This window comes from Methylomonas sp. EFPC1, assembly GCF_016925515.1.
GTDB classification, from domain to species: Bacteria; Pseudomonadota; Gammaproteobacteria; order Methylococcales; family Methylomonadaceae; genus Methylomonas; species Methylomonas defluvii.
Map to the genome: position 1 here is coordinate 2585174 of NZ_CP070494.1, position 57671 is coordinate 2642844.

The 57671-nt window shown below is 53.0% G+C and carries 39 protein-coding genes and 4 pseudogenes (2 of these 43 running past the window's edge); 20 read left to right on the forward strand and 23 right to left on the reverse strand.

Features of this window, described 5'->3' with window-relative positions:
- The 3 genes in view from JWZ98_RS12120 to JWZ98_RS12130 are tightly spaced (at most 47 nt apart) and all read right to left on the reverse strand, a layout consistent with a single transcriptional unit that may run on beyond the window.
- Positions 1-5814 carry the 5' portion of a YDG domain-containing protein gene (locus tag JWZ98_RS12120; RefSeq protein ID WP_205450250.1) on the reverse strand. It extends 3831 nt beyond the left edge of the window, so 5814 of the gene's 9645 nt are visible here — the first part of the coding sequence; it begins with the start codon at positions 5812-5814; its stop codon lies beyond the left edge, outside the window.
- 17 nt (positions 5815-5831) lie between these two features.
- Positions 5832-6569, reverse strand: coding sequence for a SapC family protein (locus tag JWZ98_RS12125; RefSeq protein WP_026146733.1), 738 nt, complete (start codon positions 6567-6569; stop codon positions 5832-5834).
- A gap of 47 nt (positions 6570-6616) precedes the next feature.
- Entirely contained in the window at positions 6617-8338 is a 1722-nt protein-coding gene (locus tag JWZ98_RS12130; protein WP_205450251.1) for a ShlB/FhaC/HecB family hemolysin secretion/activation protein, read from the reverse strand.
- 269 nt (positions 8339-8607) lie between these two features.
- Between JWZ98_RS12130 and JWZ98_RS23180 the strand changes: the two are divergent.
- Positions 8608-8947 (forward strand): annotated as a pseudogene (locus tag JWZ98_RS23180) (DDE-type integrase/transposase/recombinase); the annotation flags it as partial.
- A 192-nt stretch (positions 8948-9139) separates the two neighbouring features.
- Here the strand turns inward: JWZ98_RS23180 and JWZ98_RS12140 are convergent.
- Entirely contained in the window at positions 9140-9757 is a 618-nt protein-coding gene (locus JWZ98_RS12140) for a TetR/AcrR family transcriptional regulator (protein WP_205450253.1), read from the reverse strand.
- Between the two features lie 107 nt (positions 9758-9864).
- On the opposite strand from JWZ98_RS12140, the gene JWZ98_RS12145 reads away from it, so the two are divergent.
- The 3 genes from JWZ98_RS12145 to JWZ98_RS12155 are packed head-to-tail and all read left to right on the forward strand — an operon-like array spanning position 9865 to position 15779.
- Positions 9865-11112 (forward strand): efflux RND transporter periplasmic adaptor subunit, encoded by a 1248-nt coding sequence (locus tag JWZ98_RS12145; protein WP_205450254.1) that lies wholly within the window; start codon positions 9865-9867, stop codon positions 11110-11112.
- A 3-nt stretch (positions 11113-11115) separates the two neighbouring features.
- Positions 11116-14307 (forward strand): multidrug efflux RND transporter permease subunit, encoded by a 3192-nt coding sequence (locus tag JWZ98_RS12150; protein ID WP_205450255.1) that lies wholly within the window; start codon positions 11116-11118, stop codon positions 14305-14307.
- Complete coding sequence (locus JWZ98_RS12155) at positions 14304-15779, forward strand: efflux transporter outer membrane subunit (protein ID WP_205450256.1); 1476 nt, start codon at positions 14304-14306, stop codon at positions 15777-15779. Before JWZ98_RS12150 ends, JWZ98_RS12155 begins: the two co-directional genes overlap by 4 nt.
- A gap of 365 nt (positions 15780-16144) precedes the next feature.
- Here JWZ98_RS12155 and JWZ98_RS12160 read toward each other — a convergent pair whose 3' ends face one another.
- Both JWZ98_RS12160 and JWZ98_RS12165 read right to left on the reverse strand, forming a co-directional pair.
- Positions 16145-17359: a PepSY-associated TM helix domain-containing protein gene (locus JWZ98_RS12160; RefSeq protein WP_205450257.1), complete on the reverse strand. Its 1215-nt coding sequence runs from the start codon at positions 17357-17359 to the stop codon at positions 16145-16147.
- A gap of 13 nt (positions 17360-17372) precedes the next feature.
- Positions 17373-19799 (reverse strand): TonB-dependent receptor, encoded by a 2427-nt coding sequence (locus JWZ98_RS12165; RefSeq protein ID WP_205450258.1) that lies wholly within the window; start codon positions 19797-19799, stop codon positions 17373-17375.
- A 265-nt stretch (positions 19800-20064) separates the two neighbouring features.
- Here JWZ98_RS12165 and JWZ98_RS12170 point away from each other — a divergent pair, with 265 nt between their 5' ends.
- Positions 20065-20259 (forward strand): type II toxin-antitoxin system VapB family antitoxin, encoded by a 195-nt coding sequence (locus JWZ98_RS12170; protein ID WP_033156185.1) that lies wholly within the window; start codon positions 20065-20067, stop codon positions 20257-20259.
- Positions 20256-20645: a PIN domain nuclease gene (locus JWZ98_RS12175; protein ID WP_205450259.1), complete on the forward strand. Its 390-nt coding sequence runs from the start codon at positions 20256-20258 to the stop codon at positions 20643-20645. The genes JWZ98_RS12170 and JWZ98_RS12175 overlap by 4 nt, the downstream gene beginning before the upstream one ends.
- A 27-nt stretch (positions 20646-20672) precedes the next feature.
- Here the strand turns inward: JWZ98_RS12175 and JWZ98_RS12180 are convergent, their stop codons facing one another.
- Both JWZ98_RS12180 and JWZ98_RS12185 read right to left on the reverse strand, forming a co-directional pair.
- On the reverse strand, positions 20673-21638 hold the full coding sequence (locus tag JWZ98_RS12180) for a FecR domain-containing protein (RefSeq protein WP_205450260.1): 966 nt from the start codon (positions 21636-21638) through the stop codon (positions 20673-20675).
- Positions 21639-21644: 6 nt separating this feature from the next.
- On the reverse strand, positions 21645-22148 hold the full coding sequence (locus JWZ98_RS12185; RefSeq protein WP_205450261.1) for a sigma-70 family RNA polymerase sigma factor: 504 nt from the start codon (positions 22146-22148) through the stop codon (positions 21645-21647).
- A gap of 514 nt (positions 22149-22662) precedes the next feature.
- Here JWZ98_RS12185 and JWZ98_RS12190 point away from each other — a divergent pair.
- Positions 22663-25818, forward strand: coding sequence for a hypothetical protein (locus JWZ98_RS12190; RefSeq protein WP_205450262.1), 3156 nt, complete (start codon positions 22663-22665; stop codon positions 25816-25818).
- A 6-nt stretch (positions 25819-25824) separates the two neighbouring features.
- On the opposite strand, the gene JWZ98_RS12195 is transcribed toward JWZ98_RS12190, so the two are convergent.
- Positions 25825-27216: a glycoside hydrolase family 30 beta sandwich domain-containing protein gene (locus JWZ98_RS12195; protein WP_205450263.1), complete on the reverse strand. Its 1392-nt coding sequence runs from the start codon at positions 27214-27216 to the stop codon at positions 25825-25827.
- Between the two features lie 238 nt (positions 27217-27454).
- Here JWZ98_RS12195 and JWZ98_RS12200 point away from each other — a divergent pair, with 238 nt between their 5' ends.
- Positions 27455-27694 (forward strand): hypothetical protein, encoded by a 240-nt coding sequence (locus JWZ98_RS12200; RefSeq protein ID WP_033156179.1) that lies wholly within the window; start codon positions 27455-27457, stop codon positions 27692-27694.
- Positions 27695-27788: 94 nt separating this feature from the next.
- Here JWZ98_RS12200 and JWZ98_RS12205 read toward each other — a convergent pair whose 3' ends face one another.
- Positions 27789-28073 carry a hypothetical protein gene (locus tag JWZ98_RS12205; RefSeq protein ID WP_133120677.1) on the reverse strand — a complete coding sequence of 95 codons (285 nt, stop codon included), beginning with the start codon at positions 28071-28073 and terminating at the stop codon, positions 27789-27791.
- A gap of 230 nt (positions 28074-28303) precedes the next feature.
- Here JWZ98_RS12205 and JWZ98_RS12210 point away from each other — a divergent pair, with 230 nt between their 5' ends.
- Entirely contained in the window at positions 28304-28624 is a 321-nt protein-coding gene (locus JWZ98_RS12210; protein ID WP_205450264.1) for a hypothetical protein, read from the forward strand.
- 193 nt (positions 28625-28817) lie between these two features.
- On the opposite strand, the gene JWZ98_RS12215 is transcribed toward JWZ98_RS12210, so the two are convergent.
- The 4 genes and pseudogenes from JWZ98_RS12215 to istA form a co-directional block, all read right to left on the reverse strand.
- Positions 28818-29420 carry a methyltransferase gene (locus JWZ98_RS12215; protein ID WP_205450265.1) on the reverse strand — a complete coding sequence of 201 codons (603 nt, stop codon included), beginning with the start codon at positions 29418-29420 and terminating at the stop codon, positions 28818-28820.
- Between the two features lie 68 nt (positions 29421-29488).
- Positions 29489-30118: pseudogene (gene istB, locus JWZ98_RS12220) on the reverse strand (IS21-like element helper ATPase IstB); the annotation flags it as partial.
- 14 nt (positions 30119-30132) lie between these two features.
- On the reverse strand, positions 30133-30255 hold the full coding sequence (locus JWZ98_RS23415; RefSeq protein ID WP_275899109.1) for a hypothetical protein: 123 nt from the start codon (positions 30253-30255) through the stop codon (positions 30133-30135).
- Positions 30245-31798, reverse strand: coding sequence for an IS21 family transposase (gene istA / locus JWZ98_RS12225; RefSeq protein WP_240347962.1), 1554 nt, complete (start codon positions 31796-31798; stop codon positions 30245-30247). Before istA ends, JWZ98_RS23415 begins: the two co-directional genes overlap by 11 nt.
- A gap of 74 nt (positions 31799-31872) precedes the next feature.
- Between istA and JWZ98_RS12230 the strand changes: the two are divergent.
- A pseudogene (locus tag JWZ98_RS12230) lies at positions 31873-32721 on the forward strand (IS256 family transposase); the annotation flags it as partial.
- A 54-nt stretch (positions 32722-32775) separates the two neighbouring features.
- Here the strand turns inward: JWZ98_RS12230 and rpoS are convergent.
- Both rpoS and JWZ98_RS12240 read right to left on the reverse strand, forming a co-directional pair.
- Positions 32776-33756: an RNA polymerase sigma factor RpoS gene (rpoS, locus tag JWZ98_RS12235; protein WP_033156312.1), complete on the reverse strand. Its 981-nt coding sequence runs from the start codon at positions 33754-33756 to the stop codon at positions 32776-32778.
- A gap of 486 nt (positions 33757-34242) precedes the next feature.
- The gene (locus JWZ98_RS12240) at positions 34243-34722 is read right to left on the reverse strand and encodes a DnaJ domain-containing protein (RefSeq protein ID WP_240348359.1); all 480 of its coding nucleotides are present in this window, start codon (positions 34720-34722) and stop codon (positions 34243-34245) included.
- An 89-nt stretch (positions 34723-34811) separates the two neighbouring features.
- On the opposite strand from JWZ98_RS12240, the gene mobB reads away from it, so the two are divergent.
- Positions 34812-35336: a molybdopterin-guanine dinucleotide biosynthesis protein B gene (gene mobB, locus JWZ98_RS12245; RefSeq protein WP_205450267.1), complete on the forward strand. Its 525-nt coding sequence runs from the start codon at positions 34812-34814 to the stop codon at positions 35334-35336.
- Positions 35329-36573 (forward strand): gephyrin-like molybdotransferase Glp, encoded by a 1245-nt coding sequence (gene glp / locus JWZ98_RS12250; RefSeq protein ID WP_205450268.1) that lies wholly within the window; start codon positions 35329-35331, stop codon positions 36571-36573. Before mobB ends, glp begins: the two co-directional genes overlap by 8 nt.
- Before the next feature lie 113 nt (positions 36574-36686).
- On the opposite strand, the gene JWZ98_RS12255 is transcribed toward glp, so the two are convergent.
- Genes JWZ98_RS12255 through JWZ98_RS12265 form a run of 3 tightly spaced genes read right to left on the reverse strand, consistent with a single transcriptional unit; the run spans position 36687 to position 38907 of the window.
- Complete coding sequence (locus JWZ98_RS12255; RefSeq protein ID WP_033156316.1) at positions 36687-37415, reverse strand: DUF3581 domain-containing protein; 729 nt, start codon at positions 37413-37415, stop codon at positions 36687-36689.
- A gap of 14 nt (positions 37416-37429) precedes the next feature.
- Positions 37430-37753, reverse strand: coding sequence for a rhodanese-like domain-containing protein (locus JWZ98_RS12260; RefSeq protein WP_033156317.1), 324 nt, complete (start codon positions 37751-37753; stop codon positions 37430-37432).
- The gene (locus JWZ98_RS12265) at positions 37744-38907 is read right to left on the reverse strand and encodes a pyridoxal phosphate-dependent aminotransferase (protein ID WP_205450269.1); all 1164 of its coding nucleotides are present in this window, start codon (positions 38905-38907) and stop codon (positions 37744-37746) included. The genes JWZ98_RS12260 and JWZ98_RS12265 overlap by 10 nt, the downstream gene beginning before the upstream one ends.
- 110 nt (positions 38908-39017) lie before the next feature.
- Here JWZ98_RS12265 and dksA point away from each other — a divergent pair, with 110 nt between their 5' ends.
- The 4 genes from dksA to JWZ98_RS12285 are packed head-to-tail and all read left to right on the forward strand — an operon-like array spanning position 39018 to position 43204.
- On the forward strand, positions 39018-39449 hold the full coding sequence (dksA, locus tag JWZ98_RS12270; RefSeq protein ID WP_033156319.1) for an RNA polymerase-binding protein DksA: 432 nt from the start codon (positions 39018-39020) through the stop codon (positions 39447-39449).
- Between the two features lie 23 nt (positions 39450-39472).
- Positions 39473-40345: a tRNA glutamyl-Q(34) synthetase GluQRS gene (gene gluQRS / locus JWZ98_RS12275; RefSeq protein WP_346015200.1), complete on the forward strand. Its 873-nt coding sequence runs from the start codon at positions 39473-39475 to the stop codon at positions 40343-40345.
- A gap of 26 nt (positions 40346-40371) precedes the next feature.
- Complete coding sequence (gene acs, locus JWZ98_RS12280) at positions 40372-42312, forward strand: acetate--CoA ligase (protein WP_205450270.1); 1941 nt, start codon at positions 40372-40374, stop codon at positions 42310-42312.
- 1 nt (position 42313) lies between these two features.
- Positions 42314-43204, forward strand: coding sequence for a DMT family transporter (locus tag JWZ98_RS12285; protein WP_205450271.1), 891 nt, complete (start codon positions 42314-42316; stop codon positions 43202-43204).
- 22 nt (positions 43205-43226) lie between these two features.
- Here the strand turns inward: JWZ98_RS12285 and JWZ98_RS23185 are convergent.
- Positions 43227-43514, reverse strand: a pseudogene (locus JWZ98_RS23185) (UTP--glucose-1-phosphate uridylyltransferase); the annotation flags it as partial.
- 358 nt (positions 43515-43872) lie between these two features.
- Between JWZ98_RS23185 and JWZ98_RS12295 the strand changes: the two are divergent.
- From JWZ98_RS12295 to JWZ98_RS12310, 4 genes are all read left to right on the forward strand, one after another.
- Positions 43873-45399 (forward strand): DUF4301 family protein, encoded by a 1527-nt coding sequence (locus tag JWZ98_RS12295; protein ID WP_240347963.1) that lies wholly within the window; start codon positions 43873-43875, stop codon positions 45397-45399.
- A 268-nt stretch (positions 45400-45667) separates the two neighbouring features.
- A complete protein-coding gene (locus tag JWZ98_RS12300) occupies positions 45668-46765 on the forward strand; it encodes an IS5 family transposase (protein ID WP_205450272.1) in 1098 nt (365 codons plus the stop codon).
- Between the two features lie 309 nt (positions 46766-47074).
- The gene (locus tag JWZ98_RS12305; protein ID WP_205450273.1) at positions 47075-48394 is read left to right on the forward strand and encodes a TolC family outer membrane protein; all 1320 of its coding nucleotides are present in this window, start codon (positions 47075-47077) and stop codon (positions 48392-48394) included.
- A gap of 764 nt (positions 48395-49158) precedes the next feature.
- On the forward strand, positions 49159-51753 hold the full coding sequence (locus tag JWZ98_RS12310; protein ID WP_205450274.1) for an ankyrin repeat domain-containing protein: 2595 nt from the start codon (positions 49159-49161) through the stop codon (positions 51751-51753).
- A gap of 141 nt (positions 51754-51894) precedes the next feature.
- Here JWZ98_RS12310 and recD read toward each other — a convergent pair whose 3' ends face one another.
- The 3 genes in view from recD to recC are tightly spaced (each overlapping or abutting the next) and all read right to left on the reverse strand, a layout consistent with a single transcriptional unit that may run on beyond the window.
- On the reverse strand, positions 51895-53868 hold the full coding sequence (gene recD / locus JWZ98_RS12315) for an exodeoxyribonuclease V subunit alpha (protein ID WP_205450275.1): 1974 nt from the start codon (positions 53866-53868) through the stop codon (positions 51895-51897).
- Complete coding sequence (gene recB / locus JWZ98_RS12320; protein WP_205450276.1) at positions 53865-57536, reverse strand: exodeoxyribonuclease V subunit beta; 3672 nt, start codon at positions 57534-57536, stop codon at positions 53865-53867. The genes recD and recB overlap by 4 nt, the downstream gene beginning before the upstream one ends.
- Positions 57533-57671: the end of an exodeoxyribonuclease V subunit gamma gene (gene recC, locus JWZ98_RS12325; protein WP_205450277.1), read on the reverse strand. 3353 nt of this gene lie beyond the right edge of the window; only the last 139 of its 3492 coding nucleotides appear in the window; the start codon falls outside the window, past its right edge — the gene reads right to left on this strand; the stop codon is at positions 57533-57535. Before recC ends, recB begins: the two co-directional genes overlap by 4 nt.

The following is a 57671-nucleotide window of genomic DNA, read 5'->3' on the forward strand; positions in this document are numbered from 1 at the left end:
CAGCCAACGACCGTTGGCGGCGGACAGTACGCCGTTGCCGACATTGTTGATCAACTCGCCGCCGCTGGCGGCCGCCAAAACCAGCGCATCCCCGCTGCCGCTGGCGGTCAAGCTCGCGCCGCTGTTTAAAACGATATTCTTGCTGCCGCTCGCGCCGCCGGTGCCGCGATGGATAATGCTGATGGTATCGGCCAGGATTTGTCCCGCCAGGGTGATGTTGCCGCTGTCGTCCTCGGTGTTGCCGGTGCCGTCGCGCAACTCCATGGTGACCGAACCGGCGCCGGCATCTATCGTGACACCGTTGGCAACTTCGATAACGGCATTGCCGGCCGCGCGATCAGCGTCGACAACGCCGTTGGCGGCCAAATCGTTGGCGTGCAGCACTAAGTTGCCGCCGTCGGTGGTGATGTCGGCATTGACGTAAATGCTGCGTCCCGCCTCCAATTTCAGGGTCGCTGACGAACTGAAAAGCCCGGCGACATTGAGCGCGCTGTTAACAGTGATGTCGTTGCTGGCTTGTAGCGTGACGTTGGTACCCCAGCCGAGTAGATTGGTCAAAACGTCCGGGGCTATGGTCATGTCCTTGCCGACCGCCATACCATAAGTAATGCGACTCGGATCGGTAGCACCCGAGGTTACCCGGCCGCTATTTTCGTTGGCGAAGCTGACCACGAAGGTATCGCCGTGGTCGTAGGCAAAGCCGGGCAGCAGGCTGAAATAGTTGGTACCGGCATATTGATAGTAATCCACCCAAGGGCCGCCGGTATCGAAGCTGATGCCGCTGTTCGCCGTGGTGCCGACAACGCTGTTCGCGTCCGAAACCTCGCCGAAAATACCGTAGAAGGCATCGCCGTAGGTCACGGCGCCGGCGTTCGCCAATCCGCCGTTGCGCCAATCGGTATCGATGACCAGATAGTCGTAATAGTAGGTATTGTAGTTAACGGTTAATCTAACTTGGTTCAGGCCGACGTCCTGATTGCTGTAACTACCGATCATGCTATTGCTGGCCGACACCGCGCCAGCTCCGCCGATACTGGCGCGCGCCCAGGATAGCGCGCCGGCATCCGCCGCGGAACCGTTATGCCAGTGCCGGCTACCGACTAAATAAGATACGCCCAAGTCTATGACCCCGTCGCTGCCGACCTGATCGCCGGCCTGGCTGCCGACAAAGCTATTACCGATCCCAACCACCGCGCCTTGGCTGCTCTCGCCATAGGCGAAGCCGGTTTTTTCGGCGACCCAGGTCACCGCGCCGGCATCGGCGTTGGCGCCACTATGCCAGTGCGGGCTTAGCACCAAGTAGTTATAACTCGAGACGCCGTTGATAGGATCGTAACCGTTCGTCAAAACCGTGACGCCGCCGCTGCCGACCTGATCGCCGGAGGTGCCGCCTATCAGGCTGTTGCTGCTGCTCACCGCCCCTAAAGCGCCGGTCAGGCGGCTGCCCCATGTCACCGCACCCAACTGCGTGTCGGTGCCGTTACCCCAGTTCGGGCTGATCACAACATAGCCCACCCGCGTCGCGTTGTTATATTCCGCCGGCAGTGCGACCACGCCGCCACTGCCGACGCGGTCGTTGGCGTGAGTACCGACCAAACTGTTGGCCGCGCTGGCATTGCCGGTCAACGGCGACGCCGCGCCGGCCGTCGTGGTGACGCTGCCCCAGGTCACCGCGCCGGCATCGGCCGTCGCGCCGTTGTCCCAATAAGGACTCGCAATCGAGTAATAATCCAGATGGTACTGTTTCTGACCTACTCCGCTACCCGTGGTCCAGTCGTACGGCAACAGCGTGACGCCGCCGCTGCCGATTTGATCGCCTGCGGTACCGCCGATCAAGCTGTTTGCCGAGCTAATACTTCCGGTTATGCCTGTGGCCGCCGCGGTTTTGGTAACGGCCCCAACGTTCGCGTTGCCGCCGTCGCTCCAATTGGGGCTGATAACCAAATAATACGCAGTGCGGGTGCCTGACCAAGTGCTTCCGTTGTAAGTCAATTCGGTATATTGCCCGGCTTTGACACCGCCGCTGCCAACCTGATCAGCTGCGGTGTCGCCGACGAGGCTGTTACCAGAGCCAACGGTTCCTTGGATACCGCTGGCTTCGGCGCCGAATGTGACAGCTCCGCGATCACTGTCCCAATGCGGGCTGATCACGCCGTAAAAATAGGTGTAAGCCCAGTTGTTTGCGGTATCTACACCATTAAAGGCTGTTACTACGCCGCCGCTACCCACTCGGTCGTTGGTATGACTTCCAATTAAGCTGTTGCTGCTACTGATAGCGCCACTGACACCGCTGCCGAAACTACCCCAACTGGCGGCGCCGGCATCGGCATTACCGCCGTTATCCCAGGTGGGGGTTAGGACCACGTAATCGGCCACGCCCACGTCGATAATATTATTCGCATCGCTGCCGACACCGTCGTTGGCGGTACTGCCGACCAGGCTGTTTCCCGCGCCGACCGCGCCGCTGACGCCGCTCGTTTTGCTGCCCCAGGTGACCGCCCCGGCATCGGTGGCTCCGCCGTTGTCCCAATCAGGGCTCAACACCAGATAATAACCGTCTTTCAACAAGATTCCTCCCCCTCCGACATGATCGTTGGCGGTCGTACCGACCAGACTGTTGGCCGAGCCCAAGGTGCCGGTCTTCGTGGCAGTGGCGTTCCAAAAGGTCACCGCACCGGCGCTGCCATTCCATAGCGGACTAAGTACCATGTAACCCGGATCTTGCCCTAGGTAACTGGCGCCGCCGCTACCAACCTGGTCTCCGGCATGGCTGCCGACCAAGCTGTTGCCGCTGCCGATGACACCGGATACGCCGCCGTTGTTGGTGCTGGTTTCGGTCGGGATATTCGTTAGCGTGTTTCCGAATAAGTCCGTCGTCGTGACGGTGCCGTAGGTGATGGTGCGGCCGTCGCCCCAGGTGATCGCGCCGGCGTCGGCGGTTGAGCCGCCATTGTTGAAATGGGGACTGAGTATCAAGTAATACGGATGAGTTGAAGTATAGCCGGTATCGGGGCTGCGGCTGGTGTAGTGGCTGAGTAACTGGATGCCGCCGCTGCCGACCAGATCGCCGGCGGTCGCGCCGACCAGACTGTTGGCGGACGATACCGCGAAACCGGCAGTCGCGCCGCCGGACGCGTAACCGGTGGCGGCATTGAGCCAGGTGACTGAACCTTTGTCGCCGTCCCAATGCGGGCTGGCGACCACATACGCCGCGTCGGTACGGTAAGTGTTAACGTGGCCGTGCGGCGGGGTGTCGCTGGGTTGACTGGTATAGTTGGTACTGCTGGAGTAATAAAGCGCTTTGATGTCGCCGCTACCGATCTGGTCGTTGGCATTGCCACCGACCAGGCTGTTCGACGAAGAAACGGTGCCGGTCAATGCGGCCAAGCCGCTGGCCCAAGTGACCGCACCGGCGTCGGCGCTGGCACCGTTCTGCCAATGCGGACTGGCGATCACGAAAAAATTTCGGTAATACTCGGTGCCGGTAATCAACGCGCCGCTACTGTTGTAATCGTGAAACTCGGTGACAAATTGCGTGATCCCACTACTGCCGACTTGGTCTCCAGCGGCACCACCTACCAAGCTGTTGGAAGATGAAATGACACCGGATATTCCGCTCAAAGCACTGCCCATCGTGACCGCACCGGTGCTGGCATTCCATTGCGGGTTCAGGACCAGATATTTCAAATAGCCGTTGTCGTTGCTCCAAGTGTGACCAGTCGCGCCGTAATAATTATCGACCAACACGATACTGCCGCTACCCACGGCATCGCTTGCCGAGCTGCCGACCAAACTGTTGGCTGACGATACGGTGCCGCTCAAGCCGGTGGTACCGCTGGACCAGGTCACCGCCCCCTTGCCACCATCCCAATGCGGACTGGAAATCAAAAAGTTGCCCAGCGAATTGAACGAGACGTTGACGTTGGTATTGGTATTTTGGCTAACCAGCTGGGTGATCCCTCCACTGCCGAGGCGATCATCGGCGTGGCTACCGGTGACCGTCGCGATCAGCGCCCCGGACCAGCCGTTGTATAAATAAACCGCGCCGGCATCCTGGCCGCCGAAGTCGTCATAGGGATTCGTGACGGCCACGTTGGTGCTCCACAGTACCGAAGTGCCGGCGCCGAAGCCGGATGTGACGCCCAGTGTGTTGGTCGGATTGGGGTCTTCGAAATCGAATTGCGGGTACTGGCCGCTGCTGTCGATGGTGATGTTGCGCGGATCGAGTAATAGACTGCCGTTGCGGCCCTGACTGGCCAAGGTGGTAACGGTTCCGCCAAACAGCAGGGCATCGTGAGACGAGACTTCAACGGTGCCGCCGTCGCCGCCCGCCGAACCGCCTTTGGCGGAGATCGTGCCATAAAAATCGGTTTTCTGATCCGACCAAACCACGACGTCACCGCCATCGCCCTTTTCAGTTGCGTCGGCTTGCAGTTGGGTGAAGGGATTGATTCGCGTTATCGTGGCATTGCGAACTGCCGCGTCCTTGCCATGAAAGCCGCCGCCAATGCTGATCTTGCCGCCGCCTTTGGCACCGTTGGCGGTGATCGTCGCAGCGGCCAACGTAACGTCTTTGCCGCCGGTGACGGTGATCTTGCCACCGCGTCCAGAAACGCCGCTAGCATCGATGGTGGCGGAACTGAACACGCCACCTTGGCCACCAGCGGTCACGGCGATGTCGCCGCCGTTTTGGCTTCCCTTTGTGGACAGCTTGGCGGATGCGGTCTGGATGACTCGACTGTCGGCGGCAATCGTAATTCGGCCGCCTTCGGAGACGGTACCTTCGGCGCTGAGCGTTCCTGTTTGCAGCACGCGGTCGCCGGTCAGGCGAATATCACCGCCGCTATCACCGTCGGCGCGGATGGTGCCGGTATCGACGACCAACCGGCCGCGCTCGACGACATTGCCGCCTTGGGTATTCTCGGCGGCGGACACGTCCAGTGTGCCGCTGTTGCTGACCTCGTCGCCGATCAGTTCTATCGAACCGCCGCGATTGACCAGGGATTTGGCCTCAACCACACCGCTGTTGTTAATCGCGGCGCCGCGCAATTGGTCGGCGGCGCTGGCCGTCATGATCACCCGGCCGCCATCGGCGCGGATCAGCTGTTTGTTCTCGATCAGCGTATTGACGGTGGCTGGATCAACCTGAACATTGACCAGTTTACCTTCGTCCAATTCCAGTTTTACGCCATCGCCGCCGGCTAGCGCCACCGTGCCCAAACGGGCCTGGACCAGACCTTCGTTGCTGACGCTGGGGGCCAGCAACGCCACGTATCCGCCGTCCTTGGCACGGATGTCGCCCTGATTGACGACGCCGGCGTCGCTGCCCTCGCGCTTGAAATGGTAGTTGCCGGCATGGAAATCGGCATCGCTGATGTTCATCGTCGACGCCGCCATCGCGCCGACATCGACTTGGGCGCCCTTGGCAAACAGCACGCCGTTGGGGTTCACCAGAAACACTTGACCGTTAGCGGTCAATCGGCCGGCAATGACCGATGCTTCGCCGGATGTCACGCGGTTCAACGCGATCGCGCTGGCGTTAGGCTGTTGATAATCCACATGGGCACTGGCGCCGATGTTGTAGCTCTGCCAGTTGATGATAGCTTTATCACTGCCTTGTACGACATCCATCCGTGCGCCATCTTGGTGGATTTGTGCCTGTCCTGACGTCACCTGGCCGCCATTCGGCAGCGCATTGCCGGCCAATTCGGCCAAGGCCGGCTGCCAAGCACCGGCCAAGGCGATTTGTATCGCCAGCACCAGCGGACGACGGTTGAAGTGCGGCGTGCGACTTTGGTAGGCATATCTGTTCATAAGACTGTCCTCTCGAATCAGTGCGGTTTTTCGGTGCTTGCGGCGGCTTTGCGTTCCAACAGGCGGGCAAAATTGCTCAACGACGCCAAGTGCAGATAGATCAATCCCAACCAGCCGGTTTGGAACAGGCTGTCCAACGCATCGCTACCGATTTTTTGGAAGCGCGCCTGGTCCACGACCCAAAGACCTGATAACGAGTAGCGCTCGCCGCTCGGTGATACCGCATCGGCCCGGCGTTCGGTTAAGAGGTCCAATTCGTGCAAGGTGGCGGCAAATTGCGCGGTCCGTTGCGATTCGGCGTGGAACTCCCGCAAAAAGCCGATGATTTGTTGCAGGTAAGCCGACGGTTCGCCGTCGACCAGCAACGGCTCACCGGCCGTTTCGTTAAAACGCGGGCTAGTCTCGTCAAAACAGACGACCAATTGCTTGTCTTCGGCCTGCTCGGCGGGTACGAACGGGTATCGGCGGACGAAGGCTGGTATGTAATGTCCGATCCAGCGACCGGCGCCGTTGACGAACAGGTTTTCACCGTCGTTCAAGCCCAGCACCGCGACCGGAACGAATTGGCCGTCGCCGGCTTTGGCGAAAGCGATCGGATATTCCTTGCCGGCTTCGCTGAATTCCGGACCAATCAGCGGCACCGAGTTACTGACTCGCGCGTAACCGACGTCTTCGGACGGCGCGATATGCAACCGACCATGAGCGGCGGGGTTCAGGCTGACGATGCGTTTGTAAAATAGCAATTGGTTATCCACAGTGGTGTCGCCGGTTGAGTTGGAGGAAAAATGGAAACTGAAGACGTTTAAAACGCTTTGCTCAAGCTGACCCAAAAATGAGGCGCTTTGTAAGTACCGTCCGAATCGTTGCCGTCTCCCGAGCGGGCTGGGTTGGCGCCTATGCGTTGGGCGACGCTGCCGCGGATGATGAAATTGCCGGGTACCACCCAGTTGATTCCGACGCCGCCGCCGCTGAGCGTGTAATGGTTAGGGCCGCCTTCGGTGGCATTCGGCCATAGTTCGTTGTGCAGCGTTATACCGCCATGGTCGATGAAGCCGACCAACTCAACATGCTCGTAAACCTCGTACCGTAGTTCGAAATTCATCAGATAGCCTTCGTCGCCCAAGGCCTCGTTGACTGGATAAGCTCTGATGCCGAAGGGGCCACCCAGACTGAACTTTTCGGAAGAATCCAGATTTTTAGTGGCCAGTTGTCCGCTGACGCCGGCATAGAAGCGTAATTTGTCGGTCAGGCTTTGTAGACGGGAGGCGTTAAGTGAGAACTTTTGATAGGCACCACCGGCGCGGGCTGTGGCCCGGTTTTGAGTTTGGTCGACCAGGCTTCCTGACAAATCCAGGTTGCCGGCCACCATTGTTGCGCCAAATAGCGTTACCGCGCTGCCTAGCCAGTCGTCCTGATGATCGCCGCTCAGGCCGAGGTAACCGCTTTGCACTTCCTTGTCGCTGACCACGCTACCAAGGCTGGTATTGTAGTAGTGGCGATCATCGAAACCGCTGACAACGTAAAGATTCGTGCTCACACCGCGAAGCAACGGATAGGTTGCGAAGGTGCCGCCGGTCCACGCCGAGCCTTGGGCGTCCAACGACTGAAAGGGTTCGCCTAGGGTATAGTCCAGCGCGGACGCGGCCAGGCCAATCCGCAACCCCGAGTAGCCTACCGGCAGCGAATAAGCAACTCGGCCATAAACGTTACCGCTGCCGCCTTGAACGCGTAACGAGGCCAGATCGCCGAGGCGCAAGGGATTATTCAGGTTTAGCGATCCGCCGAATTGGTTCATGCCGACCGAGCGCACGCCGGTATTGCTGTAATCTACAGAGCCGCTGATTAAATTGCTGGGGTCGATTTTCAGCAGCAGGTCGGATTCGCCGGCTCTTTCGCCGGCCTTCAAGGTGGAAGAAATGGTGCCGCCGCTCAGATCGTTCAGCAGGAGGATGCCGCGTTGCATATCGGCCAATCGCAAAGCCTCCCCTGCCGGCTGAGCCGCCAACATGGTTTGTCGAGGAATGTCGTTTCGGTAGGTGGCGGCCGGGTCGTCGACCTCGACTTTGCCTAATTTGGCTTCGCGGATCAGAATTTCGACGATGCCGTCGCGAATTTGCTGAGCGGGCAATACCGCGCGGGCGAAAAAGCCACGTTGCTGGTAATACTCCGCAATATCGCGAGTGATTTTGCGCAGTTCGGCCAAGCTCAAGTCCTTGCCGATATGGTCTTTCAGAAATGCCTGGAGTTCAGCTTCGCCAATCAACTCGGTGCCGCTGATTTTCCAACCCTTGACTTGGATACGGATGTCGCCTTCACCGGCAGGCGCCGGTTGCTCCGAAATTTCGAACGGGACTTTCGAGTCGCCAGGCAAAATCGGTTCGGGTTTGATATTTCGTAGAATCGACCCCGCCTCGGGAACCACTTCAGCCGCTTGTCCGGCAGCCAGACAACTGATTAGGAAAGCTAAGGCAGCGGCACTGAGCCGAATCCGGATGAGTTTGCGATTTCTTAGGGTCGGTTGCATACGATTTCAATTGCTGACATGAATGGAAATGGTCGCCTGTCCGCTTTATTTAGGCCGCGAGGCAAATAACGACTGCCCTGGCCTATCTTTGGTTACCCGATGCGGATTGGTGTGCCCGTACAGTATAGCCGTTCGGTCATAACCGTTTGGCTCAGGGGCCGGAGAGTATCGAATCCGATCAGACCCCAAAAACGGTATGGAAATAATATAGTCGATAAAAAAAATTAGTCGAACGCAAAAAATCTCAAACTTTAATTCGGGCGCGTCAGTTGGATCGCCGGTTTGAGCAGACCGGCGCTAACCGGGCCTGGGTCTCGGACATCACTTACCTGCGGACCCGGAGCGGTTAGCTGCTTATGCCCTTGGGTATAAGCTGGCGGTCGTGTTGGACTTGTATTCGCGCAAAATCGTCGGCTCGGTTATGGCGCGCTCAACATGCCGGCGGAATCGGTTTACACGGCCTTCCGGATTGCCATTGCTCAGCGCAGACCACCGCCGGGCGTGATCGTGCACTCCGACCAAGGTAGCCAATATGCCAACCACGCCGAGGCCATCCGCGACGTGACCGACTATATCCTTAACTTCTACAACAATCGGCGCTTGCATGCGTCATCGGGCTCCTTGCCGCTGAATGGCTATGAGATGAAAATGGCAGACCAACAACCTATCTCGGTGTCCGAACAAAGTAGACCACTACAACCTGGCCTAAATGAGTGTCACCGCAGGGAAAGTGGGAACCCCGTTGCCAATGGATTGACGGCGAGTTCTGACGGATGCCGCTTGCCTAGCACATGAAATGCGTTAACGGGCTACCCGACACCCCTGCAAAAACAAGCCAACAGACTGACGCACCCAAGCGTCTATCTCCATTTCGTCGGGAGTAGGCTCCAAACCCAACTGTAACCGCTGTAAGCGTTCGCCACGTACGGCGCTGATGAATTGGTCGGCAAGGAAATACGGGTCCATTTCGGTGATCAAGCCGGCCTGTTGCTGACGCATAAAAAACTGCGCTAACAATCCCAGAGTCCGGCGTGGTCCTTGTTCATAAAACTGTGTCGCCAGATCAGGGAAACGCGGCGATTCCCCGATCAATATCGCCCGCATCCGCAATACATCCGGACGGGTAATACGAAACAAAAACTGCCGGGCAAAATTCGTCAACGCCTCCTCCAATTCGCAATCGTCGGACAGGCTACCGATAAATTGATCGCTGCAACGCCTGATCAATGCGCCGAACAAACCGGCCTTGCCACCGAATTGGCTATAGATCGTACGCAGCGATACCTGCGCATCGCGGGCGATAGTTTCCATACTCAGGTTGCCGTAACCGTTCTCCAGGAAAAGTTGCAACGCCGCATCGAGTAATCGATCCCGACTTTGCTGCTCATCGCCCTTACAGGGACGTCCACATTTGACCATGCTGTGTGATTCGCGAAATGAATTGACTTGGGTGAAGATGATAACCTAGACTAAACGGTAATAGATATTACCATTTTCAGTTAACCGACGATTTAGGCAGTACGGCAATGGCAAAAAACGCGCGCATGACGCTTGCAGACAAACAGACCCATTCATCGCCGGTTGCGGCTAATTTTCCAGGGCAAATGCATCGCCAAGCGTTGCGGAGTGGGTTAAAACTCGGCGTGGCCGGCGTCATCCTGCAACTGGCTGTGGCTGGCTGTGGCGATGCTGTAACCCCTGCCGACCCAGTAGCTGCGCCACCGCCGCCCAATGTGAAAATCGCGCAGCCACTGAGCCGGGAAACCACCGAATGGGACGAATACACTGGCCGGATCGAAGCGATCAACTCGGTGGACATTCGCGCCCGCGTCGGCGGTTATTTAGACTCCGTCAATTTCACCGCCGGTGCCAAAGTCAAGAAAGGCGACTTGCTGTTTCAGATAGACCCTAAACCGCTGAAAGCCCAGCTTAATTACGCGCAAGCCGAACTGGAGCGCGCCAAAACCAAACGCGAGCTAGCGAAAAACGATTTGAGCCGCGCCGAAAACCTGTTCAAAGCCAAAGCGATTTCCGCGGAAGAATACGACATGCGCACCAAAGGCTTGCGCGAAGCTGCTGCTGCGGTCGAATCTGCGGAAGCCAACGTCTACACCGCAAAATTAAATCTGGAATACACCGAAATCCGCGCGCCAATCAACGGACGAGTCGGCCGCGAGATGATCACCGCCGGCAACTTGGTCAAAGCCGACGACACTATGCTGACCAATATTGTTTCCATCGATCCGGTATACGTTTACGTCGATGCCGACGAACAATCGGTATTGCGTTATCGTCGGCATGCCCAGCAACACGGCCAAAGTGCCGCCGATTTGAAAGGCACGCCGGTGCAACTGGCGGTTGCCGACGAAACCGATTTTCCGCATCAAGGCAAACTGGATTACATCGCCCCGCGCGAGGATGCCGCTACCGGCACGCTGAGCTTGCGCGGCGTGTTCGCCAATCCGGACGAATTGCTCAGCCCCGGCTTTTTTGCGCGGTTGAGGGTGCAAGCCTCGGCATCGTACCCTGCCCTGTTAGTGCCCGACCGCGCCGTCGCCACCGATCAGGCGCAGCGGTTTGTCTGGGTCATCAACCAGGACAACCAAGCCGAGTACCGTCAAGTTACCCCAGGCTCGCGCATCGGCGAGTTGCGAGTGATCCGCAGCGGCGTGCAAGCCGGTGATTGGGTGGTAGTGGAAGGCGTGCAAAAACTCAAACCCGGCGCCAAAGTCAATCCGGAGCGCATCACCTTAGCCGTGCCGGGAGTGCAATAAGCTATGGATAAATTCAGTCATTTTTTTATCGACCGGCCGATCTTCGCGGCGGTGTTGTCGATTGTGATCGTGTTGGTCGGCGGTCTGGCCTTAATCGGCCTGCCGATTGCCCAATATCCCGAAATCGCTCCGCCCACGGTCGTGGTCAGCACCAACTATCCCGGCGCCAATGCCAAAGTAGTCGCGGAAACGGTAGCAACGCCGATCGAGCAGGAAGTGAACGGTGTGGAAGACATGCTATATATGTCGTCGCAGTCCACCAATAGCGGCGCGATGTCCTTGACCGTCACCTTCAAGCCCGGTGCCAATCTGGATAAAGCCCAGGTTTTGGTGCAAAACCGGGTGGCACTGGCCGAACCTAAGTTGCCGGAAGAAGTGCGCCGGCAAGGTTTGAGCGTGAAAAAGCGCAGCCCGGATTTAAGTCTGGTGGTTAACCTGGTTTCGCCGGACAAACGCTACGACAGCGTCTATATGAGTAACTACGCACTGCTGCAAATCCGCGACACCTTGGCGCGTTTGCCCGGCGTGGGCGATATTCTGCTATTCGGCGCCCGCGATTACAGCATGCGCCTGTGGCTGAATCCGCAAACCATCGCCGCCCGCAACCTGACCGCCGCCGAAGTGGTGACCGCAGTGCGCGAGCAAAACGTGCAAGTGGCGGCCGGCGTGGTCGGTCAGCAACCCTCGCCGAACAGCGCCGAATACCAATACACCGTCAGCACGCTGGGCCGCCTCAGCACCCCCGAGCAATTTGGTGAGATCGTCATCAAGCAAGGCGAAAACGGCCAAGTCACCCGCTTGAGAGACGTGGCGCGCATCGAACTGGGCGCCAAGGATTACAATTCCGGCTTGTATTTGGACGGCGACGAAACGGTCGGCCTGGCAATTTTCCAACTACCCGGTTCCAATGCCATCGACACAAAAAATGCGGTGATGGCGGCGATGGAAAAACTGAAGACCCGTTTCCCGGAAGGCCTGGATTACAAACTGGTGTACGACACAGTGGTCTTCGTGGAGCAATCGATAGACGCGGTGGTCGAGACCCTATTCGAAGCTTTGCTGCTGGTCGTCTTGGTGGTGATAGTGTTCCTGCAAAACTGGCGCGCGGCAGTAATCCCGCTGCTGGCGGTGCCAGTTTCGTTGATCGGCACCTTTGCGGTAATGTCAGCCTTGGGGATTTCCTTAAACACCCTGTCGCTTTTCGGCTTGGTGCTGGCTATCGGCATCGTCGTGGACGACGCCATCGTGGTGGTGGAAAACGTCGAGCGGCATATCGCCGAAGGCCTGCATGCTCGCGAAGCCACACGCTTGGCCATGTCCGAGGTGGTGGGACCGGTGGTCGCCACGGCATTGGTGTTGGTGGCGGTATTCGTGCCCACGGCGTTTATCACCGGCGTATCGGGCGCGTTTTATAAACAGTTTGCCTTGACCATTGCGGTGTCCACCGTGATTTCGGCGTTTAACTCCTTGACCCTAAGCCCGGCATTATGCGCCTTGCTGCTGGACCGCGCTCACGACAATAAAGACGCTTTCACCAAAATATTCGACAAGCTGTTCGGCTGGTTTTTCGGCGCGTTTAACCGCTTTTTCGAGCGTTTCAGCCTGGGCTATTCGCGCTTGGTCGGCCGTTTGATCCGCGTCACCGCTGTCGTTCTGGTGCTGTATGTCGGCCTGAACGGCTTGAATTTCCTGGCATTTGAGAAAGTACCGACCGGTTTTATTCCGCAACAGGACCAAGGCTATCTGGTTTTGTACGCGCAATTGCCTGACGCCGCTTCCCTGGCCCGCACCCAGGACGTGGTACAGCAAGCCAGCAAGATCATTTTGGATACCCAAGGCGTGCAGCACGTCAACGCCTACGCCGGCTGGTCGGTGTTAAGCGGGGCTAATCAGTCCAATGTGGCCACCATGTTCGCGCGCTTAGGTGAATTTACCGACCGGGCCGGCCACCCAGAATTGCACGCCGACGAGATCGTCAAAACACTTACTCAGCGCCTGAGCGTGATCCCCAACGCCCGCATCGCCGTATTCGCGCCACCGCCGATTCGCGGCATGAGTTCTGTCGGCGGTTTTAAACTGCAAATTGAGGACAGAAACAACGCCGGCGTGGACGAATTGCAGCGCGTTACCAATGAAATGCTGGGCAAGGGTAATCAACAGCCCGGCTTGGTGGGTCTGTTCAGCACGTTTAGATCCGGCGTGCCACAGTTGTTTGTGGACGTGGATAGAACCCGGGTCAAGGCGATGGATGTACCGTTGAAAGATGTCTTCGACACCTTGCAAATTTATCTGGGCTCCTTATACGTCAACGACTTCAATGCCTTCGGCCGCACTTACCAAGTCACCGCGCAATCCGATGCGCCATTCAGGATGCTACCGGGTGATATTGACCAATTAAAAACCAAAAACCGCCAAGGTGGTATGGTGCCCTTGGGCGCGGTCAGCGAGGTGAAAGAAATCGCCGGGCCGGACAAAATCACCCGCTACAACATGTACCCGGCCGCGGAAATCAACGGCGGCACCCTGCCCGGCATCAGTTCCGGCCAGGCCATCGATACCATGAGCAAACTGCTATCCGCCGAATTGCCGCCGGGCTTTGATTTCGAATGGACCGAACTGAGCTTGCAACAGGTATTGGCCGGCAATGTAGCGATGTTGGTGTTTCCACTCAGCGTAATTTTTGTGTTCCTGGCCCTGGCCGCACAATACGAAAGCTGGTCCTTGCCGTTTGCGGTGATTTTGATCGTACCGATGTGTATTTTGTCGTCGATGACCGGGGTGTGGCTGAGCCATATGGACAACAACATCTTCACGCAAATCGGCTTCATCGTTCTGGTGGGGCTGGCGAGTAAGAACGCTATTTTGATCGTCGAGTTTGCCAAACAACGGCAAGAAAGTGGCCTGAACCGTTTTGACGCCGCCGTGGAAGCATCACGCATACGCTTGCGGCCGATTTTGATGACCTCGTTCGCTTTCATCATGGGCGTGTTCCCTTTGGTGATTGCCCAAGGTGCCGGCGCCGAATCCCGGCGCCTGCTGGGCACCGCAGTGTTTAGCGGCATGATAGGCGTCACCGTGTTCGGCTTATTACTAACGCCGGTGTTTTATGTGGTGGTGCAAGCCATCGCCCAGCGCCTGCGACCCGCAACCACCGATTTAACTACTCATCAACCGGCAATCGAGGCACACAAATGAGTCAGCGTCCATCCAAACCCCGGCATCACCCGCTCAGTGCTGCGGGCTTGATCGGCGTGCTGTTGAGCGGCTGCGCGGTCGGCCCGGATTACGAAATCCCGGCTACTGCCGAGTTGCCGGCGAGTTTTGCTAACGCCCAACCGGCCGAATTTTCCGAGCGCGGCATAGAGGAGCAGTGGTGGAAATTGTTCAACGATCCCCAATTAAGCGGGTTAATCGACAACACCATCAACCACAACTTCGAGTTGAAAGCCGCCCGCGCCAATCTGGCTGAAGCGCGGGCCTTGTATCTGGAAACCGGGCTGAATCTGTTACCGACGGTCACCTCGCACGCCAATTACACCGAGCAGAAACGCAGTACCGGTTCATTCAATAACCGCACCGGGGTTTTTCCACGCGAATTGAAGCTGTACAACACCGGTTTCGATGCCTCTTGGGAAATCGATTTCTTCGGCCGGGTGCGGCGCAACGTCGAGGCCAGCAACGACGAAGTCGAAGCGCAAGAAGCCAGTTTGCGCGACATCGGCATCAGTCTAATTGCCGAAGCAGCCCGGAATTATTTTGAATTGCGCGGCCTGCAAAACCAGTTGGCCGTCGCCCGGAAAAATGCCGACAACCAGGCCCAAACCCTGGAACTGACCCAAGTGAAACTGGAGAACGGTCGCGGCACCGAGTTAGACACTTCCAGAGCACTGGCGCAATTGGAAAGCACCAAAGCGACTATTCCGCGTTTGGAAAGCGCGATAGCGCAAGCCATCCATAGACTCAGCGTATTAACCGGGCAAATGCCGGACGCCTTGACCACAACCTTGGTGCAGTCAGCACCCTTACCGAAAGCGCCGGATGCCATCCAAATCGGCAACCCGGAGCAACTCCTGCGCCGCCGGCCGGATATTCGCGTCGCCGAACGCAGTTTGGCCGCCGCCACCGCCAGAATCGGCGTTGCCACTGCCGATCTATTTCCTCGCGTCACTTTCGTCGGCAGTCTTTCGCTGGAAGCCAGCACCCTATCTGGCATCGTGGCACCCGGATCAGAATCGTATTCTGTCGGCCCAAAAATCAGTTGGGCGGCGTTTGACTTGGGCCGGGTCTACGCCCGTATCAAAGCCGCCGACGCCCGCGCCGAAGCCAGCCTCGCGCAGTATGAACAAACCGTACTCAACGCCCTGGAAGAAACCGAAAACGCCCTGGTCAACTATCGCCAAGAGCGCGCCCGCCGCAGCTCTTTGCTGGCGGCGGCGCAGGCCAGCGAAAAAGCCTCGGAATTGGCGCATCTGCGCTATCAGGAAGGCATAGCGGATTTTCTGACGGTGCTGGACAGCGAATTGCGGTTGTTGCAGGATCAAAGCCAGCTGGCGCAAAGCGAAACCGCTACCGCTACCGCGTTGACCGCTGTTTATAAGGCTTTGGGCGGCGGTTGGCTGGAGCCGCCCGAGACAGCGGGTAAGTTGGAGACGAGTCTTATCCAATAGTTTTCTAAGATTACAATAGTTAACCCTCTAGCGATTGTCGCGCCGCCTCTACCAAGTTTGTTGGCAGGGGCGTTTTTTATCCCGCCTCCACCCGCATAGCCAATCCGAAGACGAGAGACCAAGCAATTAGCCGGCTACTTTGTGTAACGCTGTCAAAACCTACGCATGCCAATTAGCGCTGATCCGTATCAAAAACCGTTCGCCCTGAGTTTATCGTTGGGGTGAGGCACCAACCGCAACACGACAACCATAAAACCACCCCAACATGATGGCCTATCCCAATATTGATCACTTTTAGACCATCAATATTGGGATAGGCCATCATGTTGGGGTTCTTGCCTCACCCCTACGGCCCTGCGACAAGTTTAGTTAGGCTTTCGAATACGCACTTGTTTTGCAGCCCTTCGCTTTTGTAGCCAGCGAATCAAACCGGTGACGAACAGCGCCGCGCAAACCAGCCCGCCGGCCAATACCAGCACACGGCCCGGTAGGCGCAGGAACTGGCCGGAATGCAACGGCCACTGCCACTGTAAAAACACGTTGCCGGCCCCGCCGGACAAGGGCGTGGCAACATGCAGAATTTTCCCGTCGGATTGGTCTAAGACTATTTGCCAACGGCCGCGAAACACACCGCCAAAATCGACGTGTTTGGTAAAAATGAACGTCCCATCGGCAGCATCGGGCAGTTTCAGCCAATACCACTGGCCGGCCGGCGTGGCTTGGTCGGCCAGAGTCAAGGCTTGTTCTGCCGAGAGGGGCTTAGGGGCAGGGCGAGCGACGGAATGGAACTGTTCCAGCGGCTTGGTTGGCGAGAAGCAATCGACCAGCCAGCGAAATGGCTCGCCGAAATTGAAATACACCCCGGACAGCAACACCCCGAACAGAATCAAGCCGCTGTAAAAACCCAGGGCTTTGTGCAGATCGTGGTTGAAACGCTCGACACTGGCCCGCGGTTTGATTGTCAACGCGCTGCGCCAGCGTCCGGTCAACGGCCACCACAAAATCAAACCGGTCATTACTGAAATGGCACTCAAAATGGCGACGGTACCGACGATCCAGCTGCCGTTGTCCCAATCCAGCAGTAAGGCATAATGCAGCTTGAATACAAAACCGATCAGACTGCCGGCTAATAAATCGTCCGCATGCTCCCACAAGCGGATGCCCGTGACTCGGGCCGTGTAAGGGTCGACGAAGGCGTTCCAGGTATGCTGACGTGCCTCGCCGCCGGCCGGCTGCTCGTAAAACAGCCAGAAGGCTTGTTCGGCGTGGCGAGGGTAATAAATATAACCACGCTTGGCGTCGGTCGGCATGGCACTATCAGCGGCGGCTATGATTTCGTCCAGCGGCCGGTAAGACGCTACGCCCCCTGCCGCCGCCGAAACCTGATGCAAGGCCGGGTTCAACACCGCATCCAGCTCCTGCCAGAAGGTAATGATGCTACCGGTCAGGCCGGCGATCAATAAAACCGACCCGGCCAGCAAGCCCAACCACAAATGAATTTGCAGCCAGAATTTGCGGCGGCGTTTTAGCTTAGTTAAGTTCCCAGCGGCGGGGATAATCAGCGAGGCGGTGTTGGCCATCCACTTCCCTCACTCAATATTCCAAACGAATCGAACCAAAAGCCATCAGCGGTTCCGCCGGGTTATTTGACCAAGTTGCGCGTTGAATGTAATACTGGGTCGAAGACACGTTGTTGATGTTGACCTGGGCAGTCAGGCGGGTCTTGCCGATATTCATACGATAAGCCGCCATTAAATCCAGGCGGGCATATGCGTCGTCATAAAAGCTGTTGTCCCGGTCGCCGTAGCGCAAACCGGCGGCATAGATACCGGCGCCGACGCTGAAGCCCTTTAGGAAATCCTGTTGAAAATCGTACTTCATCCACAAACTACCGGAATGTAGTGGCGCGTAAGGTAAACGGTTGCCCTGAACGCCGGAGTTGTCCTTGGTAATTTCGGTATCGGTATAGGCGTAGGTACCGATCATGCTCAGTGCATTGGTCAACTGGCCGCTGACATCCCATTCCAAGCCCTGGCTGCGCGCTTCACCGATGGCAACGCTGAGGTTTGGCGTCACCGGATCGGGCGTCAGTACGTTTTGCTTGGTCAAATGGTAGTAAGCCAGAGTGCTGGTTAACTTGCCGTCGAAGAACGAGGTCTTGATACCGCCCTCGAATTCCTCGGAAGTCTGCGGCGCAAACGGCTTGCCGGACGCCTGCCGGCCGTTGTTAGCACCGAAGGACTCGACATAATGGCCGTACAACGACAACCAGTCGCTCGCCTCGTAGAGAATACCGACGCGCGGGCTTAAATTGTTTTCCTCAATATCGTCGTAAGCGGCACCGGCCAGCGCCAAATTCTGATCGGAATAGCCGTAGCCGTAAGTCGAGATGTCGTAACGCAAACCGCCCATGACATGGAGTTTATCCCACAACGTGATCTCGTCCTGACCATAAACCCCAAACCACTCATTGTCTTCGATAGCGCTATAACCAAATGGTGGCTGCATGGCGGCTTGTACATCAAACAAGGGCATGCTCTGGAAAATGTTGACCGTATCCAGAGCACGCGCCGTCGCTTGGTCGCGCGTGCGCTGATGGTAATAATCGCCACCGATCAGCATGTTGTGGTCTATGCCAAAGGTATTGAATTTGCCGGTCAAATCCAGATACACGGTTTGAGTATCGTACCCCAAACCGCCAAACCAGGCGCCGCGCGGCGTATCGCCGTTTACCGCCGCCTTGCCGTCGGCATAGGTTTCTTGCAAATTGGCGTCACCTTCGACAATGACCATACCGTTTCTGATCTTCCAGTTATCGTTGAAGCTGTGCGACCAATTGAAATCGACCAACCAGTAGGAGTCCTTGTCCGCCAGCCCTTGCTGGGCGAAGGTTCGAGAAATCGGCGCCGGCGCGACCCGGTTGCCGGTCACCGGCAATCCCGAGTCGTACGTTTTTTCGTCGTCCAGGTATTCCACCGAAAGATTCAGCTCGGTGCGATCCGTAGGCTTCCAGCTCAGACTGGGGGCGAAAAATATCCGGTCGTTAAAGACGTTGTCCCGAAACGAATTGCTATCGAGATACGACATGTCCAAGCGGTAGGCCAGCGATTTGTCGTCAGTGACCGGACCAGTGGCGGTGGCTTCGGTGCGGTAATAATCGTAGGAACCAAAGCGTTGTTCGATCGAATAGTAAGGGTCGGCCAAGGGCTTTTTGGTCACCACGTTGATCAAACCGCCGGCTTCGATACGACCGTACAAGCCGGAAGCCGGACCTTTGACGACTTCAACCCGGTCCAGGTTGGCAAAGTCGGCGCTGCTTTTTTGCATGCGGATGCCGTTGCGATAGTAGTTGCTTCTAAAGCCCAATTCAAAGCCGCGCACCACGTACGCATCGGCACCACCGGTGGTGCCGCCATTCGAAGACTTTTGCTGCACGCCGCTAACGTTTTTCAAGGCATCCTGCAAACGGAAGGCTTGTTGATCGCGAATGACTGCTTGCGGAATCACCTGTACGGACATCGGAGTTTCCATCAGTGCCGTGTCGATTTTAGTTGCAGTTGAAGCGTTTCTCCGATTGTAATCCGGGTTATAAGGATCAGCCGAATCATAAACCGCCTTTCCCTCCACCTTCACCGCCGGCAATGTCGATACGTCAGCAGGCGCTTCCGCCACTTTAATCGCCACCGCATCACCCGCCGTAAACGTGTAGGTCAAGCCAGTTCCCACCAACAACTTCCGCAAGCCCTGCTCCACGGTAAATTCTCCGTCCAGACCCTGGCTAGTTTTGCCGTCGGTCAATCGGGCATCTGCCGAAAGCATAATCCCGGCGTTGCCGGCAAACTGGCTTAGCGCATGGCTCAAGGTGCCACTGCTGATGTGATAGCTGCGCTCGGTACCGGCGGGTTCGGCGGCAAGCGCGGGCATGGCCGCCAGCGAGGTTGCCAGCACCAACCCGGTCATGGCCTGTTGCACGCTGCTGCTGGTTTTGTCGATGCGGTACTTGGGTTTTCGCTTGGACATGGGGTCACTCCCTTGGTTTGTTTAGGTTTCAATTCACTTGCCAATCGAAACGCGAAAAAGGGAACCGCAAAGGTGAATTTTTTTCGATTATTTGCAATTATTTTTTTATGTTTTTAATAATCAAATAGTTACTAACCTATGCTTTTTATAGGCTTCTCCGTGCATCATTGTTCAACTGCGCGGTTTGCCTGGTAAATAGTATGGGCGGAGACAAATCGCTAGTTGTGATGTATGATTTTCAAAAATCATACACACGGAGATTCCGATGCGGACCAATATCATGATTGATGAAGCGCTAATGGCCGATGTTTTAAGCGTGACAGGCATTAAAACCAAGCGCGAAGCGGTCGAACAGGGCTTAAAAACTTTATTGATGCTAAAGCAGCAGGAAGCCATCAAAAAAATGAAAGGTCAATTAAAGTGGGAAGGCGATTTAGATCAAATGCGGGCTGAGCGGTGATTTTGGTCGATTCCAGCGTTTGGATCGATTATTTCAACGGCACGGAAACCATCGCTACCCAAAAACTGGACGGTTTGCTAGGTGTAAAGCCTGTCTGCACGGGTGATTTGGTTTTGATGGAAGTGTTGCAGGGTTTTCGCAACGATCAGGATTACCAAACCGCAAAAGCGATGTTATGTGCTTTGCCCATGCACACCATGCTTGGTAGGGAGATTAGTTTAAAGAGTGTGGAAAACTTTAGAAGTCTACGCAAGCAAGGTATCACCATTCGTAAAACCATCGACACCCTGATTGCGACTTTCTGCATTGAAAAGCAGATGCCATTGTTGCATTCGGATAAGGATTTTCTGCCATTCCAACAGTTTTTGGGCTTGCAGGTTATCTGAGACAGCCATGGGCCGCCAGCGCAAAACTTAACGCCGCTCAATCCTCACCCACAACGGCGACACTTGCGAGACTTTGACCGGCAAGGTTTTTTCCAGCTCGGCCAGAATCCGGTCGGTGTCGTGAATGGGGTAGGCACCAACGATGCGCAGTTCGGCAATCTCCGGCGCACAGGTGATGTAGCCATGGCGATAGCGATTGAGTTGCACCACAAATTCGCCGAGTGGCTGATTGTCCGCCAACAAAAAGCCTTGGGTCCAGGCCGGTTGATCGAGTTCGGTGGCTTGAATGGGGGCGATGGCTTGGGCGTTAAACTGGGCTTGCTGTCCGGCGCTTAAGGTCTGGCGACTGGCGCCGGGGCCGATTGGGGTGATTTCTACGGCACCGGCGTAAACACTGGTTTGGCTTTCTTCATGTTGTTGGTGAACGCTGAAGCGGGTACCAATTGCCCTAACCCGACCTTCCGCACTATCGACGACGAACGGGCGATGCAGGCCGTTGCTGTCCGTTGCGGTTTCAATATAAATTTCGCCGCTTAGTAGGCGGATTCTGCGCAAGTCAGTCGAAAAGTCTACGTCGATAGCGCTAGCCGCATCCATCTCGATGCGACTGCCATCCGCCAAGCTAAGGCTGCGCGTGGCGCCTATGCCGGTTCGGTAATCAGCTCGCCACCCGCTCAGATAATCGGACCGCCACAACTCAAAGCCGGACAAGCCTACCGCAGCCAAAATCGCCAAGTTTTTAAGAGCCTGACGGCGCTGCATATCCGGCGAGCCTAAGGCCGCCGCTGCGGTTTGCGTGGGCAGACCATCGAATTTATGAGTAAAAAATTCCACCCGAGACCAAGCCGCCCTATGCGCGGGATGCGACGCCAGCCAGGCCTGCCATTGTTGCTGTTCAGTTTGACTGGTAGCGCCTGATTCCAATACCGCAAACCATTCCGCTGCCTCTGCCAGGATGCGGGGATGAATGTCCGGATGATGTCGTTTAGCCATGATTGTTTATAGTGTGGCGGTGAGGCAATGCAACATCGCTCGGGCCATGTATTTTTTCACCATCCTATCGGAAACCCCCAAGCGTTGCCCTATCTGTACATAAGTTAAGCCATCCAGTTGCGACAGCAAGAATGCGCTACGGACTTTGGCGGGTAGTTCGTCCAGCAAGGCATCGATTTCCTGTAGGGTAGCGAGGATGATGGCATGCTCTTCGGGCGATGGCGCCAATGGCTCCGGGTACGCCGCCACGGAATCCCAGTAGGCTTGTTCGATAGCAGCGCGGCGCCAATCATTGATCAACAAGCCTTTGGCAATCGTCGTCAGATAGGCGCGCGGCTCGCGAATGGCTTGCATATCCTGTGCGGTAAGGACGCGCATGAAGGTATCGTGCGCGTGGTCTTCGGCCTGCAAGCGGCACTGAACGCGGCGGTTTAGCCAACCGAGCAGCCAGGAATGATGCTCTTGGTAGAACTCAGCCAACACTTTGTCGGGCATTATTGTGGCTGTCATGATTTATGTCCTTCAGCGTGCAAAATGAGTGTGAATCCAATCAAGAATAAACAGGGGCGGACAGTGTGTTGTGTGCTCATGGAGGTTGCCACAATCAGGGTAAGGGCCAATTCAGACGCGCGATTTCATATAAAAACCTATAAACGAAGCAAATTTAGGGCCGAATATCGGGCTTTGACTGCCCCTGTGCGTCGCTTGCCAGCTTATTATTTTATTTCAAAGGCTTACAGGAGGGCTTTCCGCGGTGTTAACTGGGGACTAACTGTAGCTCAGCGACTTGCCTGGATAAATGAGCGCAGAACAGACCGCTTAGGCGGGGATTTAACCGAATTGGTTTGTGGCATATGACGCAGTTTAATTTTTTAAGCGCTCTGCCGGTTGTTAAAGCATGCAGTCTGCACACATTGGCCTTCTTTTTCAAAGCGAACTGTCACCGCGTAGGAACCATGCTGGCACTTAGCAAAACGCTTGCTAGAGTTGTAGTACTTTCAATCCCGAAAACAACGGTATCCCCATGAATCAGCCCCGCTATTTCGTCGCCGATGACCAAAGCTTTATCATCGAACAGTATAACGACTGCCCACCCTTCGCCAGCTTTCTGCCGGGGATTACCGGCATGCATGGACGTCCGGCCTGGGTGTTTTACGTCAATCGCGGCCAGGCTGTCGCCAGTTTTGGGGTGAGAAATAAGGACGGGGCTTTTTTAGAGTTTTTCCCGGCGGATAAGGCTTATCAGCTGACGCCGTCGCGCGGGTTTCGCACGTTTTTGAAAATTAACGACGGCCAGCATACTCGCGCATACGAGCCGTTTCAACGTGGCGCTGGGCTGGAGGTGAAGCAACGTCTTTACGTGACTCCGCATGAAGTAGGCGTGGAGGAAGTCAATCCCCCACTGGGTTTACGTTTGCGCGCCGACGTGTTCACGCTAGCCGAAGCGCCGGTTGCCGGGTTGCTGCGGCGGGTAGAGATTGCCAACACCATGGATAAAGCCCTACACCTCGAGATCGTCGATGGCTTGCCGCAAGTGCTGCCTTATGCGATGAATCAATGGATACTTAAATTCATGAGCCGCACGTCCGAGGCCTTTATGCGGGTGGAGGACGCGGCGGAAAATCGGCCGTTTTATCGCTTGAAAGTCTGGCCCACCGACAGCCCGCAGGTGGAAGAAGTGGTTGCCGGCAATTTCTTTGTGGGGGTTTTGGACGGGCAACATACGCGCGTGATTGTCGATCCGGAACGGATTTTTGGTTTGGCCGGCGACTTTTCGCAAGCAGAGCGGTTTTTTTCAGACCAGCCATTGGACTTTGCCGAACAAGTCTGCGGCAATCAAACGCCGGCGGCGTTTCAACATCTTAAGCTGTCTTTGCAGCCCGGTGAAAGCCGGGTGTTTTACGGGGTTTACGGGCATGCCGGTTCCCTCGAGATTTTCGATCAATTTCTGATTGAAGCCGCTCAACCGAACTATTTTGAGAGCAAACGCGCAGCCAACCGGCGCTTGGTGAACGACATCAGCCAACGCGCGTTCACCGCCACCGCCCAGCCGTTATTCGATGCTCACGCCCGACAATGTTATCTGGACAACGGCTTACGCGGCGGCTTTTCCATGCCGGTACCGGGCGGCACGCATTTGTATTTGTTTGGTCGCAAGCACGGCGATCTGGAACGCGATTACAACGACTTTTTATTGCAGGACACGCCCTATTCCGAAGGCAACGGCGATTTTCGCGATGTACTGCAAAACCGGCGCATGGACTTGTTCTTCGATCCGGCCTTGGATGCCAAGAATATTCGCTATTTTTCCAATTTGATTCAGCCGGACGGCTATAACCCTTGTGCTTTGCGCAACTCGCGGTTTATCGTGGATGCACCGGCAAATTTTGCGCCGTATTACACCCGTTTCCCTGCATTGGAACCCTTATTACACAAGGAATTTAAGTACGCGGAACTGGTGGAAACTCTGGGCACCGCGGACGATGCGGAAAACATCCTGACTACTGTTTTGTCCCACGCCCAAGAAGTGGAAGATGCTGAATTCGACCGCGGCTATTGGTCGGATCACTGGACCTATTTGGTGGATTTATTGATCAGTTACGCGGCGATTTTTCCGGATCGCTTGACCAATTTATTTCAGGACAAAACCTACAGCTTTTTTGACCCTACCCATCAAGTAGCGCCGCGCGCGCAAAAGTATGTAGTGACCGCAGACGGCGTGCGCCAATACAATGCCGTGCGCTATTGCCCGGAGAAAAAGGCATTGATCGATGCGCGACAGCAGCGCCGTTACCAAGTGCGTTCGCAAGCCGGCCACGGCGAGATTGTCTACACCACTTTATTGGGGAAGATTCTAACCCTGGTCGCCAATAAGCTGGCGACGCTCGACCCTGCCGGCGTAGGTATCGAGATGGAAGCCGATAGACCCGGCTGGTGCGATGCGCTAAACGGCTTGCCCGGCATTTTGGGTTCGTCGGTCAACGAAACCATCGAGTTGAAGCGCCTCGTGGATTTTACCCTTAGCGCGCTGAACCAATTGGAGGGCGCGTGCGCCGTCCCCGTTGAATTAGCCGACTTTGTGACGGCGTTGCATAAGGTGTTAACCCGCACGGATTTGACACCGGAACTGTTCTGGCAGGCAAGCGGCGCGCTGAAAGAAGCGTATCGGCAACAGGTATTCATGGGCTTTGCCGGTGCCGAACAGGCTCTGGCACTAAGCGAAATCCAAGCATTCCTGAGCTTGGTAACCCATTATCTGGACGCCGCCATCGACAAAGCCCGCACGCCCCAGGGGATCGTCACCTATTTTGCGTACGAGGCGGAGCAATATACCGGGGACATTGCCGTCACCCGCTTTCAGCAAAAGCCGCTGCCGTTATTCCTGGAAGGCTTTGTGCATGCCTTACGTATCGCCGATCCGACACAGGCGCAGATACTTTATCAAGCCGTCCAACACTCCGAGTTGTTTGATAGCAAACTGGGCATGTACCGGGTCAATGAACCCTTGGGCGACAATGCGCTGGACTTAGGGCGCATCGGGGTTTTTAACTACGGCTGGCTGGAGAATGGCTCGATCTTTTTACACATGCATTACAAGTTTGTGCTGGAGATGGTGCGGGCTGGTTTGATTGATGAGTTTTATGCCCACCTCGAAACACTCTTGCTACCATTTCACGATCCGGTCGCATACAAACGTAACCCCATTGAAGCCTCCAGTTTTCTGGTCAGCAGCGGTTTTACGGTTGATGCTCGGCAGCACGGCCGCGGCTGCGTGGCCCGTTTATCCGGCGCCACCGTGGAGTTTTTGCATTTGTGGACGCATCTATTCCTGGGGCCGGCGCCGTTTGTGTATGCGGATGGCGTGTTGGCGTTTAAACCGACACCGCTGTTGGCTGCCGCGTTTTTTACCGCTGAAGCACAAATTGCCACGCCGTTTGTCGAGCCTGAAACCTTGCCTGCCGCTAGCGCAACTTGCACGCTGTTCGGCTCGACCTTGTTGGTTTACCTCAATCCGCGACGCCGGAATACCTTTGGTCAGGAGGCCGTCAAACCAATTCAATACCAGTTATTTGGCCGGGACGGCACGACACAAACTGTAATTGCGGCCTGTGTATCTGGCCCGGCTGCAGAAGCGTTGCGTTTAGGGCAATTTCGCCGGGTCGATGTACTACTGGGCTAAATGCCGCTAGGCTGCCCACACATAGGTAGCCACTGCTCTGCCCGGTATCTCAACAAGCGCGTTTTTGCCTTGATAGTGGATAGCAAACGCTTGCGGCTCGGCTGCGTCGTTTAACACGATCAATACGATAAAACCCGCGGGCGTGCGGAAGGCCACGTTAGGTAAATAGTCGTTTTGCACGCCGGAATCAATCCGCACGGAACCGGGCCGGACAAACTTGGCCGCGTGGGCAATCACGTAATACGCGACATTGCGAGTGACCTGATCGCCGTCTATTGTCAACGCGCCCACGCAGCGGGCTTCGCCGCCCGGCGTGTGCGGCCCGCAAAACGGGTCGGAGGCCAAATTCCATTCCAACACCGCCCTGCTCCAGTGCCGCAACGAACCGATCAACACGTGGCGGGCGTGCCACATTAAATCGCCACCAAACTCGCCGTCCGAACCCACCCATTGTTCTGTGAAATACAGTTTCATATCGGGGTATGCCTGATGCACTTCCGATAATACCGAAATATCACCGCCATACAGATGCCAAGCGGAGCCGCTGAGATACTGACGAGCCTCGGCGTCGGCGAACACCGTCAACGGGTATTCTTTGACATCGCAATTATGGTCCCAGCAAAACACTTCCACATCAGCTAATCCCGCCTCGCGCAAGGCTGGTCCCAAATGATGTTTGATAAATGCAGCCTGCTCCGGCGCTTCCATCACCATGCTAGGCTCATTTTTTTGATTGAGCGGCTCATTCTGCGGCGTGATACCATGAATCACGATGCCGCGTTCGCGCATCGCTTGCAGGTATTTCACCAAATACGCCGCGTAGACGGCATAGCATTCGGGCTTAAGTTTGCCGCCGATAAACGCTTGGTTAGTCTTCATCCAACGCGGTGCCGACCAGGCGGTGGCGATAATTCGAATAGTTGGATTGAGCGCCAGAATATCTTGGAGTAGCGGAATAACCTCGATATCGCCGGCATTCAAATCAAAATGCGCCAGTTCCATGTCGGTCTGACCATCGGGCATGTCGTCATAGCTAAAGCAACGCTCGCTTAAATCGGAAGCGCCGATACTAAGCCGCAAACAGCTGACGCCGATCCCGTCACCATCAGGCAAAAATAGTTCCTGCAACAAAGCTTGCCGTTCGACGTTGGGCAGTGCCGCTATCAGCATGGCGCTGCCGCCGGTCAAGGAGAAGCCAAAAGCTTCCACGGTTTGATAAACATCGCCGGTATCGACCGCTATTACCGGCACATCGCCGAGATCGTTGTTAAAACCAAAATGGCTGGTCTGTGGTTGTAACAAGGCTTGCTGGTCGGCAGTCGTCAGCCAAATCTCTATAGGCTCGCGCCCCTCGCTTTCGGAAGATAGTGATTGAAAAGCGTTGGTTTGCTCAGACATGAAAGCCCTCATGGTTAGTGCGGAAGCGGTTCCGCCGGATTTAATACAAACAGCATGGCGCTATATTATCGACTTTGCTCAGGCTAGCCAGTTAATTTTCCCGCCTGTTTAATGCCATCGTGAAAACTGCACAATCCACACATTGTGTTCAGGGTCTCAGGCTTTTTGTTGGGCAATGTCATAAAACCGTCAAAATCACTTATACTGCGATTTCCGTTTTAACGTATGGAGATCGGATATGAAAAAATTGGTTTCAATTCGCGCGCTAACCACTCGGCTAAATCGTAAGCTGGCCAAGGAGTCGAAGAAATTATTGAAGTACAAGCCGAGATTGCAGAACAACGATACGATTGTCGAATACGCCGTCGTGGATCTAAAGACGAACTCCATCATTAATTTTCATATGGCGAGCGAATTGCAAGAATTTGCCAGAGGCCTAGGCTGCTTAGCCAGCCTGGAAGAAGTTTCTTTCGAATAGCAGCCGTGTAGCGTTGCAGTTCCATAAAGCCGGGTACGCCCGGCTTTTTTGTGCGCCTAAATCGCGGCTTATCTATATTCAGCGCGTCGGCTTTTTAGGTTTTTCCGTTTAACTGGTTACTCAAAGCGCGTTCCGAAATATCGTTGTACAAATTGGCTAATTCAGCGATCAACTTTTGATATTCAGGGTGGTGCTTCAATAGCGGCATCATAGTGCTGGCCTCTGAAAGCATTTGTTCAAAATGCATGATTTCAATCTCGTTCAGCGTATCGCCCTCTTCCACTCTTTTTTTAACGGCCAACGCGCGCGGAATGGACTGTTCTTCCAATTGCTCCACAAAGGCAGTGATAATGCCGATTTCATCATCTGACGAATACATTTGTATTTCCTGTTTGTTGCGACGAAAAGCCATCGCTGCTGAATTATCGCCTTGTCTCCCGGAAGTCTCTAACCTTCTGCCTGTCTCGGAGCATAGCGTTTCCTTTGGTTTTTAGAAGCTCCCTTCCCTGAGTTTTTGGTATTTTGCGGAAAAAATCAGATGTAAATTTTGACTTTGAACATGGTAAAACCGAATATTGAAACTACTCTTTAGCATTTTTGGATAAAAAGATGACGTTTCTTAAAAAAATATCTGCCCTAGCCCTTTTATCTCTGACAACGAATACCGCCTGGTCCGAACCTGTTCACTTTTGCAAAGTGCAAAGAGTTTATGAAGACGATGTCAGCGTACAGCCAAAGATTGTCCATGAGGACTGCTCCGGCGTCGCCTTTCTTTGGTATGCCAAATTTTACGTCGAAGCATCCTGCTGGCCCGGCGCTATCGAATTATTGAAGGGTAAATGCGAACAAACTGAAGTCGATTCCAAAGACTACGCTCCCGAGCCAACGGTAACCGAAACCCAAGAAGAAAATCAGGAAAAAGGCCTTTAGGCAACAAGCCCCATCAAGCAGAAACGCTTGGCCTGTGGTTGAGATTTTCCTTCCCTGCGTCGATTGCCTTCAGACTTGCCGGTAAGGTCCACTGCAACCATCCGCCGGACATGCTGTTGGCCGTCCGGCCGTGAAATGACCAAGCCTGCCGAAATTCATCCGTAGGCGAACTCGCGCCATTCGAATTCCGGAATCAGGCCTTGCCGGTGCTGTGAACCGCCCGCAGCACCAATATTTTCCCGAACGTTCGCAAGCTCACCACCTCTTGAAGTACCAATCCACTGGCATCGAACAGTCGCCGCCATTCGGCCAACGTTCGCTCCCGGCCGCGGGTGTTGACGAACATCTGCATGTCGAATGAGGCTGTAGCGATGTCGGTCGGACTATCCGGCATCACCATCTCCATCACGGCGATGGCAGCGCCGCTATCTGCACTAGCTTGCGCGACATTGCGCAGCACGGCGACGCAGGTGTCGTCGTCGAAGCCATGCAGCACCGCGCTCAGCAGGTAAATATCCTTGTCGCTATGCGCCTTGGGCACGGCTTGCAGTAGGTCGCAGGCTTCGAAGCGCATGCGTTGCACCGTGGCACCCTCGCCTTTTTCCTTCCAGAACTGCGCCGCGCCTTGGATGACCTGTTCGCGGTCGGCCACCAACGCCATAAGCTGCGGATAGCTCTTGAGGATGGCGAGCGATTTTGCGCCCTTGGAGCCGCCGACGTCGAGGATGCGCTCGAAGCGCGACCAATCGAAATCGGTAACAAAGCTGTCTCCGGCCAAGGCTTCTACGCTATCCATGGCCTGTCAAACGGCGTTGAAAAGTTTCCAGTAAAGAGCGTCCAATAGTTTCCAGTTAGGTCGTATGGTTATTGATTTTCCACCGCCTTTTTCCGTTGCTTAAATCGATAAGAATCGTTGCCGGTTTCTAAAATATCGCAGTGGTGAGTAATGCGATCCAGCAGCGCCGTAGTCATCTTGGCGTCGCCAAAAACCTGCACCCATTCTGCAAAGTTGAGGTTGGTGGTAATGATCAAGGACGTTTTCTCATACAGATGACTGATGAGGTGGAACAGCAAGGCACCGCCGGACGCTGGGAACGGTAAATACCCCAATTCGTCCAGGATGACGGCATCCATCAGCGTTAGCTGCTTGGCGAGGTTACCGGCTTTTCCTAGCTGTTTTTCCTTATCCAGTTGATTGACTAGATCGACCGCATTGTAAAAGCGAACCCGTTTGCCTTGATGGATGGCGGCTATGCCAATGGCAGTGGCCAAGTGGGTTTTCCCTGTGCCGGTGCCGCCCACCAGGATCAGGTTGTAGGCTTGCTCCATAAAGTTTCCGGTGGCCAGTTGTTCGAGACGAGCTTGCGGCAAGGGCGTTTCCGACCAGTCAATCTGTAGCAAGTCTCGATGAATCGGGAATCGAGCCGCCTTGAGCTGATAGTTCAGGCTGCGCGCTTGGCGGTCGGCCTGCTCGGCGCTGATCAACCGATCCAGCCAGGCTTCCGGCATCACGGGTTTTTGCTGGCTACTGTATTTGGCTTGCCACTTGTGCCCTGTGGGTATTCACTCCAGGCCGCCGCCATGCCGAACAGATGTAACGTTTTGAGCTGGAGCGCGCGATCAATGGACATGGCAAACGCTCCGTAAGCTATCATAGCGACTGCAATCGGCGACAGGCTCCAAGGTCAATGCCGGCGTCGATGCCGGGGTGTCGTCCAGTGCTTTGGGCTTGGCCGCTTCGGTTAACCGGCGCATTTCATTCAGGACGATGGCGGCGCTGATGACACCGGTCTGCAAGGTCAAATCACAAGCCACTTCCAAGGCATCCAATCCGTTATCGCCCAGACCTTTCGCCATCAGCAGTAGGTCGACAAAGGCGCGGTCACCCTGATCCTGCTTGAGAATACGATCCCGCACCACCTTGATCGCAACCGGCAAGTCCCAAGTCTGAAAGGGTGCGCCATGCCTCAGTGCGCCAGGCTTTTTCTCCAACACCGGCAGATAATGCCAAGGATCGCAGATCAAATGATCGCGTCCGAAGCGGCGGTGATGTTCGGCAATCATCGCGCCGTCGGCGACGATACGGACATGGTCGGCGGTTAAACGCACGGACACCACGCTATTGGCCCACTGCGCCGGCACGCTGTAGCGGTTGCGGTCTATGCGGATCAAACAAAGTGGCGAAACACGCTTCATTTCTTCCACGTAACCATCGAAGGCGGCCTTGACCGGCATTAACAAGGGCTGTTCTTCAGCGAAACATTCGGCGATGCTGCGTGAGGTCTGTTCAGGATGGGGGCGTCCCGCCAACTCGCAGCAGCGCTTCGCCAGCCAGACGTTAAGGGCGGCGAAATCCGTGAATTTCGCCATCGGCGTAAACAGCCACTCCCGAATGTTCCCGACCTGATTCTCTACCTGGCCTTTTTCCCAACCGGACTCCGGCGTGCAAGCCACAGGCTCAAACAGATAGTGGTTGGCCAGCGCCATGAAACGCCGATTAAAGCGCCGCTCCTTGCCAGCATAGATCGCATCGACCACCGTTTTCAGGTTGTCGTATACCATGCGCTTCGGCACCCCGCCAAAGTAAGCGAAGGCTTGACGGTGCGCATCCAGCACCATTTCCTGCGTTTCCCGTGGATAGGCCATCACGAACATCTGACGACTGTAGGTTAAGCGGAAGTGGGCGACCTTAATGGTCTGAACCACGCCGCCCAGTTCAACGGTTTCATGGCTCCAGTCGAACTGGCAGGTCTCGCCTGCTGGAAAGGCCAGGGGGACAAAAGCTTGCTTGATGGTGGGATGGGGAGATCGTTTCTTCTTCCAACCCTTAACGTAGCGCTGCACCGCCGTGTAACTGCCTTGGTAGCCCTCAACTTGCAGACATTCATACAGGCGTTGCGCGGTGCGTCGTTGTTTTCGCGGCAAATCCGCTTCTTGCTCCAGCCAGGCATGTAACTGCTGATGGAACGAACCCAGCATGGGGTGGGGTTGATGTTGGCGCTGATACGCCGGCGTTTCGACCGTCTTTAAATGTTTACGGATGGTGGGGCGGGATAGCTTAAAGGCGATAGCCAGTGAACTGATAGTCTCTTTCTCGACTAGATGACGCCGTCTGATTTCGGCAATAACGTCCATTTGTAACACTCCAGGATTCTCCGGCAAAAAACCGGACATTGAACAACCTGGGGTGGAAACTTTTCAACGCTCTTTTCCCCAGGACCCTGGAAAGTTTTGCACGCCGTTTAGCAATCCAGAGCCATCTGGAAGAGATGTATGGCGCCGAGGTGTCGCCTTCGTTGATTTCCTCGGTCACCGATGCGGTAGCCGATGAAGTCAAAGCTTGGCAATCACGGCCGCTGGAACCGATTTATCCCATTGTCTATCTCGATTGTATACACGTCAAAGTGCGCGACACTGGCGCCGTGCGGGTCAAGGCCGTCTATTTGGCGATTGGCATCAATCTGAATGGCGAAAAGGAAGTCCTGGGGCTGTGGATCGCCCAAACCGAAGGGGCCAAGTTTTGGCTACAGGTGGTCACCGAACTGAAGAATCGCGGCGTGCAGGATATTTTCATCGCCTGTGTCGATGGGCTGAAAGGCTTTCCGGAAGCCATCGAAGCCGTGTTTCCGCAAGCCGCCGTTCAGTTATGCATCGTCCATCTAGTGCGCAACAGCCTGAACTATGTCGGTTGGAAAATGCGCAAACGGATTGCTGATGACCTCAAGCGGATTTATCAATCGGCTACCGTAACAGAGGCCGAGCAGCAACTGGTTGAGTTCGAGGCACAATGGAACGGCGATTACCCTTCGATTGCCCAGATATGGCGGCGTAATTGGAGCCGCGTCATCCCGTTTTTCGACTATCCTCCGGAAATACGCCGAATCATCTATACCACCAACGCCATTGAGTCGGTCAATATGAGCCTGAGGAAAATCACTAAAAATCGTGGCTCTTTCCCCAATGACGAGGCATTATCGAAACTGTTTTATCTGGCGCTGATGAATATCAGTAAAAAATGGACCATGCCCGTGCATGACTGGAAAGCCGCTTTAAATCGGTTTAGCATTCAATTCGACGACCGAATGCCAAGCCTATAACTGAAACCCCGTTTACACAAAATTCAGGACACCCTCGCCTGTTAAATTTTAGTATTAGCTAAAAATCGATTCGAACGAATAGCCACTACTTTCAAGAATTTCTTTGAGACGCTTCAAACCGTCCATTTGTATCTGCCTAACTCTTTCCCGAGTGACACCCAATTCTAGCGCTACCTGTTCCAGAGTGGCGTTTTCAAAGCCGCAAAGACCATACCTGCGGCATATGACTTCGCGCTGTTTTTCGGCAAGCTGATAGACCCAGTAGGTGACGTTATTTTGGATAAAGTCGTCTTGCAAGATTTCAGCAGGATTACGGCTTTCTTCTTCGGAAATTGTCTCAAGTAGGGGTTTGTCAAAGTCCTTACCGAATGACACATCAACAGATGTGACACGCTCGTTGAGTTTCAGCATTTTACTGACGGTTTTGGCCGGTTTATCAAGATGCCGCGCAATCTCGTCGACAGTCGGCTCGTGATCAAGCTGTTGCGCTAAATTCCGCTGCGCTTTCAAATAAATGTTCATTTCTTTAACAATATGAATCGGCAGGCGAATAGTTCTAGTCTGATTCATGATTGCACGCTCTATGGTCTGCCTGATCCACCAGGTTGCGTAGGTTGAAAATCTGAAGCCACGATCAGGATCAAACTTTTCCACTGCGCGGATCAGCCCCAAATTACCTTCTTCGATTAAATCGAGTAAAGGGAGCCCGCGATTTAAATAACGCCTGGAAATTTTCACAACCAGACGTAAATTGCTTTCGATCATAATTTTTCGGGCTTGTGGATCGCCCTGTTGAGTTCGTCTGCCGTAGATTTTTTCTTCATCCGCAGTTAACAGTTGGGATTTACTGAGTTCATTCAGATACGCTCGGGTAGCATCGAAAGTACTCTCATTTTGCGATTCGTTACTTTCTATTTCGGCCAGCTTAAAGGTTTCGTTCGGATCGATTTCGACAACTTCTTCATCGACATCATCAAAAGAAATGAAATCTGGAATATCCATATCTTTAATTACATCTATCGTTTCTTCCATCATGATTAATCTCCCAGGTATTTTGGCTTGCTGAATCGTTTATTTTTATTGGTACGTGTCTCGCCAGATAACTATTAATCCCTTAAAACTATTTAAATGCAGATAAGATTGAAACCCAACAACGGAACCGATATTGCTCACTGCCAAAACCAATTAAGTCAATAGTTCATTCTTAACAACATCATGCCTCTTCGTGTATTTCCGATCCGATCTAATCGAGGGCACTAACCTTAACGGCGAGTGCCAGTATAACTTTAAAAGATTTATCTTATAAATTGAATTTACTGATATTTTTGTGGTCCACATCTCTTTTTTGATTTTTATTCACAACGACCTCTCAGGTCATTTTTGCGACTAAAATCAGCAAGATCAAACTAAAATCCGAACCACTTCTAAATTATGAAAATAAGAAAGTGATGCGCATCACATATATTTAAAAGAACTGCAAGAACATACAATTCTGAAAGGAGCTTTTTCTGATCGTGCTTCTCAACGACCTAACAATGTTTTTTTGGCTTGATTAATTTGGGCCGCCAAATAATCTGAACCGCCTCGATCAGGATGAAAGCGCGAAATGAGTTTACGGTGGGCCTGAATAATTTCTTCTTCCGTGGCGCCGGGATTAAGCCCCAAAACCTCAAAAGCTTCCGTTGTTGTCATACCCGCTTGTCGAGATGGCCCAGGACCAGGCTTACCATATTGCGGATTGCCGGCTTTGAACCGCAACCAAATGCTATGAAGCTGCGGCGCGTACCTCAATATTAGCGGCATAGAGCGCACTAAAAACGCGAATATTACGCCAAATATCGCCAGCAGACCGCTAAGTTTTCCACTCAGCATCAGCACAAGCAAAATCAGCGCAATCGCAACCCAGGCCAGTTGTTTAAGTAGTTTGCTGCGCAATTCGGCTGGTAGCTTCATAAATCCCGGCAGCATTAAAACTGCCAGTACCAATGCCAACAATATCACTATTCGTATCACCCGCACTCCAAACGCTTTAACCGACGAGCGCCATAATAACTTAGAATACGGCCAGTTCGGCAAATGTAGAGAAGTCCATGTCCACCCCTTCAGTCCTCGGCTTCGCGGCCGCCAGCGGCACCGGCAAAACCAGTTTATTGACAAAACTTATCCCGATACTGAAAGCACATAATCTGCAAATCGGTGTAATCAAACACAGTCATCACGACTTCGAGATTGATCAACCCGGCAAAGATAGTTTTCGGCTACGCGAAGCGGGAGCCACTCCGGTTATGCTGGTTTCCCGACACCGGCGTGCGGTAATCAGCGAATTGTCGGCAGATGGCGATATTTCGCTGACTGAACAGCTTGCCTTGTTTCCCAATGCAGGCCTGGATTTGATTTTAGTGGAAGGATTCAGGCACGAGAGCTACCCCAAAATTGAGCTGTGCAGACCAAGCCTAGGCAAGCCGCTGCTTTACCCTGAAGACTCCTCGATTATCGCAATAGCAAGCGATCACCCCCTATTAACACCACCCGGTTTACCGTGCCTTGATTTAAACGATGCAAAGGCCATAGCCAATTTCATTATCGAAATCTTTTTGAAGCGCCCACGTGACTAACATCTGCTACCCTAACAAACACGAGTTATTGAGCGTCGAACAGGCGCTGTTGGAAATCCGCAAAACTATCGAGACCGTCAACGAACGCGAGCATATCGATTTGCCGCAGGCACTGGACCGGGTACTTTCCGACAGCGTGGCGTCTCCTATAGACATTCCACCTCAACGCACGGCGGCCATGGACGGTTACGCATTTGCTGCTGGCGATGTAGCTGCCGGGCAAGCGGCTAAATTGCAAGTAATCGGCATCGCATGGGCCGGACGGCCGTTCTTGGCGCAGCAGACGCCGGGCCAATGCGTCAGAATATTTACCGGGGCGGTAGTCCCGGAATTTGCGGACAGCGTTATTGCTCAAGAACAAATTGAAATCGATGGTGACACTGTATCACTTCCCCTTGACTGGCAGCCGTATAAAAATATTCGTGCAGCCGGCAGTGACGTTAAACAACATGAAGAATTAATTGCCGCACCGAAAAAGCTGACAGCTCGCGATCTAAGTCTATTAGCCGCCGCCGGCATCGAAAAAATCAGCGTCAAACGCAAACTCAACATTGGCTTTTTTTCGACTGGTGATGAATTGGTCGCACTCGGAGAACCGCTAGTTGTTGGCCAAATCTATGACAGCAACCGCTATTTATTAGCCGGACTGCTATCCGAACCAAACCACACAGTCTCGGACTTGGGCATCGTCGCAGACGATCCTTTGAAACTCGAACAAACTTTCAAGGACGCAGCCCAGCACTATGACGTCATCATTTCCACCGGCGGCGCATCGGTTGGCGATGCGGATTTTGTTAAACAAACGTTGGAAAAATGCGGACAGGTGAACTTCTGGAAACTGGCAATCAAACCTGGCAAGCCGCTGGCTTTTGGCAAAATCGGCCGCTGCTGGTTTTTCGGCTTGCCCGGCAATCCGGTTGCCGTATTGGTCACTTACGAGAAATTCGTAAAGCCGGGTTTGGAACAGCTTGCCGGCTTACCAGCTAGACAAGCATTGCGCTTGCGAGTCCGATGCGACAACCGGTTAAAAAAATCGCCAGGGCGGCAGGAATACCAACGCGGCATCCTGTACCAGCAGGCTGGAGGCGAATTAGCCGTCCGTCTTGCCGGTCAACAAGATTCTCATCAACTAAAAGTAGCCAGTCAGTCCAACTGTTTTATTGTGCTGAATGCCGATAGTACGGGTATAGATGCTGGAGAAATGGTGACAGTAGAGCCATTTTCTGCGGTGTTATAAACAGCTGAATCCCCCAACCCAAGTAACAGCCGGAGTGTTCTGCTCGCTCCGGTTGGAAAACTCGAAACTCAAACAAATTGCCAGCCCATGCATGCGAACGGCAGAATATCTGATTACGCGGTGGCTTCCGCAAGATTACCTAAATAGCCATGTTTTCTAGCCAGATACTCGTCTACAAAGGCTTGCATCGGTTCGGCTTCATATTCGCGTAAACCGCTGACCGCTAGCTTCTTGAATCCGGAACCAACCACTTCGTCACCGCATTTAATTTGGAAATAAAGATACGCAGTGGCGCGCTTGCCGTTGACTTCCATTTTCGGTTCCAGCATTTCCAGACGCGGTTCGTGGAAGTCCATCCGGTTTAAGCTCAAGGTCATGCTTTCATAGATCACCAAAGGCCGGTCTATATTGAACATGACTTGCTCTTTGGCCAATAAAGGTACCAGCACATAAGGAAAGTTCTGCCCGGAAAACGCCACGTAGTCACGAATTAACGCTTCGATTAAAGCCGGATCTCGGATCACATCGCCGGAGCGCTCGATCTGCAAATAAGTCTTGCCTTGGTTGTCCGTAACATCGATTTTTTCGGCGTCGTCATCGGGAAAATTCAACAACACACCATGACCGACCATTCCGGAAAAAATGAAGTGCATGTTTTGGCTAAGGCCGTATTTGTCCAACACTAACGAGAATAATAAATCGCCCGGCACGCAAAAACGTTTTGCGTCTTCGTCGTGCAAGGGGTTGAAGTCATGGGCGACTTCCTTGGCAAACATGCTGGCCTGCGCGGCGCTGATGGCGACACTGCCATCCTGAATGGCATAGTACTCTTTTAGAAACATAGTTTATTAGTTGTTTAGTAACGTGGAACGGACGGATCGCAAATCACGGACCAAGCGTCGATGCCGCCCTTCAAGTTGAACAATCTTTGCAGCCCGGAATGCTGCAAAAAATGGCAGGCTTGCTGGCTACGCATACCGTGATGACAAATCACCACCACGTCTCGGTCAGCAGGCACTTCGTCGAAGCGCGCGGGGATTTGTTGCAGCGGTATTAACACGCTACCGGCAATCTTGGCGTAGGCAAACTCGTGGGGCTCCCTGACGTCCAGTAAAAATACCGACGGATCGTCTTGCAAATGTTGTTTTAGCTGCTCTGGCGTGTATTGGTTTATGGGCATATGAATCTTTCCAGTCTTTGAAGCGCGGCGGCCATTCTATCGATTGAGGCGGTATATGCAAATCGAATGTGCTTGTGGGCCAAATACTGGCCAAAGTCTTTGCCTGGTGTTACCGCCACCCCTTCCTCTTCGAGCAGCTGCTTGGCAAACTCAAAACTATCGTCGGTAAACGCACTGCAATCCGCGTAAATATAAAAGGCCCCTTGTGGTTTGCAGGCAATTTTAAAACCCAACCGTAACAGGTTGTCGTAAAGAAAATCCCGGCGTTTCTCAAACTCGTCACGACGGCGATGCAATTCCGCCATATTTTCAGCGCTGAAACAGGCCAAAGCCGCGTATTGTGAATGGGTAGATGTGGAAATAAAAATGTTTTGCGCCAGTTTTTCCACCGCATCGATAAAATCTTCCGGCACGATCAACCAACCGATACGCCAGCCGGTCATACCAAAGAACTTGGAAAAGCTGTTGATGATAAATACGTCATCGCTGAACGCCAAAGCGCTGCTGACGGTTTCGCCGTAAACCAAGCCGTGGTAAATCTCGTCCGAGTAAAAACAGCCCCCTAAAGCATGCGTCTGCTGAATAGCAGCGCGTAGCGCATTGTTACCGATGATGGTACCGGTCGGATTGGACGGCGAAGCGACTAATACGCCTTTGCTGGCTGGCTGCCAGTGCTGTCGAATCAATTCGGCATTGAGTTGATAAGCTGTTTCGGCGCCAACATTCACGAACTGAGTCTTACCGTCGAACAATTGCACGAAATTATCGTTACAGGGATAACACGGATCGGCCATCAAGATTTGCTCGCCCGGATTCAAACTAATCCCAAACGCCAGCAAAAACGCGCCGGACGCACCGGGGGTAATGAAAACCCGTTTGGGGTCCAGATTTACCCCGTATTGCGCTTGGTAATAATCGGCGATGCTTTGGCGCAATTCCGGCAATCCGGCCGCGGCGGTGTATTTGACTTCCCTACCCTGCATGAACGCATTTCCAGCGGCTAATATTGCCGGTGGTGTTTCGAAATCCGGCTCGCCGATTTCCATGTGAATAATATCCCGGCCTTCTTGTTCCAGTTGCTTGGCGCGCTGTAATAATTCCATCACATAAAATGAGCTGATGCCGCGCATTCGCTCGGCGACGTGGTGTTTCATGTCCAAATTCCGTTAGTAGAAAGCCCCCGCATCATAACAAACTTCTTGCTTGACCCCGGCTATTCTGTTAAAAAGCCCCGATTTTTTTATAGACCGCCAGGAGTCATTGGATGAACAATACTAACCCTGCCGCATCGGAATTTACTTTTAAGCCTTATGAGGAAAAAGAAGGCGAAGAGTACATGAACGAGGCGCAGTTGAGCCATTTTTCCGCCATTTTAAACAAATGGAAATCCGAGTTAATGATGGAAGTGGATCGCACCGTCCACCACATGCAGGACGAAGCGGCCAACTTCCCGGATCCCAACGACCGGGCCACGCAGGAATCAGAGTTCAGCCTGGAGCTGCGCACCCGCGACCGCGAACGTAAGCTGATCAAGAAGATTGATGAGTCCCTGAAGGAAATCGAGTCCGGAAACTACGGTTATTGCGAAACGTGCGGTATCGAAATCGGCATTCGCCGTCTGGAAGCCCGTCCAACTGCTACCCTGTGCATCGATTGCAAGACACTCGATGAAATCAGGGAAAAACAATTGGGTTAATTCTGCCCACGGCAACATCTTATATCGGCCGGTTTGCTCCCTCGCCTACCGGCCCACTTCACCTCGGTTCTCTATACACCGCACTCGCCAGCTATCTGGACGCCCGTCAGCATAAAGGGCTATGGCTGATACGCATCGATGATCTGGATACGCCGCGCAATATGCCGGGAGCCAGTGCCGAGATTCTGAATTGCCTGCAAAGCTTTGGATTATATTGGGACGGCGAGGTGGATTATCAAAGCTGTCATCTTGAGCAATACGAGCAGGCTATTAGCGAATTGCAAATGCAGCATGCGCTTTACCCTTGCACCTGTAGCCGCAGCTTATTGGCAAACTCGCCTTTGATTTATCCGGGCTATTGCCGCACCAACCCGCAATCGACTGATGCGCCACACGCACTACGAGTAAAAACGGCGGATATTTCGACGCGCTTTGTTGATGACTTGCAGGGTGAAATCAGCCAAAATCTGGCCAGCAAGCACGGCGACTTTATCGCCAAACGTAAGGATGGCATCATTGCTTACCAATTGGCTTGCGTCGTCGACGACCAACGGCAAAAGGTCAATCGGGTGGTGAGAGGTTACGATTTATTGGATTCGACCCCTAAACAGCTGTATTTACAGCATTTGCTGGGTTACTCGACGCCGCAATACATGCATATTCCGCTGATTGTCGACCAAGAAGGCCATAAGCTGAGTAAGCAAACCCGAGCAGAAGCCGTCAATCCAAATCAAGCCGGACCAACCTTGTTTCTGCTGCTAACCTTACTCAAGCAAAATCCACCGCCCGATTTGCGGCTGGCCGCAATCGACAGTATTCTGGAATGGGCTATCGAACACTGGCAAGCCGAGCGTTTGACGAGCACCCAAGCCGTTTCTGCCTTACAACACAGTTAATAACGTTCAAAGAAGGAGGTTACGTTATGTCAGACCAAAAAATTTATCCGGTTAATCCGCAGATTGCCGCCAACGCGCATATCGACAGTGCCGAGTACCAGCGTCTATATCAGCAGTCGATAAACGAACCGGAAACTTTTTGGGCTGAACAGGCCGCCGAATTTTTGGACTGGCATCAGCCTTGGCAGCAGGTACTGCAATACGACTACCCCAAGGGAGAAATACACTGGTTTCTGGGTGGCAAGCTCAATGTCACCGTCAACTGCCTGGACAGACACCTGGAAAAACGCGGCGACCAAGTAGCGATCATTTGGGAAGGCGACGATCCGGCGCATGACCGTACGCTGACCTACCGCGAATTACACACCCAAGTTTGCCAATTCGCCAACGTCCTGAAAGCCCATGGCGTACAAAAGGGTGACAGAGTCTGTATCTATCTGCCGATGATCGCGGAAGCGGCGGTAGTTATTTTAGCCTGCGCGCGCATCGGCGCGGTGCATTCCATCGTCTTCGGCGGTTTTTCGGCCGATGCCTTACGTGATCGCGTCATCGACGCCGATTGCCGGGTCTTGATCTGCGCCGACGAGAGCTTTCGCGGCGGCAAAATTGTGCATTCTAAATTGAATGTCGATAAAGCCGCCAAGCAATGCCCCAACTTGAATACAGTGATAGTGATCAAGCATACCGGCCATGACATCCCCTGGACCACAGGCCGCGACATTGATTATCGCGAAGCGATGCAATCCGCATCGACCGATTGCGAACCGGTGATGATGGACGCCGAAGATCCGTTATTTATCCTGTATACCTCTGGTTCCACCGGCCAACCGAAGGGTGTGCTGCACACCACCGGCGGTTATTTGCTGTATGCGGCCATGACCCATAAATACGTGTTCGATTACCAGGAAGGCGATGTTTACTGGTGCACGGCCGACATTGGTTGGATCACCGGCCATTCCTACGTGCTTTACGGCCCATTATGCAATGGCGCCACCAGCTTGATGTTTGAGGGGGTGCCGACTTACCCGCATCCCGACCGCTTCTGGCAAGTCATCGACAAACATCAGGTCAATATTTTTTACACTGCGCCAACGGCCATTAGAGCACTGATGGCCCAGGGCGACGATTTTGTCACCCGCACCAACCGCAGTTCGCTCCGCATCCTCGGCAGTGTTGGCGAACCGATCAATCCGGAAGCCTGGGAATGGTATTACCAAGTAGTCGGCAATAAACGCTGCCCATTGGTGGATACCTGGTGGCAAACCGAAACCGGCGGCATTCTCATCACCCCCTTACCGGGCGCGATACCGTTAAAACCAGGCTCAGCCACATTGCCGTTTTTCGGCGTAAAGCCGGCGATACTCGATCCGGATGGCAATATCCTGGAAGGCGAAGCGGAAGGCGTGCTGGTGTTGACCTATCCCTGGCCAGGACAAGCGCGCACTGTTTATGGTGACCATGCGCGCTTCATCGACACTTATTTCGCCAAGTTCCCCGGCTATTATTTCGCCGGTGACGGTGCCCGCCGCGACAAAGACGGCTATTACTGGATTACCGGCCGCATCGATGACGTGCTGAACGTCTGCGGCCACCGCTTGGGCACAGCAGAGATCGAAAGCGCGTTAGTATTACACGACTTGGTAGCCGAGGCTGCGGTGGTCGGCTTCCCGCATCCGATCAAAGGCCAGGGCATTTATGCGTATGTGACTTTAAACGTGGGTATCGAGGGCAACAGCAGCCTGAAAGGCGAGTTGAAAGACTTGGTACGCGAGGAAATCAGCGCTATCGCCCTACCCGATCTGATTCAATGGGCACCCGGCCTACCCAAGACCCGTTCCGGCAAAATCATGCGCCGCATCTTGCGCAAAATCGCCGCCAATGAATTTCACGATCTTGGTGATACCTCAACCTTGGCCGATCCTTCGGTCGTTGAGCAATTGATCGCCAACCGTCTGAAATTGCCTTAAGGTGAAAACACGGCTGGCTTTAGCCTATTTCGGTGTCATTCTGGTCTGGACTACCACACCGCTGGCAATCAAATGGAGCAGCATCGGCGTCAGCTTCGTCTTCGGGGCGATGGCAAGAATGAGCACCGGACTGGCTTGCCTGCTGCTGTTATTGTTGCTTTTGCGCCGGCGTTTGCCGCTCAACCGCCCTGCTTTGATCACTTATCTGGCAGTGGCGATACAGCTTTACGGCAGCATGCTGATTACCTATTGGTCCGCTCAATTCGTGCCATCCGGCTGGATCTCGGTAATTTTCGGATTAAGCCCGTTCATGACCGCTTTCATGGCGGCGACATATTTGCAGGAACGCAGCCTGGGTTGGGGCAAGTTATTCGCTTATTGTTTGGGTATGGGTGGGCTGGTGGTCATGTTCAGCTCGGCACTGGAATTGGATGAACTCGCTCTGCAAGGCCTGATCGGCGTGCTGGTGGCTACCTTCATCCACGCGGCTAGCGCGGTGTGGGTCAAGCAGATTGACGCACGTCTACCGGCTTTACAATTGGTTACGGGCGGATTGTTAATCGCGGTGCCCTTGTATTTCGGCACCTGGTATTGGTTGGATGGCGGCTTATTGCCGGAAAATATTCCACAGCAAACCCTGTATTCCATTGCTTATCTTGGCGTGATTGCCACCACCCTGGGTTTTGCTTTGTATTATTTTGTGTTGGCCAACATGCAAGCCACCAATGTGGCGATGATGAATCTGATGACGCCGGTAATATCCCTGGTGCTGGGTTATAGCGTCAACCAGGAACCGTTGACGATAAAAACCATGGCCGGCACCGCACTGATTATGTGCGCACTATTGATTTACGAAATCGTCAATCGCCGGCAACAACGGAATGGAGGGTAATCGCCACTCCGCCGTCTGCTAACTAAATTTTGCTAACGCGCTGCTGCAGGTACGCGGCAAATTCTGATTTAATTTCCGGGTGCAGCAAACCGTACTCAACATTAGCCAACAAGAAACCGAATTTTGATCCGCAATCGTAGCGATTACCTGCAAATTCGTAAGATAGCACTTGCTCGTCCTCCATCAACGCGGCAATCGCATCGGTCAATTGAATTTCGCCGCCTGCGCCACGGCCGGTATTTTCGATTTTTTCAAAAATCGCCGGGGTCAGAATATAACGACCAACAACGGCGATGTTAGACGGCGCCACTTTATTTTGTTTAGATCCAAAGCTGATGCATTGTCACCATATGATTATAATAAAGAATTATGCCGAACGGTAACTCATACTGGAATCAATCGGATATCAATGTTTTCTAACGCGGGGACGATTTTGGTAAAGGCTACGGAGTCGGATACCACAACCACAATCCCCACTATGGGCAGATCAATGCCCTGCTTCGCCGGCAAAGAAGATTTCTTTGATCATGGCGGTTATCTGCAGCATTGGGTTGCCGTTATTTTCTCATCTGATGATTTGTTCGAGGCACCCAAAGTAGCTGTATTTTGCCCTATAATTAACTGCGCAGATAAATATTACAAAATTTTCAACCTCAAAATTATATATCATGCTTTCAATCAAAGATTTACAGCAACTTAGCGAAAAATGTATTTCAGAATCTCAAGTTATTTATCAGCTTAAAAGTTTTGAAACGGGTTTCCCGTTTTTGAAAATCATTAATGCTGCATCACCAGAGCAGGGTATTACCATTGCTTCGGATGCACAAATTAATGAGTTGTTGGAAACATGGGATGCTTATTTAAAAACCGATGCTTCAATACTCAAATTTGTTCCGGCATCGGGTGCGGCCAGTCGTATGTTTAAAGATTTATATGAGTTTTTGGATGCCGATTATGCCGAACCAACAAAACCTGCTGAAATCAAATTTATTACTGAAATTAAAAACTTCGCTTTTTACGATGCTTTGAACGAATGTTGTTTGAAAAATAATAATAAAAGTATTGATGATTTGATTGAAAATGGAGAGACGAAAGCTATTGTATCTAATTTATTAACCAGTAATGGCTTGAATTATGGTGCATTGCCTAAAGGCTTACTTTTATTTCACACCTATAACAACGAAAAACGTACTTCGCTACAGGAGCATTTGGTGGAAGGTGGATTGTATGCTTCTAATGCATCGAATGAAGTAAATATTCATTTCACAGTTTCAGCTGAACACCGGAAACTGTTTGAAAAACATGTAAATGATACGCTTCCTGAATACGAAAATGTACTGGGTAAAAAATTCAACATCAGTTTCTCAGAACAAAAGCCATCGACTGACACTATAGCTGCCGACGAACAAAATCAACCATTTCGCGAAAATGGAAAATTAGTTTTTCGTCCCGGAGGACATGGCGCTCTTATTGAAAATCTGAACGATTTGAATGCAGATGTGATTTTTATTAAGAATATTGATAATGTGGTTCCTGATTCGCTCAAAAGCCAAACAGTTAAATATAAGAAAGCTATTGCAGGTTTATTGATTAAACTTCAACAAAAAGCGTTTGAAAATCTTCAATTATTGGAGAAAGAGAATATTTCTATTTCAAGCTTACATGAAATTTCTCTGTTTTGCGAAAAGGAACTTAATAATATTCACCCTGAAATTAATAAATTGAATGAAAGTGAATTAAAACAGTATATGAAATCAAAACTAAATCGTCCGATTAGGGTTTGTGGTATGGTTAAAAATACCGGAGAGCCTGGTGGTGGTCCTTTTCTTACTGTAAATGCAGATGGAACAGTGTCCACTCAAATTCTCGAAAGTTCGCAAATTGATTTATCAAATCCTGCTGAAAAAGCTAAAATGATGAATTCAACGCATTTTAATCCTGTTGATTTAGTATGTGGAGTGAAAAACTATAAAGGCGAAAAATTTAATCTTTTACATTATGTCGACAACCAAACCGGATTTATTTCATCGAAATCCAAGGGTGGTAAAGAATTGAAAGCTTTAGAGTTGCCCGGACTTTGGAATGGCGCCATGAGCGATTGGAATACAATTTTTGTTGAAGTTCCTATCGAAACATTTAATCCGGTAAAAACAGTGAACGATTTACTTCGTCCTGAACATCAAAACATAAGATAATTTGTTTTCAATTAAAATTATTGAGTCATATTTATTTAAAAGGTTTATCACATTATTTGTAATGAGCTTTGTTATCTGCATACTTATTTTCTCGATGCAGTTTCTTTGGAAACATGGCGAATTTAAAAGTGAAGTGCGCGATCTGCAGTTGCTATTTTCTAATCCGTATAGGTTAGCAGGCTGGTGAAAAACTCGAAAAGCCAAGTAAGCTAAGGCATAGATGAGCCGCCAACTGTTAAAATAGGCTACCTAAATTTGGAGCCTTTCAATGCGCGGACACGATGCTATCCAAAACAACTGGTTCAGCTACATCAACCTGGAAGACCGCATTCCCAAGCAGCATCCGTTGCGCCGTTTACGGCTGTTGGTCGATGGCGTACTGGCCTCGATGGATGCCGTCTTTGCCGCGCGTTACTCGCACACTGGCCGTCCCTCGATTGCCCCCGAAAAACTGCTGCGCGCCTTGCTGTTACAAGTCCTGTATACGGTCCGTAGCGAGCGTCAGTTGATGGAACAACTGGACTACAACCTGTTGTTTCGCTGGTTTGTTGGTTTGGGTATCGACGATGCTGTCTGGGAGCGCAGCGTGTTCAGCGCCAACCGCGAACGCCTGCTGTCCGAAGCCCTGAGTCGCGAATTTTTTGAGCGGGTACTGGCCATAGCCGAATGGCAAAATCTGGTGTCCGACGAACACTTCAGCGTCGACGGTAGCCTCATTGAAGCCTGGGCCTCGCATAAAAGCTTCGTTAAAAAAGACGGCAGCGGCCCGGACAAACCCGCCGGCCGCAATCCCGAGGTCGACTTCAGCGGCGAAAAGCGCAGCAACGCCACCCACCACAGTACGACCGATCCCGAAGCCCGGCTTTACAAGAAAGGCGAATACACCGAGGCCAAACTGCGTTACATCACCCATGCCTTGTCCGAGAATCGCAACGGCCTGATTGTCGATGTCGAAACCACTCAAGCCACCGGCACCGCCGAAATCGAAGCCGCGCAAAACATGATCAAACGCCGCGTGCCCCAAGGCGGCAGCGTCGGTGCCGACAAAGGCTACGACCAAGCGGCGTTCGTCAACGGACTCGAGTCCCGTGACATCAAAGCCCATGTGGCCCGCAAAAAGACCGGCAGTGCCGTCGATGGCCGCACCGCGCGCGGCAAAGGTTACGCCCAAAGTCTCAAGCGCCGCAAAATCGTCGAAGAAGCCTTTGGCTGGGTCAAAACGGTCGGCGGCCTGCGCAAAACTCGTCACATCGGCTTAGCCAAAGTCGCGGGTCAGGCCTTGTTTTGCTTTGCCGCCTACAACCTGACGCGCATGCTCAACCTATTGGTGTTCACGCCGAAACCGGCGTGGAGTGCACCCGCCTAGGGTGAAGTTCGCCTGAAAACCGTCCACAGACGGCTTCAGGCGAATAAAAAGCCCTTGAAACCGGGGCAAAACGCTTGAAACTCGATGTCATGACCGATTTCAACTCGAAAAAATCACTTACATCGTGGGTAAGGGGAAATATCGGCGGGTTTTTCACCAGCCTGTTAGGATGATCAGTTCCTTAAGGTTTTACTTTGACGAACGGATGATGTGTGCCTAACCTTATGGCAAAATTAAATAAGCACTGTAAGGTCTTTATTTTAGGCGATAATGTAAGTTTATTCCCAACTCTCAGCACGAGATATAGCAATGATAAAACTGTTATGCACCTTTTTGGTAGCATTGATACCGGTAAAACCGGCTTTTAGTCAGGACTTGCTGGAAACCTATCAGCTAGCGAAAGCCAATGACCCGGAGTTTAAAAGCTCGGATATCAATAAGCTTGCTACTGCCGAGATCAAATCGCAAAGCATCGCACAGATGTTGCCCAATCTTTCCTTCAGCGCCAACAGCAGCCGCAATCGCCTGGAAAGTACCAGCTTTTTGGGAACCACATTGCAGCATTACTGGGACAGCAAATTGGGTATTAATTTGAAACAACCGGTGTTTCATTGGGACCATTGGGTGCAGCTTGATCAAGCCGATAACAAAATTGCTCAGGCGGAAGCGCAGTTTCAGGCCAAACAACAAAGCCTGATCCGCAGAACCGCCGAAGCGTACTTCAATATATTGGCCGCGCAAGATAATCTGGAATTTGCCAACTCGGAAAAGAAAGCCATCGAAAAGCAATTGGAACAGGCCAAACAGCGGTTCGATGTCGGCATCATCGCCATTACCGATGTTTACGAAGCCCAAGCCGGTTATGACAGGGCTCTGGCCAGCGAGATCGAAGCACAAAACCTTTTGGATAACAGCAAGGAAGCCTTGCGGGAAATCATAGGCGAGAATGCCGCCGATCTGAACAGTTTGCAAGCGCAAATTCCGCTCAGCCCGCCCGCACCCGAGGACTTGGCGTCCTGGTCGAATACGGCGGAGAACAATAATTTCTCAATCGTCGCCCAAATTAATCAAGCCGAATACGTCCGCAAAAACATCGAATTACAGCAATCCAAACATCTGCCCACTCTCGACATCGTCGCCCAATACAGCGAAATGGACACTGGCAACCGCTACGGCTTGCGCGGCGACAATGAAAGTTTTGGATTGCAACTGAACCTGCCTTTATACGAAGGCGGCGGCACCTCTTCCCGCAGCCGCCAAGCGGCCTACGAGTATGAAGCCGCCAAGGAAGATTTGACCAAAGTAAAACGTAGCATCAATCGGGGCGTTAAAGACGCATTTCGCGGCGTGGTGTCCAGCATCAGCCGGGTCAAAGCACTAGACGCCACCAGCAAATCCGCGGAAATGGCCGTGGAAGCTGCCGAAGCCGGTTTTGAAGTGGGCACCCGCACCATGGTGGACGTACTCACCGAGCAACGTAATTTATATAAAGCCAAGAGCGATTACGCCAGAAGCCGCTACGACTATCTAATCAACGGCATCAAGCTTAAGGAAGCGGCCGGCAGCCTGAATGAACAGGATCTGGAACAGATCAATCAATATCTGCAGGGAACATTGAGTAAGAACTAGCCCATCGGCGGAGTGTTCGAGGCCGCTCGCCAATGCCGGGCGTTATTGGCACAACCATGTGCTGACCATGTAGGTTTCGGCTATAAGCGGTAAATGTCCACGAAAGCAGATTTAGGATGTAGTGAGTTTCCAAACTTTTGTTAATGCAGGAAACATACGCTTTAGTTCGTTTAGCGCATCCTCAACGACTAACGCCGCATGCAGCCAAGATCCGGTGGCAAGCAGCCCACCGGAGCCTTAATCGATTCATGCAAGCCTCGGAATCATCCCGTCATCGCTTTTAGCCTTGCGCGCAAGCCTTTTAAGCTCGCGCACGAGACTTTTCGCTATCGTCGCAAGGCTTTTTGGGTTGGGCGCAATTCTAAAAGCCTTGCGGACTCACTTAAAAGCTTTGCGGGCAACACAAAATCATTTGTTCGCCGGGCAAAACGCCCTGCGTGCAAGGCTATTAAGCTTGCGCACAAGCTATTTTGCTATCCTCGCAACGCTTTTGGGTTTGCCCGCAACGCACCAAGCCTTGCAGGCAAAGCAAATTGATTTGCTCGCCCGGCAAACTGCCTTACGCGCAAGGCAGTTTGGTTTGCACGCAAGAGAATTTGGCTTTCGCGACTAGCAAAATGCGATTCTCGTTTGGCTCCAAGGCTTGCGAACGGAGAGCAGCCAATCGCATTTGAACATCTTCAACGCAATGCTAACGCGATAGTTCGTGAGCTAAATCTTTGCTACTCTCAGTATCTTTGACAATTAGATTTGGATATCTGCATATGTTCAGGATTTTGTTGCTGTTGGTGTTATCAAGTTTTTCTAACGTTTCTTTGTCGGCCAGCTTTGATTGCAGTAAAGCTAAAACGAATATTGAAAAGCTCATATGCGGAACTCAGCAGCTTTCGGAGTTAGATTCAAAGCTAGAAGAAACCTATTCTAATCAGCGGAAACGATTTAAGCCGGTTGAAGAAAACAGTCAAAAACCAAGCAATGCCGACGAAGACCGTTTGGTTGCCGAACAAAAGCATTGGTTAAAACATACTCGAAATGCATGCTCGGACGAAGCCTGCTTAAAACAAGCCTACACCGACAGAATCGATGCGCTGGATCCTTTTGCCGATGGCATTATAAGCTGTGAAAACATGCGCAAATTTCCAGAAAAGATTTTTATCGAAGGCATCGATTTGGGTTCCGGGCACAACTCGCCAATTGAGGTCGATTACGGCTGCCCTGAAAGCTTGGCATCATTGCCATTTATGAAAAACCTACTCGATTTGACTGAATCGATACGCCAGGAGGCGTTTGGCCACAGACACTGTTCCGGTTCGATCATTCATGCGCATTGGCGTTACTACCATTTTGATTTGGCAAAGGCCGGCTTCGCTCCGTTGCTTTTCCTTGAGCAAGCAAAAATTGATCAAGATCCGGACGACGAGCGTTCGTTTGCCAGCCTAAGGCCCGCTATTCTCCATAAAAACCTGCTGGGTTATTTCCAGCAGTGGTCAGAAAAAAGCCTCTATAACTCTCAGATGCACAAACAGTTTTTTTCCGAATTTGACAAGGCATTACCTAAGCTAGCCACGCATTATAAAAGTTCTTTAAACATGACGGAAACGCAAGCCACAGAGGCTGCCAGGCATGCGCTTATGCGCCTTGTCGGCAGAGCCGCCGGAAGTTTTCCAAGCGAAGCCTATACCCCGGAATCCAAACTCGTTCAGCTAGTTAGGGAGTCGCAGACGACCCTTGAAGACTTGAAGACCGAACTGGCTGAAACCACCGATAATGGTCAGCCCATCCCCAAACAACAAATATACCAAGCGTTGAAAGCGGCCTTGCTGCATGATCGGCCAAAAGCTTTTATCGCGACTTTGATCGATAAACTCAGTTCCTCGGATTTGGCAGGTTTCGAGAACGGCGCGGAACCCTTGCTGTCATTATCTATTGGTAATCACGAAAGTCTGCGTTTTTTATTGGAAAAGCAAATATCGGTGAATGTGCCGAACGACTTTGGCAAGACCGCGTTGTTTTACGCCATTGGCGAAAACGATCACGAAGCGACAGAACTTCTATTAGCTCATAAGGCCGACGTAAACCATTCCTATAAATCGGCGGCAGAACTCCGAAACGGCGATGAATGCGTCTATCCCAACCTTGGTCACACCAAAAGAACCCCGTTGATGCATGCCGCGCAGCACGCCGATGTCGACATGCTGAAATTGCTAATCAAGCATGGCGCCAACTTGAACGCTGCCGATGAACGCGGTTTCAATGCTTTGGATTTTGCCGTCGTCATGGCAAAGAACAAGGAAAACGAGACATATTTAAAATCACTCGGTTTGGAGCAAAATTTACCTGCGTATACTCCAGAGGCAACTATCAATGAAGTGAAATTATCTTCGATCATTCCCGTTGACGGCTACATCAATAAATTAACCATAGCCCCATTGCGACCCGATGTTTTATTGGCTTCCGTTACTCCGTGGGACAAACTGGTTCCCGATGATGTGCATGGCGTTTATTTGTTTTCGCTTGCCGATCCAGATAAGCCGAAAGTTATTTCGCATTTTCCAGCAATCAAAGCTGACGATTTTGCTGTGAGCCCGGATGGCAAAACGGTGTATTTAATCAGCCTATGGTATGACGGAGCACCAGCCGACAAAAAATATGGTCTATTTATTGTCGATATTTCTAATGCACAACAGCCTAAACTCATCGAGAGAATCGATGGTTCGTTCATGACCCTGCATTTATCACGCGACGGAGAATATTTATTTCTCCAAGAACGTAATCGCCTTCCGGATAGTTTAGATCGCGGAACCTTAGTGTATAAAGTTGGGAAAGACGCTACGAAATTAATTTGTAGTAACCCATTTAAAACTGAAGGTGGCTCTCCAATATTCGCTTATTCATTCACTGAGTTTGACGATGCTCATCAAATCGCAATTGTTTCCAGCTCTGGGGGCTTTTATTACTATGATATTAAAGACCCCTGTAAGCCCACTACAATATTCAATAACGCTTCTTCCGAGGAATTTGGCCCTAAACTCATCGGCCTATCTGATAAAACTGTAATGAGCGGAGTTGGTGGACTTTACAAATATCGTGTTGCCGAACCACCGACTAAACTTTTCGGCTACTCATGGTCATCGGGTTCTCAACATTTCACTGCCAATGAGAGGCTAAATTTACTAACCGCAGTTTTCGACAAGAATGTTGCAGTATTTAAAAACAAACCGAACGGGCGTTTTGCACTGATTGGGCAATATCGATCAGATAAAGAAGCGCTTGGCGATGTGCATATTTCAGATGCTGGTCGGATATATATCGGCGGTAAGGGTAATTTGAAAGTCGTAAGCATACTGCCGTTGCTTTAATTCAACACAAGGAATGTCAAATATCGTGAAATTGTAGGACCTTGTTCCAAAAACCATCATTCGGAAGTGGCGTTAGTCTCTCTGAATCCATGGCCCAAAATGTTACCTATAAAATTCAAACATATGGGCTTTGCTTTATTACTACTTACGGCAGGTTAATATAGCTTTAGCAAACACCCCGTCGCTGCTTTCCAGCAAACTAAAGTGTTGTTTGGCACGGGTGATGCCGGTGTAAATTAATTCGCGGGTGAGCACCGGGCTGATGTTTTCCGGCAAGACCAAGGCCACGTGATTAAACTCAGAGCCTTGCGACTTATGCACAGTGATGGCGAAGGCGGTTTCCACATCCGGCAGGCGCATTGGCGAGATCCAGCGTATTTTCAGATTGGCCGATGGCTCGGCACTATTGTCGGCACTGGGAAATGCGACTTTAAGCTTGCCGCTACTGTCTCGCAGCGCAATCCCAATATCGCCGTTCATTAAGCCCAGGTTGTAATCGTTGCGGGTGATCATCACCGGCCGGCCTTCGTACCACAGCGCCTGCTTGGCTTTGGCGAACAACCATTCTTCAATGCGCTGATTTAGGCCTTCCACGCCCCACGGTCCTCGCCGCAATGCCGACAACACTTGAAACGCATCGAAGGCGGTCAACACTTGCATGGCCCATTCGTCGTACCGCTCCGCACTGTCCGGCCGGCCATGATTGATTTGCGCCAAATAATAGCCATAACCTCGGTGGGCTGCGTCCCCGCTATTAATCACCAGCTTTCTTAACAAACTACTGGCGGCGTCCGCAGTTGGATGTTGGCGTAAGACGATATATTCTGCACGCGGTTCGGGTAGCAAATCCGGGTACTGTGCCGTATCAGCTAAGATCGCCTGAGCCTGCAAGGCATCGCCCTGATTCACAGCTTTAGCCAATTGGCCGATGCCGCTGTGGGCATCGAAACGATGACTGTGCCGCAACATAACAGTTTGTTGATTGATGGCAGAGCCGGGCACTACGGCGGGTTTGGGCTGTTCGCCGGCATAGCGGCTTATCCACGCCAGCGTTTCCTGATCATAGGCCGCGTGTTCGGCGCCACGACATAAATCCCCCATCACCGAACCGGCTTCGACGGATGCCAATTGGTCCTTGTCGCCCAATAAGATCAATTGAGTGTTTGCCGGCAAGGCCTCCAACAGCGACGCCATCATTTCCAGATCGATCATCGACGCCTCATCGACGATCACGATGTCGGCGACGATAGGATTATGGCGATTATGCAAAAAGCGCCGCGAATCATGCCGGCTGCCCAGCAAACGGTGCAAAGTACTGGCTTTTCTAGGGATACATTGTTTGATACTTTCGTCGATAGTCAAGCTGTCGAGCGCTTTGGCAATCGACTCGCTGACTCTGGCCGCCGCTTTACCCGTGGGTGCCGCCAGTAAAATATTTAGCGGCTTGGAGTGTTCGCTATTTTGTTGCGCCAGTTCAATCAATAGCGCCAACAGTTTGGTCAGGGTAGTGGTCTTGCCGGTACCCGGCCCGCCGGTGATGATGGCGAATCGCGCCCGCAACGCCAGGACACAAGCGACTTTTTGCCAATCCGGGCTTTCCGGGCTGGTGGGAAACAGGCTTTGCAAGCGTTCCGATAATGAGTCTGGCAGGCTATTCCGCGCCGGTTGCAGTCGTTGCTTAATACAGGCTTGCGTGATCTGTTCATAGCGCCAATAACGCCGCAAATACAGTCGGTTACCGGCTAAAACCAGCGGCGTATCGCCTTCTCCTGATGACACAAGTCTTGATTGCGATAGAGCCGCTTGCCACAGCTCAAGACTGTAAACTTTTAAGCGCGCCAATTCGGCCGCCGCGGCATCCTGCTCGACCGTCCAAGCATCATCGGTCGGAATGGCCAGCGTCATCCCCGGCTGCTCACAGAGTTTTTCCAAGTCCAAATAAACTTCGCCTCTATCCAGCTGATGACTAACCAAAGCCCCCGCCCACAGCACCGCGTCGGTCGCGTTTGGTTCAAGATCCAACAAAAAGCCCACGAAGGCGCGATTCAAATGACTCAACCAGCCTTTTGCTACCCAGTGCTGCATGCTGTCGATTGCCGCCGCTTGCCGAATCATGACGATGCTCCAAACAAGGCATCCAAGCGCTCGATCAATGCCCTGGCTGGCTTATCGAATACGCATCCCGCCGTTGGCCCTAGCGCGCCTCTTAAAAACAAATACAGGCCCCCGCCGATGTGCGTTTCGTAATCGTAAGCAGCAGCCAACCTGACTTTCAGCAAACGATGCAAGGCCAATAAATACAAGCAGGCTTGCAAATCGTAACGCTTAGCCAACATGGCCGCAGTCAAGGCCTCCTGCGTATACGCCGCCTCATCGGCACCCAAACTGTTGAATTTATAATCGACCACGTAGTACTGCTGATCGTGCACGAACACCAAGTCGATAAAACCTTTTAACAGTCCGTTTACTTGGCCGGGTAACAAACTTGGACGCACTTGTCCGCCGAAGGTGTGGCGGCAGACCAAGCGGTCTAGTTCCTCAGTGTCCACGGTATCGGCGCCCAGCAGAAACTCCAGCTCGGCTTGATAGGCATTGGTTTCGAGCGCAGCCAAACTAAGCTTGGCGTCCTGCAGCAAGGGCATGTTCAACCAGTGCGCCAAGGCCGAAGCGATGACGGCATGTTTGTTCTCCCATTCGCCGCCGATAAATCGCTTTTGAATCAATTCTTGTCTTAAGGCTGGATTTGCCGAAACGTTGGAAAACCCCCATTGCGCGCACTCCTCCAGCAGATCATGAATCAACACGCCGGGACCGGCGCCTCTGGGCAAAGCGTGGACACCGGACAAGGGTTTACTAAGCGCCGCAGCGATTTCGGCTTCGTCGTTTTGCTTATCGTCATGGGCAGTTTCAAACTCCGGCAATGGCTGAGACGAATCTTCCCCAGGCGTCAGGCGGTCCTCGACGTGCAAGGCGCTATAACTGGCTATCCACCAATTACTGGATACTTTGCTAAGCGGCACGCGTGCTTCGTCCCTACTCTCGTCAGCCAAAACCGGGCTGTAGCGCGCGTCGTCAATTTCCGGTAGAGGCGTTATCGAAATCGCTGCGCAGCTGCCTTTCAGTTCACGCAGTTTCTCGGCCAAGGCGCTATTGGGCATTTTGGCCTGCCAATTGAGTAAGGCGCCCATCGCCGATTTTTCCAACTGGCAATCCTTGGTACTGCCGGATTTGACCGGCGCAATGCCCAGCCAACAAGCATGGCGGGCTCGGGTCATTGCCACATACAGCAAGCGCAAATCTTCCTGTAATCTTTCTTCCTCGCTGATGGCTTTGATGCGCTCTTGTTTATGCAAGTCGATTTGCAAATCCTGGTTCTCATCGTGATAACGGTAGTAGGCATTGAATCGACCGCCGACTTCCCTGAAACTGCAAATAAACGGCAAAAATACCAGCGGGTATTCCAGGCCTTTGGATTTATGAATCGTGACAACTTTAATCAGATTGGCATCGCTTTCCAGCCTGATGATGCCATCATCGCCGGCTTGGCTGCCGCCTGCCTCGATAGCCTCGGCCAGATGCCTGATCAAAGCTTGCTCGCCTTCCAGTTGCATGCTGGCTTGTTGCAACAACTCCGCGAGATGCAGCAGATTGGTAATGGACCGTTCACCTTCGCTGTCGTCAGCCAGACGCGCGTGTAAGCCGTAATCGTTAATCAATTGCCGCAAAGCCGGCAGAATGCCGTCCTGTTGCCAGCGTTGTTGATACGTCAGAAAGCGTTCCAGATGCAGTTCCCAGCCGGGTTCGTCCAAGGCCAGTTCGCGCAACGCCTGGTAAGACCAGCCTAAGGTCGCGCAGCTTAAGGCCGCACGCACTTTGCGCTCATTACGCGGCTCAGCCAGGGCATTTAACCAAAGCAACATGTCGACCGCTTCTCCGCTGGCGAAGATGGAATCGCGCTCGGACAGATAGACACTGCGCAAGCGTCGGCGCGCCAAGGCGTTGCGGATCGCCACCGCTTCGGTGCCGCTGCGAACAAGGATGGCGATGTCCCCAGGCTGCAAAGCCTGCATGCCGGATGTCGAGCTAAAGCCGGCTTGCCCCGCGTCAGCTGAGTTCAGTAATTTGACAATCTGGCTGGCCGTCACCTCTGCCAGTGTTTCCCGATAAGCCGGCATGCCGACCGCATCCTCACTATCCCAATGCCACAGGGTCAGCGCCGGAGCAGCTTGATTATCGATAATCCAGGTTTCATTGCGGCCTTGGGCCTTAACCGGCAGAAAAGGTAACGGATTATCTTGTGCTGTTTTAAAGCGAAACGCACCCCGCTCTTGCTGATCGGCTTGGAAAAAAAACTGATTGACCGCATCGACTAAAGCCTGGGTCGAGCGGTAATTGGTGCCCAGGGTGTAATGCCGACCTTGGGTGTCGCTATGCGCTTTAAGATAGGTATAAATATCAGCGCCGCGGAACGAGTAAATAGCCTGTTTCGGATCGCCTATCATCAAACACGCATAATCAGCGCCGGCCGGCGTGGCGTAAAGCGTCGAAAAAATCCGGTATTGCAGCGGGTCGGTATCCTGAAACTCGTCGATCAAAGCAATCGGATACTGTTCGCGAATCACCTGCGCCAGCCTGTCGCCATTGCGGCCTTGCAGCGCGTTATCCAGACGTATCAGCATGTCGTCGAAAGTCATCCTGGCGATGCGTTGCTTTTCAAAATCGTAACGCTGCCTAATCCAATGCACGGCGTGCTTGATCAGCTCGACTTTTAAACTAGGCAGCGCCGCCAGTTGCGCCGGTAATCTGCCTATCGCGGCAAAACCTGGATGGTCCGGCGGGGTTTGTCCGGGGTTGGCTAATTGTGCCATGCCGGCCGGCGACAGGTTCTCAAAGCCCTTGCCGATGTCCAGCGTATCCTGCAAAGGGTCCAGACTCCATGCCTCGATTTTGTCCAGCCAGTTGCGGCGATTAGTGGCGTTGTAATTTTTTGCCGGCAGCACTTTGCTTTCTATAGCCGCCTCCAATAGGTCGCGCACTTCCGGCAGCCAGCTGAGCCAAGGCGCCTTTAAAGCCTGTAGCTCAGTCTGCCTAATGGACGCCACCGCAGCCATCAAGTCCTTGATGGGCTGACCGTCGGCCACGCTAAACGCTATCGGCTCGGCGTTACCCAGCAGCGAACGCACCGCCAGTAATAATTCGTCCGGGTGCTTGAACAGCGCATACAGGCTTGGAAAATCGGCAGCTTTGGACATGTCGTAATAGAAACTACGCCAATAGTCCCTTACCACCTCTTTCAACAATTCAGTATCGTCGGTGTTGACCTCCTGCCGAAACAAGCTGCCGCTGTCGAACGCATGCTGTTGCAACATGCGGTTACACCAACTGTGAATGGTATAAACCGCCGCCTCGTCCATCCAGTTGGCCGCCAATTCCAACCGGCGGGCGCAGGCCGGCCAGTCTAATTCGGGATAAGCGGCACGGATGTGTTGCAAGAATGCATCCGTCGTCGAAAGTTGCTGGCGAAAGAAACGCGCAGCGTGACTCAAACGCTCGCGTATCCGTTCCCGCAGTTCCTTGGTAGCGGCCTCGGTGAAAGTCACCACCAGAATATCCGGCGGCAACAGATATTGGCTTGGTTCTGCACTATCAGGATGGTGCCCCAGAATTAACCGCACATATAAGGCGGCGATGGTGTAAGTCTTACCAGTGCCGGCGCTGGCTTCGATCAGCCGGGTACCCGATAACGGAAATTCGATGGGGTTGAGCGGGATGGCGTTGGTCATTCCGACGCCTCCCCTGCCTCAGGTAATTCCCGGATATGCGTAAACATGGGCCGATACAAACTATCCGCCCAATATTCAAAATCCTTATTAGCGTCAAACGCAGTCAAGCTGGCAAAGTTGGGAAAGAAGCGGGCA

What these genes read in the sequence shown, in the direction of transcription:
- dksA (WP_033156319.1), top strand. Translation starts at nt 39,018, where the DNA reads ATGAACAATACTAACCCTGCCGCATCGGAATTTACTTTTAAGCCTTAT.
- JWZ98_RS12180 (WP_205450260.1), bottom strand. Translation starts at nt 21,638, where the DNA reads ATGGCTAAACGACATCATCCGGACATTCATCCCCGCATCCTGGCAGAG.
- acs (WP_205450270.1), top strand. Translation starts at nt 40,372, where the DNA reads ATGTCAGACCAAAAAATTTATCCGGTTAATCCGCAGATTGCCGCCAAC.
- JWZ98_RS12145 (WP_205450254.1), top strand. Translation starts at nt 9,865, where the DNA reads ATGGCAAAAAACGCGCGCATGACGCTTGCAGACAAACAGACCCATTCA.
- rpoS (WP_033156312.1), bottom strand. Translation starts at nt 33,756, where the DNA reads ATGATGGAAGAAACGATAGATGTAATTAAAGATATGGATATTCCAGAT.
- recD (WP_205450275.1), bottom strand. Translation starts at nt 53,868, where the DNA reads ATGATTCGGCAAGCGGCGGCAATCGACAGCATGCAGCACTGGGTAGCA.
- JWZ98_RS12310 (WP_205450274.1), top strand. Translation starts at nt 49,159, where the DNA reads ATGTTCAGGATTTTGTTGCTGTTGGTGTTATCAAGTTTTTCTAACGTT.
- JWZ98_RS12295 (WP_240347963.1), top strand. Translation starts at nt 43,873, where the DNA reads ATGCTTTCAATCAAAGATTTACAGCAACTTAGCGAAAAATGTATTTCA.
- JWZ98_RS12150 (WP_205450255.1), top strand. Translation starts at nt 11,116, where the DNA reads ATGGATAAATTCAGTCATTTTTTTATCGACCGGCCGATCTTCGCGGCG.
- JWZ98_RS12300 (WP_205450272.1), top strand. Translation starts at nt 45,668, where the DNA reads ATGCGCGGACACGATGCTATCCAAAACAACTGGTTCAGCTACATCAAC.
- JWZ98_RS23415 (WP_275899109.1), bottom strand. Translation starts at nt 30,255, where the DNA reads ATGTCCATTGATCGCGCGCTCCAGCTCAAAACGTTACATCTGTTCGGC.
- JWZ98_RS12215 (WP_205450265.1), bottom strand. Translation starts at nt 29,420, where the DNA reads ATGGATAGCGTAGAAGCCTTGGCCGGAGACAGCTTTGTTACCGATTTC.
- JWZ98_RS12160 (WP_205450257.1), bottom strand. Translation starts at nt 17,359, where the DNA reads ATGGCCAACACCGCCTCGCTGATTATCCCCGCCGCTGGGAACTTAACT.
- JWZ98_RS12140 (WP_205450253.1), bottom strand. Translation starts at nt 9,757, where the DNA reads ATGGTCAAATGTGGACGTCCCTGTAAGGGCGATGAGCAGCAAAGTCGG.
- JWZ98_RS12305 (WP_205450273.1), top strand. Translation starts at nt 47,075, where the DNA reads ATGATAAAACTGTTATGCACCTTTTTGGTAGCATTGATACCGGTAAAA.
- recB (WP_205450276.1), bottom strand. Translation starts at nt 57,536, where the DNA reads ATGACCAACGCCATCCCGCTCAACCCCATCGAATTTCCGTTATCGGGT.
- JWZ98_RS12190 (WP_205450262.1), top strand. Translation starts at nt 22,663, where the DNA reads ATGAATCAGCCCCGCTATTTCGTCGCCGATGACCAAAGCTTTATCATC.
- JWZ98_RS12265 (WP_205450269.1), bottom strand. Translation starts at nt 38,907, where the DNA reads ATGAAACACCACGTCGCCGAGCGAATGCGCGGCATCAGCTCATTTTAT.
- JWZ98_RS12205 (WP_133120677.1), bottom strand. Translation starts at nt 28,073, where the DNA reads ATGTATTCGTCAGATGATGAAATCGGCATTATCACTGCCTTTGTGGAG.
- JWZ98_RS12260 (WP_033156317.1), bottom strand. Translation starts at nt 37,753, where the DNA reads ATGCCCATAAACCAATACACGCCAGAGCAGCTAAAACAACATTTGCAA.
- JWZ98_RS12255 (WP_033156316.1), bottom strand. Translation starts at nt 37,415, where the DNA reads ATGTTTCTAAAAGAGTACTATGCCATTCAGGATGGCAGTGTCGCCATC.
- JWZ98_RS12170 (WP_033156185.1), top strand. Translation starts at nt 20,065, where the DNA reads ATGCGGACCAATATCATGATTGATGAAGCGCTAATGGCCGATGTTTTA.
- JWZ98_RS12185 (WP_205450261.1), bottom strand. Translation starts at nt 22,148, where the DNA reads ATGACAGCCACAATAATGCCCGACAAAGTGTTGGCTGAGTTCTACCAA.
- mobB (WP_205450267.1), top strand. Translation starts at nt 34,812, where the DNA reads ATGTCCACCCCTTCAGTCCTCGGCTTCGCGGCCGCCAGCGGCACCGGC.
- JWZ98_RS12200 (WP_033156179.1), top strand. Translation starts at nt 27,455, where the DNA reads ATGAAAAAATTGGTTTCAATTCGCGCGCTAACCACTCGGCTAAATCGT.
- JWZ98_RS12210 (WP_205450264.1), top strand. Translation starts at nt 28,304, where the DNA reads ATGACGTTTCTTAAAAAAATATCTGCCCTAGCCCTTTTATCTCTGACA.
- JWZ98_RS12155 (WP_205450256.1), top strand. Translation starts at nt 14,304, where the DNA reads ATGAGTCAGCGTCCATCCAAACCCCGGCATCACCCGCTCAGTGCTGCG.
- JWZ98_RS12195 (WP_205450263.1), bottom strand. Translation starts at nt 27,216, where the DNA reads ATGTCTGAGCAAACCAACGCTTTTCAATCACTATCTTCCGAAAGCGAG.
- JWZ98_RS12165 (WP_205450258.1), bottom strand. Translation starts at nt 19,799, where the DNA reads ATGTCCAAGCGAAAACCCAAGTACCGCATCGACAAAACCAGCAGCAGC.
- istA (WP_240347962.1), bottom strand. Translation starts at nt 31,798, where the DNA reads ATGTCCGGTTTTTTGCCGGAGAATCCTGGAGTGTTACAAATGGACGTT.
- JWZ98_RS12130 (WP_205450251.1), bottom strand. Translation starts at nt 8,338, where the DNA reads ATGCAACCGACCCTAAGAAATCGCAAACTCATCCGGATTCGGCTCAGT.